This is a genomic window from Chryseobacterium sp. RLHN22, assembly GCF_051011795.1.
GTDB lineage: Bacteria > Bacteroidota > Bacteroidia > Flavobacteriales > Weeksellaceae > Chryseobacterium > Chryseobacterium zhengzhouense.
This window is the reverse complement of record NZ_JBPCHW010000012.1, coordinates 56,878-113,952: the sequence shown is the minus strand read 5'-3', so window position 1 is coordinate 113,952 and position 57,075 is coordinate 56,878. Positions and strand designations below refer to the sequence as shown.

At 34.6% G+C, this 57,075-nt stretch carries 61 protein-coding genes, 3 tRNA genes and 2 pseudogenes (1 of these 66 only partly in view); 39 read left to right on the top strand and 27 right to left on the bottom strand.

The genetic code is table 11. The annotated features are described in order from the left end of the window. On the bottom strand, positions 1–161 hold the beginning of the coding sequence (locus tag ACR1PN_RS13290; protein ID WP_433980423.1) for a DUF1304 domain-containing protein. Its footprint begins 205 nt before the window's first position; the window shows 161 of its 366 coding nt (coding positions 1–161); the start codon lies at positions 159–161; its stop codon lies off the left edge, out of view. 65 nt (positions 162–226) lie between these two features. Between ACR1PN_RS13290 and ACR1PN_RS13285 the strand changes: the two genes are divergently transcribed. The 4 genes from ACR1PN_RS13285 to ACR1PN_RS13270 all read left to right on the top strand — a co-directional run bounded on the left by ACR1PN_RS13285 (position 227) and on the right by ACR1PN_RS13270 (position 2,263). Further along, the gene (locus ACR1PN_RS13285; RefSeq protein ID WP_378181949.1) at positions 227–808 is read left to right on the top strand and encodes a Crp/Fnr family transcriptional regulator; all 582 of its coding nucleotides are present in this window, start codon (positions 227–229) and stop codon (positions 806–808) included. Between the two features lie 63 nt (positions 809–871). Continuing rightward, entirely contained in the window at positions 872–1,177 is a 306-nt protein-coding gene (locus ACR1PN_RS13280; RefSeq protein ID WP_433980422.1) for a DoxX family protein, read from the top strand. 130 nt (positions 1,178–1,307) lie between these two features. Next, positions 1,308–1,751 carry a carboxymuconolactone decarboxylase family protein gene (locus ACR1PN_RS13275; RefSeq protein WP_072952647.1) on the top strand — a complete coding sequence of 148 codons (444 nt, stop codon included), beginning with the start codon at positions 1,308–1,310 and terminating at the stop codon, positions 1,749–1,751. A gap of 68 nt (positions 1,752–1,819) precedes the next feature. After that, complete coding sequence (locus ACR1PN_RS13270) at positions 1,820–2,263, top strand: carboxymuconolactone decarboxylase family protein (protein WP_072952648.1); 444 nt, start codon at positions 1,820–1,822, stop codon at positions 2,261–2,263. A 62-nt stretch (positions 2,264–2,325) separates the two neighbouring features. On the opposite strand, the gene ACR1PN_RS13265 is transcribed toward ACR1PN_RS13270, so the two are convergent. From ACR1PN_RS13265 to ACR1PN_RS13240, 6 genes and pseudogenes are all read right to left on the bottom strand, one after another. Next, positions 2,326–2,790 (bottom strand): PPC domain-containing DNA-binding protein, encoded by a 465-nt coding sequence (locus ACR1PN_RS13265; protein ID WP_433980421.1) that lies wholly within the window; start codon positions 2,788–2,790, stop codon positions 2,326–2,328. Between the two features lie 97 nt (positions 2,791–2,887). Continuing rightward, a pseudogene (locus ACR1PN_RS13260) lies at positions 2,888–3,869 on the bottom strand (aldo/keto reductase). A gap of 189 nt (positions 3,870–4,058) precedes the next feature. Continuing rightward, positions 4,059–4,811, bottom strand: a complete 753-nt coding sequence (locus ACR1PN_RS13255; protein ID WP_433980420.1) for a type 1 glutamine amidotransferase domain-containing protein — start codon at positions 4,809–4,811, stop codon at positions 4,059–4,061. A 143-nt stretch (positions 4,812–4,954) separates the two neighbouring features. After that, a complete protein-coding gene (locus ACR1PN_RS13250) occupies positions 4,955–5,242 on the bottom strand; it encodes a putative quinol monooxygenase (protein WP_433980419.1) in 288 nt (95 codons plus the stop codon). Then, complete coding sequence (locus ACR1PN_RS13245; RefSeq protein ID WP_433980418.1) at positions 5,242–5,856, bottom strand: NAD(P)H-dependent oxidoreductase; 615 nt, start codon at positions 5,854–5,856, stop codon at positions 5,242–5,244. Before ACR1PN_RS13245 ends, ACR1PN_RS13250 begins: the two co-directional genes overlap by 1 nt. A gap of 354 nt (positions 5,857–6,210) precedes the next feature. Then, positions 6,211–6,993: an alpha/beta hydrolase gene (locus tag ACR1PN_RS13240; protein WP_433980417.1), complete on the bottom strand. Its 783-nt coding sequence runs from the start codon at positions 6,991–6,993 to the stop codon at positions 6,211–6,213. Between the two features lie 294 nt (positions 6,994–7,287). Here ACR1PN_RS13240 and ACR1PN_RS13235 point away from each other — a divergent pair, with 294 nt between their 5' ends. Together ACR1PN_RS13235 and abc-f are read left to right on the top strand one after the other, a co-directional pair. Continuing rightward, entirely contained in the window at positions 7,288–8,205 is a 918-nt protein-coding gene (locus tag ACR1PN_RS13235; protein ID WP_433980416.1) for a LysR family transcriptional regulator, read from the top strand. A gap of 273 nt (positions 8,206–8,478) precedes the next feature. Further along, positions 8,479–10,068: a ribosomal protection-like ABC-F family protein gene (gene abc-f / locus ACR1PN_RS13230; protein WP_433980415.1), complete on the top strand. Its 1,590-nt coding sequence runs from the start codon at positions 8,479–8,481 to the stop codon at positions 10,066–10,068. A gap of 147 nt (positions 10,069–10,215) precedes the next feature. Here the strand turns inward: abc-f and ACR1PN_RS13225 are convergent, their stop codons facing one another. From ACR1PN_RS13225 to ACR1PN_RS13210, 4 genes and pseudogenes are all read right to left on the bottom strand, one after another. Beyond that, positions 10,216–10,767: an AAA family ATPase gene (locus ACR1PN_RS13225; RefSeq protein WP_433980414.1), complete on the bottom strand. Its 552-nt coding sequence runs from the start codon at positions 10,765–10,767 to the stop codon at positions 10,216–10,218. Further along, positions 10,764–11,624, bottom strand: a pseudogene (locus ACR1PN_RS13220) (alpha/beta fold hydrolase). The gene ACR1PN_RS13225 and the pseudogene ACR1PN_RS13220 overlap by 4 nt, the downstream one beginning before the upstream one ends. Positions 11,625–11,957: 333 nt before the next feature. After that, positions 11,958–13,082, bottom strand: coding sequence for a DUF262 domain-containing protein (locus ACR1PN_RS13215; RefSeq protein WP_433980413.1), 1,125 nt, complete (start codon positions 13,080–13,082; stop codon positions 11,958–11,960). A 6-nt stretch (positions 13,083–13,088) separates the two neighbouring features. Then, the gene (locus tag ACR1PN_RS13210) at positions 13,089–13,871 is read right to left on the bottom strand and encodes an FRG domain-containing protein (RefSeq protein ID WP_433980412.1); all 783 of its coding nucleotides are present in this window, start codon (positions 13,869–13,871) and stop codon (positions 13,089–13,091) included. 177 nt (positions 13,872–14,048) lie between these two features. Between ACR1PN_RS13210 and ACR1PN_RS13205 the strand changes: the two genes are divergently transcribed. The 27 genes from ACR1PN_RS13205 (at position 14,049) to ACR1PN_RS13075 (ending at position 37,027) form a co-directional block, all read left to right on the top strand. Further along, positions 14,049–15,335 (top strand): adenylosuccinate synthase, encoded by a 1,287-nt coding sequence (locus ACR1PN_RS13205; RefSeq protein ID WP_433980411.1) that lies wholly within the window; start codon positions 14,049–14,051, stop codon positions 15,333–15,335. 580 nt (positions 15,336–15,915) lie between these two features. After that, positions 15,916–16,758, top strand: coding sequence for an energy transducer TonB (locus tag ACR1PN_RS13200; RefSeq protein WP_433980410.1), 843 nt, complete (start codon positions 15,916–15,918; stop codon positions 16,756–16,758). Positions 16,759–16,923: 165 nt separating this feature from the next. Continuing rightward, positions 16,924–17,697, top strand: a complete 774-nt coding sequence (locus ACR1PN_RS13195) for a ParA family protein (protein ID WP_378181906.1) — start codon at positions 16,924–16,926, stop codon at positions 17,695–17,697. A gap of 56 nt (positions 17,698–17,753) precedes the next feature. Further along, positions 17,754–18,644, top strand: coding sequence for a ParB/RepB/Spo0J family partition protein (locus tag ACR1PN_RS13190; RefSeq protein WP_378181903.1), 891 nt, complete (start codon positions 17,754–17,756; stop codon positions 18,642–18,644). Beyond that, the gene (locus ACR1PN_RS13185; protein WP_433980409.1) at positions 18,645–19,286 is read left to right on the top strand and encodes a DUF5683 domain-containing protein; all 642 of its coding nucleotides are present in this window, start codon (positions 18,645–18,647) and stop codon (positions 19,284–19,286) included. It begins immediately after the preceding gene. 33 nt (positions 19,287–19,319) lie between these two features. Continuing rightward, positions 19,320–20,021, top strand: coding sequence for a 4-hydroxy-tetrahydrodipicolinate reductase (dapB, locus tag ACR1PN_RS13180; RefSeq protein ID WP_433980408.1), 702 nt, complete (start codon positions 19,320–19,322; stop codon positions 20,019–20,021). 123 nt (positions 20,022–20,144) lie between these two features. Next, entirely contained in the window at positions 20,145–21,785 is a 1,641-nt protein-coding gene (gene lepB / locus ACR1PN_RS13175; protein ID WP_433980407.1) for a signal peptidase I, read from the top strand. A 64-nt stretch (positions 21,786–21,849) separates the two neighbouring features. Next, complete coding sequence (locus ACR1PN_RS13170) at positions 21,850–22,458, top strand: WbqC family protein (protein ID WP_433980406.1); 609 nt, start codon at positions 21,850–21,852, stop codon at positions 22,456–22,458. Positions 22,459–22,464: 6 nt separating this feature from the next. Beyond that, complete coding sequence (locus ACR1PN_RS13165) at positions 22,465–24,141, top strand: S8 family serine peptidase (protein ID WP_433980405.1); 1,677 nt, start codon at positions 22,465–22,467, stop codon at positions 24,139–24,141. A 126-nt stretch (positions 24,142–24,267) separates the two neighbouring features. Then, entirely contained in the window at positions 24,268–24,765 is a 498-nt protein-coding gene (locus tag ACR1PN_RS13160) for a lipocalin family protein (protein WP_433980404.1), read from the top strand. An 18-nt stretch (positions 24,766–24,783) separates the two neighbouring features. Continuing rightward, positions 24,784–25,473, top strand: coding sequence for an OmpA family protein (locus ACR1PN_RS13155; protein ID WP_378181882.1), 690 nt, complete (start codon positions 24,784–24,786; stop codon positions 25,471–25,473). A 110-nt stretch (positions 25,474–25,583) separates the two neighbouring features. Then, complete coding sequence (locus tag ACR1PN_RS13150) at positions 25,584–26,495, top strand: decaprenyl-phosphate phosphoribosyltransferase (protein ID WP_378181879.1); 912 nt, start codon at positions 25,584–25,586, stop codon at positions 26,493–26,495. Positions 26,496–26,498: 3 nt separating this feature from the next. Continuing rightward, positions 26,499–27,815 carry an FAD-binding oxidoreductase gene (locus ACR1PN_RS13145; RefSeq protein ID WP_378181876.1) on the top strand — a complete coding sequence of 439 codons (1,317 nt, stop codon included), beginning with the start codon at positions 26,499–26,501 and terminating at the stop codon, positions 27,813–27,815. A gap of 1 nt (position 27,816) precedes the next feature. Continuing rightward, positions 27,817–28,542 (top strand): SDR family NAD(P)-dependent oxidoreductase, encoded by a 726-nt coding sequence (locus ACR1PN_RS13140; RefSeq protein ID WP_378181873.1) that lies wholly within the window; start codon positions 27,817–27,819, stop codon positions 28,540–28,542. A gap of 59 nt (positions 28,543–28,601) precedes the next feature. Beyond that, positions 28,602–29,189, top strand: coding sequence for an HAD family hydrolase (locus tag ACR1PN_RS13135; protein ID WP_378181870.1), 588 nt, complete (start codon positions 28,602–28,604; stop codon positions 29,187–29,189). A gap of 24 nt (positions 29,190–29,213) precedes the next feature. Further along, the gene (locus ACR1PN_RS13130) at positions 29,214–29,672 is read left to right on the top strand and encodes a hypothetical protein (RefSeq protein WP_378181867.1); all 459 of its coding nucleotides are present in this window, start codon (positions 29,214–29,216) and stop codon (positions 29,670–29,672) included. Positions 29,673–29,675: 3 nt separating this feature from the next. Beyond that, positions 29,676–30,851, top strand: a complete 1,176-nt coding sequence (locus ACR1PN_RS13125) for a cysteine desulfurase family protein (RefSeq protein WP_433980403.1) — start codon at positions 29,676–29,678, stop codon at positions 30,849–30,851. Positions 30,852–30,926: 75 nt separating this feature from the next. Further along, the gene (gene trxA, locus ACR1PN_RS13120) at positions 30,927–31,244 is read left to right on the top strand and encodes a thioredoxin (RefSeq protein WP_027379107.1); all 318 of its coding nucleotides are present in this window, start codon (positions 30,927–30,929) and stop codon (positions 31,242–31,244) included. Between the two features lie 128 nt (positions 31,245–31,372). Continuing rightward, positions 31,373–31,446: transfer RNA gene (locus tag ACR1PN_RS13115), tRNA-Asp, on the top strand. A gap of 335 nt (positions 31,447–31,781) precedes the next feature. Next, positions 31,782–32,537: an SDR family oxidoreductase gene (locus tag ACR1PN_RS13110; protein ID WP_120212402.1), complete on the top strand. Its 756-nt coding sequence runs from the start codon at positions 31,782–31,784 to the stop codon at positions 32,535–32,537. Between the two features lie 65 nt (positions 32,538–32,602). Further along, positions 32,603–33,118 carry a class I SAM-dependent methyltransferase gene (locus ACR1PN_RS13105; protein WP_433980402.1) on the top strand — a complete coding sequence of 172 codons (516 nt, stop codon included), beginning with the start codon at positions 32,603–32,605 and terminating at the stop codon, positions 33,116–33,118. Positions 33,119–33,132: 14 nt separating this feature from the next. Further along, positions 33,133–33,483: a DoxX family protein gene (locus ACR1PN_RS13100; protein ID WP_120212400.1), complete on the top strand. Its 351-nt coding sequence runs from the start codon at positions 33,133–33,135 to the stop codon at positions 33,481–33,483. A 24-nt stretch (positions 33,484–33,507) separates the two neighbouring features. Next, positions 33,508–33,966, top strand: coding sequence for a hypothetical protein (locus ACR1PN_RS13095; protein ID WP_433980401.1), 459 nt, complete (start codon positions 33,508–33,510; stop codon positions 33,964–33,966). Between the two features lie 58 nt (positions 33,967–34,024). Then, positions 34,025–35,635, top strand: coding sequence for a Na+/H+ antiporter (locus ACR1PN_RS13090; protein ID WP_433980400.1), 1,611 nt, complete (start codon positions 34,025–34,027; stop codon positions 35,633–35,635). A 12-nt stretch (positions 35,636–35,647) separates the two neighbouring features. Next, positions 35,648–36,664: a bestrophin family protein gene (locus ACR1PN_RS13085; RefSeq protein WP_433980399.1), complete on the top strand. Its 1,017-nt coding sequence runs from the start codon at positions 35,648–35,650 to the stop codon at positions 36,662–36,664. Between the two features lie 183 nt (positions 36,665–36,847). Continuing rightward, positions 36,848–36,921, top strand: a tRNA-Asp gene (locus ACR1PN_RS13080). Positions 36,922–36,953: 32 nt separating this feature from the next. Beyond that, positions 36,954–37,027, top strand: a tRNA-Asp gene (locus ACR1PN_RS13075). A 358-nt stretch (positions 37,028–37,385) separates the two neighbouring features. On the opposite strand, the gene arsB is transcribed toward ACR1PN_RS13075, so the two are convergent. From arsB to ACR1PN_RS12995, 16 genes are all read right to left on the bottom strand, one after another. Continuing rightward, positions 37,386–38,414 carry an ACR3 family arsenite efflux transporter gene (gene arsB / locus ACR1PN_RS13070; RefSeq protein WP_433980398.1) on the bottom strand — a complete coding sequence of 343 codons (1,029 nt, stop codon included), beginning with the start codon at positions 38,412–38,414 and terminating at the stop codon, positions 37,386–37,388. A 5-nt stretch (positions 38,415–38,419) separates the two neighbouring features. Continuing rightward, on the bottom strand, positions 38,420–39,031 hold the full coding sequence (locus ACR1PN_RS13065) for a protein-tyrosine-phosphatase (protein WP_433980397.1): 612 nt from the start codon (positions 39,029–39,031) through the stop codon (positions 38,420–38,422). Between the two features lie 25 nt (positions 39,032–39,056). Further along, positions 39,057–39,548, bottom strand: coding sequence for an N-acetyltransferase family protein (locus ACR1PN_RS13060; RefSeq protein WP_433980396.1), 492 nt, complete (start codon positions 39,546–39,548; stop codon positions 39,057–39,059). A gap of 14 nt (positions 39,549–39,562) precedes the next feature. Next, entirely contained in the window at positions 39,563–40,027 is a 465-nt protein-coding gene (locus ACR1PN_RS13055; RefSeq protein WP_433980395.1) for a DUF6428 family protein, read from the bottom strand. A 71-nt stretch (positions 40,028–40,098) separates the two neighbouring features. Beyond that, a complete protein-coding gene (locus tag ACR1PN_RS13050; protein ID WP_433980394.1) occupies positions 40,099–40,428 on the bottom strand; it encodes an ArsR/SmtB family transcription factor in 330 nt (109 codons plus the stop codon). A gap of 923 nt (positions 40,429–41,351) precedes the next feature. Then, entirely contained in the window at positions 41,352–42,482 is a 1,131-nt protein-coding gene (gene chrA, locus ACR1PN_RS13045; protein WP_433980393.1) for a chromate efflux transporter, read from the bottom strand. Then, positions 42,472–42,903, bottom strand: a complete 432-nt coding sequence (locus ACR1PN_RS13040; protein WP_433980392.1) for a DoxX family protein — start codon at positions 42,901–42,903, stop codon at positions 42,472–42,474. The genes chrA and ACR1PN_RS13040 overlap by 11 nt, the downstream gene beginning before the upstream one ends. A 185-nt stretch (positions 42,904–43,088) precedes the next feature. Further along, positions 43,089–43,913 (bottom strand): DUF4274 domain-containing protein, encoded by an 825-nt coding sequence (locus tag ACR1PN_RS13035; RefSeq protein ID WP_433980391.1) that lies wholly within the window; start codon positions 43,911–43,913, stop codon positions 43,089–43,091. Positions 43,914–44,037: 124 nt separating this feature from the next. Beyond that, the gene (locus ACR1PN_RS13030) at positions 44,038–44,793 is read right to left on the bottom strand and encodes a hypothetical protein (protein ID WP_433980390.1); all 756 of its coding nucleotides are present in this window, start codon (positions 44,791–44,793) and stop codon (positions 44,038–44,040) included. Positions 44,794–45,010: 217 nt separating this feature from the next. Continuing rightward, a complete protein-coding gene (locus ACR1PN_RS13025) occupies positions 45,011–45,646 on the bottom strand; it encodes a hypothetical protein (protein WP_433980389.1) in 636 nt (211 codons plus the stop codon). Between the two features lie 168 nt (positions 45,647–45,814). Next, a complete protein-coding gene (locus ACR1PN_RS13020; protein WP_433980388.1) occupies positions 45,815–46,441 on the bottom strand; it encodes a hypothetical protein in 627 nt (208 codons plus the stop codon). Between the two features lie 709 nt (positions 46,442–47,150). Next, positions 47,151–47,531: a DUF2262 domain-containing protein gene (locus ACR1PN_RS13015; protein ID WP_433980440.1), complete on the bottom strand. Its 381-nt coding sequence runs from the start codon at positions 47,529–47,531 to the stop codon at positions 47,151–47,153. Positions 47,532–48,217: 686 nt separating this feature from the next. After that, positions 48,218–48,622, bottom strand: coding sequence for an SMI1/KNR4 family protein (locus ACR1PN_RS13010; RefSeq protein WP_433980387.1), 405 nt, complete (start codon positions 48,620–48,622; stop codon positions 48,218–48,220). Positions 48,623–49,062: 440 nt separating this feature from the next. After that, on the bottom strand, positions 49,063–49,830 hold the full coding sequence (locus ACR1PN_RS13005; protein WP_433980386.1) for a DUF2185 domain-containing protein: 768 nt from the start codon (positions 49,828–49,830) through the stop codon (positions 49,063–49,065). A 263-nt stretch (positions 49,831–50,093) separates the two neighbouring features. Beyond that, positions 50,094–50,780, bottom strand: coding sequence for a siderophore-interacting protein (locus tag ACR1PN_RS13000; protein ID WP_433980385.1), 687 nt, complete (start codon positions 50,778–50,780; stop codon positions 50,094–50,096). A gap of 103 nt (positions 50,781–50,883) precedes the next feature. Then, positions 50,884–51,756 carry a helix-turn-helix domain-containing protein gene (locus ACR1PN_RS12995; RefSeq protein WP_433980384.1) on the bottom strand — a complete coding sequence of 291 codons (873 nt, stop codon included), beginning with the start codon at positions 51,754–51,756 and terminating at the stop codon, positions 50,884–50,886. Between the two features lie 443 nt (positions 51,757–52,199). Between ACR1PN_RS12995 and ACR1PN_RS12990 the strand changes: the two genes are divergently transcribed. The 6 genes from ACR1PN_RS12990 to ACR1PN_RS12965 all read left to right on the top strand — a co-directional run bounded on the left by ACR1PN_RS12990 (position 52,200) and on the right by ACR1PN_RS12965 (position 56,924). Next, positions 52,200–52,997, top strand: coding sequence for an SMI1/KNR4 family protein (locus ACR1PN_RS12990; protein ID WP_433980383.1), 798 nt, complete (start codon positions 52,200–52,202; stop codon positions 52,995–52,997). Between the two features lie 17 nt (positions 52,998–53,014). Next, on the top strand, positions 53,015–53,539 hold the full coding sequence (locus tag ACR1PN_RS12985) for a hypothetical protein (RefSeq protein ID WP_433980382.1): 525 nt from the start codon (positions 53,015–53,017) through the stop codon (positions 53,537–53,539). A gap of 414 nt (positions 53,540–53,953) precedes the next feature. Beyond that, positions 53,954–54,808, top strand: a complete 855-nt coding sequence (locus ACR1PN_RS12980; RefSeq protein ID WP_433980381.1) for a WG repeat-containing protein — start codon at positions 53,954–53,956, stop codon at positions 54,806–54,808. Between the two features lie 78 nt (positions 54,809–54,886). Beyond that, a complete protein-coding gene (locus ACR1PN_RS12975) occupies positions 54,887–55,141 on the top strand; it encodes an immunity 17 family protein (protein WP_433980380.1) in 255 nt (84 codons plus the stop codon). Positions 55,142–55,205: 64 nt separating this feature from the next. Further along, positions 55,206–56,072 (top strand): hypothetical protein, encoded by an 867-nt coding sequence (locus ACR1PN_RS12970; protein ID WP_433980379.1) that lies wholly within the window; start codon positions 55,206–55,208, stop codon positions 56,070–56,072. A 129-nt stretch (positions 56,073–56,201) separates the two neighbouring features. Beyond that, positions 56,202–56,924: a leucine-rich repeat domain-containing protein gene (locus tag ACR1PN_RS12965; protein WP_433980378.1), complete on the top strand. Its 723-nt coding sequence runs from the start codon at positions 56,202–56,204 to the stop codon at positions 56,922–56,924. The last annotated feature ends 151 nt before the right edge of the window (positions 56,925–57,075 follow it).

Genomic DNA, 57,075 nt, shown 5'->3' with positions numbered 1-57,075 from the left:
TGGTTCGCTGCTAAACCTTTTGTGGGTTTAAACATTTCGGCAGGAAGAGCTTTCTTAAAGACTTCTCTTCCTTTGGTTTCCCATGCAAACATTTCCATCCATAAAATATAAAGATGCTCAATGGCTACCACTGCGATTAGAATTTTGGCTACGATTTCCATGAATTAGTATTTTGTGATTGTAAAACTAAAAAAATAAAGTTAAGTTTGGTTATACAATTTCAATAATGGAGACTTTCAAACAACATTTAGATAAATTCATTACGATTACTGATGAAGAATTTGCTTCGGTCCTTTCATTTTTCCAAGAAGTGGAAGTGAAGAAAAAGCAGGATCTGATGTTGAGTGGGGAAATTTGCAAGTCGATGTACTTTGTCGTTAAAGGCTGTCTCCGAAAATTTTTCGTCAACGAAAAAGGAATAGAACAAACTACCGAATTCGCTATTGAAAATTGGTGGATCACCGACACTTTTGCTTATGAAAGGCAGATCAAAACCGATTTTTGTATTCAGGCGGTGGAAAAATCAATCATCTTAGAAATAAATCTTCAGACCCAGGAAGAATTACTGAACAAACATCCGGTGATGGAGCGTTATTTCAGAATGATTTATCAAAGAGCTTACGCAGCTTCTGAAAGGCGTATTCGCTATCTTTATGAAATGACCAGAGAAGAATTGTATGTGAATTTCAGTACATTATATCCCTGGTTTATCCAAAGAATCCCTCAATATTTAATTGCTTCCTTTTTAGGTTTCACGCCGGAATATTTAAGTGAAATCCGTGCAAAATTGGCCAAATCACGTTCTTAAACCAGTTTAAGATTTTTACGATTCTGTATTCTGAACTTTGTCATGTAATTAAAAGCAAGCATCATGACACAGGAAAAAGTTCAGTATTCACAGTTATTTTTAAGACTCGCCATTTCAGCTTCCATGCTTTCTGCCGTTGCAGACCGGTTCGGTTTCTGGGGTGAAAATTCTGCCTGGGGAAATTGGGAGAATTTCGAAAAATATACGGAACAGCTTACCTGTTTTCTTCCTGAAAGCTTAAGTACTTTTTCTGCATATGCCGCAACTTTTTTGGAAGTCCTTTTTCCTTTGATGTTGATTTTAGGCTTTAAGACTAAAATCGCAGCATACGGAACCGGATTTTACTGCTGCTATTTGCTTTCTCGATGACGGTTGCTTTAGGCGTTAAAGCTCCTCTGGATTACTCGGTCTGGATAGGAAGCGCGGCTGCATTTTTATTGGCAACCCAACAAAAATATAATTTTTCAATAGATATATTAACCCAAAAATTTTAAATAGTATGAGCGCAAGATTTAACTGGACAACGCTTCACCCTGCAGCTTACAAAGCGGGAATAGGAATAGAAATGGCCCTTCAGAACAGCTTTTTAGATCCGATTCAGAAAGAATTGATTAAAATCAGATCTTCACAGATCAACGGATGTGCGTTCTGTCTGGATATGCATACCAAAGATGCCCTGAAACATGGTGAAACTCCACAGAGAATTTTTATTCTGAATGCCTGGAGAGACGCGAAAGAATTTTTTACGGAAGAAGAGCAGGTTATTTTGATGATTACAGAGGAAATTACGCTGATCAACCAGAAAGGACTGACAGAAGAAACGTATGAAAAAGCAAAGAAGCTGTTCGATGAAACCCAGATTTCTCAAATCATTATGGCGGCAGTTGCGATCAATATGTGGAACAGAATTGCAAAAGCTTCCCACATGGAAATCGGGAAATAATTCTGGTCAAAATTAATTAACGGTAAAAAGAAATTCTTAACAAAACAAACTCACAAAAATATACGATTATGAGTGCAAGATTCAACATGGCAACGACAAACGCTGCCTCTTATAAAGCGGGAATTGGAATGGAAACTGCTCTTCAGGATAGTTTTTTAAGCCCGATTCAAAAAGAATTAATTAAAATCAGAACTTCACAGATCAATGGCTGTGCCTTCTGTCTCGATATGCATACCAAAGATGCTCTGAAATATGGTGAAACTCCCCAAAGAATTTTTCTTCTGAATGCATGGAGAGATTCGAAAGAACTGTTCAGCCTTGAAGAGCAGATTATTTTAACGATTGCTGAAGAAATTACCTTAATCAGTGATAAAGGGCTTTCGGAAGAAACGTATCAGCAGGCCAAAGGAATTTTCAATGAAAAACAGCTGGTGGATATCATCATGGCAGCCATTTCTATCAATATGTGGAACAGAATTGCAATTTCAACGCACATGCCGATCGGTAAATAAATCTGTTATTTGTTTAAAAAGTTATTTACGCAAAGCGCCTCTCAATATGGAGAAGCGCTTTGTTATTTTTGGCAGTTTAGCTGCAAGACATTAGCATTTAAAGGCTGTTCAACTTTCCGTTCTAATTTTTGGTCATTAACGTTGATGTAAATTTCCATCGAGCCCGTTCCAACGCGAAGAGACAAAATATGTCCGCCATATGCATTGAATTTATCATCCGTTGCAACACCGTGAACATGGATGGATGGGCCTTGATCATTCCAGGCAATCGAACCGGTAAGGCTGCCCATCTCTACTTTATTAAAAGTTTTGGGATCGAATTTTTTAGCATTAAAATCATAAAATCCAAAAGTGACATCCGAAGCAAAACCGATTCCTGTAAAACTTGCAGAAGGAATTTTTTCGGATTTTGCTAAATTTTCAATGTTGGCAATCACATCATCACCTTGCCGAAGAACCATTAAATAGCCTGTCGGAGTTTTGATGTAGCGGCAGTTATCTTTTTGTTGTGCTGTAAAATTGTTCATTATCAGAATTATTAAGACGATAAAAATGTTTTTCAATACATTCATAATCAATGATATTTAAATTAAATAATGAAAATTTTGCACCAAGTTGATGATCCTAAATTTCTTTTAAAGAAGAATTAATAAAATTAAGTTCTTCCTGAGATAAATCGAAAGACATTCTTGGCATTTTCAATGGCTTGCTGAGCATTTCTTGCTCCTGCTAAAACCACTGTGATGGCAGGTTGTAAAGTTGTCCATCTCAAAACCAGCTGAGAAAGTGTAGCTCCTTTTTCCTGGGCAATCGGTTCGATTTTATCCAAGAAAGTTTTCACTTTATGTAAATCAAATTGTGAAAAATATCCGTTTCTGTGATCATTTTCTTTGAGTTTATTATCTTTAAAATATTTTCCGGTCAATAATCCTCTTTCCATCGGACTGTATACGATAATTCCTGAATTATTTTCCAGAGAATAAGGAACCAGATCATTTTCAATCGCACGGTTCAGCATACTGTATGAAACCTGATTGCTCGCTAGTTTTACCGTTTTATTCGCTTCTTCCATTTGTTGAACAGAATAATTGCTCACACCTGCTTTTCTTATTTTTCCCTGTTTAATCAACAATTCCAAAGCTTCCATCGTTTCGTTGATTGGCGTTGTGGAATCCGGCCAGTGCAATTGCAAAAGATCGATATAATCTGTTCCCAATCTTTTTAAGCTTTCCTCGACTTCCTTGATGATATTTTCCTTGGAAGCAAATTTATAAACCGGAATTTTTTTACCATTTTCCTCTGCATCAAAGAAAAATTCTCCTTTTCCGTTATTACTTCCGTCCCAAACCAGCCCAAATTTTGTCAGCAGCTGAATTTTCGAGCGGTCCTTTCCTTTAATAGCTTCTCCGATCATTTCTTCACTCAATCCGAACCCGTAAAATGGTGCGGTATCAATGGATGTTACCCCGTGATCCAAAGATGCGTGAATTGAATTGACAGAATCCTGTTTTTCATTTCCGCCCCACATATTTCCACCGATGGCAAAGGCTCCGTGAGTAATCACTGAAAGTTCCAGATCGGTGTTTCCTAATTTTCTATATTCCATTTTGTTTTAATTTATTTAACTATAAAAGTCACAAAAGTTTATTTGTTTTAATACACTATGAAAACCATAAGATCACATAAGAAGAAAATCAAAGATTTTTAGAAAACTTTATGCTCTTGTCAAAAGAATAATTTTAACTTTTTATGATTGAATTATGAATGTCTATTGTGACTTTTGTGGTTGAAAATTTTATTTGTTCAATTCTTTTAAAATAGCCTCACCAACACTTTTTGCCGATTGAGGATTTTGTCCGGTGATCACTCTTTGGTCACTCACAACATGATTCTGCCAAAGTCCCGATTTTTCAAATTTTGCCCCTCTTTCTTTCAGTTTATCTTCCAGAAGGAAAGAAACAACCTTCGTTAATTTCACTTCAGCTTCCTCTTCATTGGTAAAGGCATTGATTTTTTTACCGTCTACCAAATATTTACCGTTATTCAGTTTAATATTCACCAAACCTGCCGGACCGTGACAAACTCCGGCTACTATTCCTCCGTTTTCATAAATTTTTGAGGCAATGGCAGCAAGTTCCGTGTTGTCAGCAAAATCCCACATCGCACCATGTCCTCCTGCATAAAAGATGGTAGAGTAGTCATTCGGGTTTACCTGAGAAGGCTGTAAAGAATGATCGATTTTATTTTTATATTCTTTATTTTCCCAGAATTCTTTGTTTACGGGATCTTTCAGATCAAATCCGTCAACAGGAGGAGTTGCGCCTTTGGGGCTTACAAAATCGATTTCGTATCCTGCTTTGTGAAGAACTTCCCAGGGATGAGAAACCTCACCAAGATAGTATCCTGTTTCCTGGCCTGTATCGCCTTTTTTGTCATGGCTGGTAACGACAAATAAAATTTTCTTTTTCATATTTTTAGACTTTTTGGTTTGTGCCTGAATGAATCCTATCGTAAAAATAGAAAGGATAAGTAATGCTAATTTTTTCATATTTAATAATTTTTCAACCATTAAGGTTTATTTAAGGAATTTAGAGTATTAAGAATTAGCGAAGCTTTAAGCGGTATGCTTAAAAAAATCTATTGATTTTTCTTAATATATCTTAACTTCTTAATTTTCTTAATGGTTTAATGTTAAATAATTTCAGTTAAATAAATCTGTGGTTTCTCCTGTAGTTTTTCATCAATCAAAGCTCCGAAAGCTTGAATATAAGGTTGTTGATTGTGCTGTGATAAACCTTCTTTATTTTTCCAGATCTCGTAGAAAATAAAGTGATTTTTATCTTCAATTCCCTGATGAAGTGTATAAAGTTCATTAGCTTCTTCTTTCACGGTTTCTTTTACCATATTTTGAAGAACTTCCAAAACTTCTGTTCTGTGCTCTTCTTTTGCTTTGATAATGGCTGTTAAATAAATTTTCATTAGACTAATTGTGGTTTTAATTCTTTTTTAAAAACGTTTGTTAAATGTTCTCTGTATAATTTCATATCCCGTTCAATATTGGCGTTTTTCTCTACATCATGAAAGTGGAAACTTTCCATTTTTTCTAAAGAAACGAATGCATTCATTCTGTGAAAACCAAATAGTGGTCCGTTATCCACACTTGTTTCGTTGAAAAATTCTCCTGGGAGCGTGAAAGCCGTTTCAGGAGCGTTCCAGCTTGTAGTCAACATATATTTTCTGCCTTTCAGCATTCCTCCTGTTCCGTAATTGATTTTAGGATTTTCCGCAGTTCTTCCGTCGCTCATATAAATTCCTTTGGCATGACCGGCGGTGAAAACTTCATCAATATATTTTTTCAATCCATTTGGTAATTGAAACCACCAGATTGGAGTGTGATAAATAATGTAATCTGCCCAAACAAACTTCTGAACTTCTTCGTGTCTGTCATAGGTGTCGCTTACGTTGGTGATTTTTACCTCTACATTTTCGAAGCTTTTCAAGACTTCTAATGTATTTTCTGCAATAGTCTGATTATACTTTCCTCCGGAATGTCCGAAATTTTGTCCGCCGTTGATGATTAATACTTTTTTCATTGTTGTATGATTTTCAATTTTATGATGCAAAGTTATAACGGTAGATTGTATAATAAAAATAATATGAATTATAGTTAGTTATCAGAATAGTGATAATTAAATTTTATTAAATAGAAAAAGCTGTCTCATAATTGAAACAGCTTGTAGATTTTCTTTTATTAAATCCGTTGTCCATTTTGATTTGTTTTTCGTCAATTTGAGTAGATTATTGAAAAAAATCGTATCGAAAGTTTTTAATTTTGAAGATCAATTTGTTCTCAATACATTTTTTCTTCACCTTGTTACGTAAAAACACTAAAACTGACGGATCTAATAACAAAATTTCGCAAAATGTACAACGGGTGTTATTAAATATTATTTTACATCTTTCGAAGCTTTGATGATAACATCAGCAACCTCCTGCGGATGGGAAATGAAGACTGCATGACTTCCTTTGATCTCAGTGATTTTGGCGTTTCCTTTCTTATACATTTTGCGCTGGATAGAAGGTAATATCGCTTCGTCCTGAGTGGCTACAATTCCGTAGGACGGCTTTGTTTTCCAAGGAGCTTTGGTTACTTTTGCATCCAATGCTGCTGTTGCGAAACGGCCTTGCGAAGCATACATGAAATCTGTCTGTTCTTTCGGAAGATCTGCAGCGAATCCATCATGAAATTTATCTTTGTCATAATAAAGAATTCCTTTTTCGTCGGCGGGTAAAATCCCGTTTTTAGGAGATCCGGGTTCTGTTTTTGCCCAATCCAGTGCGGATTCTCCTTTGTCTAACTGGAATGCGGCTACATAAATCAGTGCTGCAACATTGCGGTGATCCCCGGCTTCGGTAATAACACTGCCGCCGTAGGAATGTCCAACTAATAAGGTTGGCCCATCTTGTCTGTCGAGTGCAGCTTTTGTCGCATCCACATCATCTGCTAAAGAACTTAGAGGATTTTGAACAACCGTAACATTGTATCCTTTTTTATTCAGAATATCATAGATTCCTCTATAACCGGATCCGTCTACGAAAGCACCATGTACCAATACTACATTTTTGATTACTTTTTGTGATTGCGCAGAAACATTTGAAACGGTTATTGCTAAAATAAATAATATGGATAAAATTGATCCAAGCGATTTTAAAACTGATGATTTTTTCATTATATTGAATTTAAGATTGTTATTGTTAAAATTCTATGGCAAAGATATAGAGGTCAGTGTTTTGAAAAAATACATAAAAGTTCGTATTTATTGTACTTTTTTCCTTTCTGTATTTTTTTTTGAAACATGTAAGACGTGCTTTAATATTTTTTAATTATTATAATGATGATTATTTTATAATTTTGCATTAGAAATATAATGAATGAGCGATGAACTTCTACAAATTAAAACAGAAGCTTTAATGCAAATTCGCAGCGGAACAATTTGACAATTTATAATTCACAAATTAACATCATGGTAAATCTTGAATGGTACAGAACTTTTAAAGCAATTTATAAGACCGGAACATTGACAGGAGCTGCAGATTCACTGTTTATTTCACAACCCGGAGTAAGTTTGCATTTAAGCTCCTTAGAAGCGTACGTAGGATATAAATTATTCGACAGAACCGGAAGGAAAATGATTCCGACGGAAAGAGGAAAAGTGTTGTTCAATGCGGTTTCTGAACCGTTGACAAAACTGGAAGATGTTGAAAAGAACTTCCAAAAATCTACCGAAAAACACACACCGACAATAAGTGTGGGAATGTGTTTTGAGACGTTTCAGACGACTTTGGAGCAGTATGTTTCCACTTTGCCTTTTAATTTGATTATCAGTTTCGGTGAATATCCTGAAATGCTGGATCAGTTGGATAAAGGGATTTTAGATTTAATCATTACCCCTAAAAAAGGGACTTCGCCTAATATTTTACACGAACCGTTTTCTTCAGAGCAGATTATTTTAGTTGGCGGAAAAAATGTTGATACCGAAAGTTTCAATGAGGTCGTTGCCACAAAAGGTTTAGAACACGTCGAGGAATGGCTGAAACAGGAAAAATGGTACGGAACAACGGGAGACATGGAACATCTTTTCCAGTTCTGGATCCTGAATTTTGGGCATAAGCCGAATTTCCGTCCGAATTATATCGTTCCGAATTTAAATTCAATCATCCGATGTCTGAAAGGGGGTACAGGATTGGCTGTTGTTCCGGATTTTTTATGCAAAAATGAAATTGAATGCGGCGAGGTGAAACTGATTTGGGAAGGTGAGAAAAAATTAGAAAATACTTTGTATTTCGGATGCAGAAAGAAGACCAATTATGCTGAAGAAATTGATTATATCAAAAGTTTATTCAGAAAAGTGATGAGTAAGGATGAGACTTTGATGGTTTAGTTTATTTATTTAACAGCACTTTTGTCATTCAGAGCGAAACGAAATGGAGTGTGGAACCTAATTTTTTCTTATGAATTTATTAATTGCTTAGATTTCTACGGATTACAAAATGGACGTAGAGAGATTTTTCAATTAGTACAAAAAATATTTTCCATATCTTTGCAACTCACAAAACCCAAAATAACAGGATGTAGGATACAGTTTCTTTCAGATTTTTTTAGACAATAACGAGCGAGGTTATTGCAGTTTTAACTTTAATTACAGAAAGAAATCATGTTTTTTTTACAAAATATATCCTTTGGGTTTCCAGCGGGAAATCTGCTATTTAATTCTATCAACTTAACGATACAATCAAACTCAAAATCGGCTTTGGTTGGAAGCAACGGCATGGGAAAATCTAGCTTGCTGAAAATCATAGCGAATGAAATTGAACCTTTGGAAGGCAACGTCAATATTCAGGGTGATTTGTTTTATGTTCCGCAGATGTTTGGAAATTTTAATGATTTAACGGTTGCTGAATGTTTGAAAATCGATAAAAAGCTCGATGCGCTTCAAAAAATCACGAATGGGGAAGTGGATGAAATTTATTTTGAAACGTTGAATGATGATTGGGACATCGAAGAACGTTGTCAAAATGCTTTACAATATTGGAAACTCGAAAATTTAGATTTAAATCAAAAATTGGAAAGCCTGAGTGGCGGACAAAAAACAAAGGTTTTTCTGGCCGGAATTCAAATTAATCAACCTGAAATTATTTTACTGGATGAGCCGACTAATCATCTTGATCTGGAAGGTCGAAATTTGTTGTATGATTTTATTGAAAAAACAAATTCAACCGTTGTGATTGTCAGTCATGACCGTGCTTTACTGAATTTGGTTGACACTATTTTCGAATTAAGCAATCAGGGAATTTCGACGTATGGCGGAAATTATGATTTTTATGCTGAACAGAAAGAAATCGAGAATGAAGCCTTGCAAAACGATATTCATTCCAAAGAACGCGCCCTGAAAAAGGCAAAAGAAAAAGAGCGCGAAACACTGGAACGAAAACAAAAACTCGATGCACGAGGAAAAGGAAAACAGGAGAAATCGGGCGTGGCGAGAATCATGATGAATACGCTGCGGAATAATGCCGAGAAAAATTCTTCGAAATTAAAATCTGTTCATGCCGAGAAAATCAATGATATTTCCGGGGATTTGCGGGATTTGCGTTCGTCGGTGAGAAATGCGGATCAGATGAAAGTGAATTTTAATGATTCGAATCTGCATTCGGGGAAAATTCTGATTTCAGCAGAGGAAATTAATTTTAAATATGACAAAGAAAATCTCTGGAAAGAAAATCTCAATCTTGAAATCCGAAGTGGTGACAGAATTTCTATTAAAGGCTCGAACGGTTCCGGAAAAACGACTTTAATCAAGCTTTTGTTGGGAGATTTGCAGCCTTCTGTTGGGAAGATTTCTAAATCGGATTTTCAGACAATTTATATTGATCAGGAATATTCTTTGATTGATAAACAGGCAACAGTTTACGATTTTGCCCAACAGTTCAACGATAATGCGTTGCAGGAATCTGAAGTGAAAACCTTATTGTCAAGATTTTTATTCGGAAAGGAAACCTGGGGCAAAAAATGTGATGTTCTGAGTGGCGGAGAACGCCTGCGATTGCTACTGTGTGGGCTTTCCATCAGCAATAAAGCACCCGATATGATGATACTTGATGAACCGACGAATAATTTAGACCTCCAAAATGTAGAAATTCTGACGAATTCTATTAAGGATTATCAAGGAACCCTGCTGGTGATTTCCCACGATGAAGTTTTTCTGGAAGAAATTGGCATAGACCGGGAATTATCGCTGAATTAATGATTGTATTTGCAAATTGTACAGAATCAATCAGACATTCAGTGGAGGCGGGCTTTAGCCCGTCTATCAATAAGATTAGAAATCCTTCGGCTTTAGCCAAAACTTATCATAAAAAATCCCGGCTGACTATAACCGGGATTTCGCTTTCTATTTTTCACTTTTCCTGTTGATTGCATCCAGAACCATATCCATCTTTTGTTGTAGTTCATAATCCCCTGAAATTTCAATGAAAGGAATATTCATCTCAGACAGCCATTCGAGATGAGCCTTTAAAGTTCTGTTGGCAATCCCGGTATTGTAATCATAATCTTTAGCCCATTCCATGAATTCCTGATATTTTTGAGTTTTTTCAGGATGAGTGAAAATTTCATCACCATATCTTTCATATTCCCTTTTTTTCAGTCTTTCCATTCGTATTTCAGGAGGAAGATAGAGGAAAATAATCAGGTCAAATGCTGGAAATATATTTTCACCCCAATGAATGATAGAACCTCCGAAAATCCAGTTTTCAGTAGTATGAAGTTTATCCGAAACAATAGTGTTCCTTATTTCAGGATTCTGTTTTTCTGTAAAAGGAACTTCAGTTTTAAGCCAGAAAAAATCATCACTGTCAAAGTATTCAATATCGAGTTTCTCAGACAGTGCTTTTCCTAAAGTGGTAACGCCGGAACCTGAAGCTCCGAAAATATGGAGTCTCATAATTTTGTTACCATCCAGTTATAAATCCTGTTCAGTACCTCTTCCCGTATTTCCTCATTCAGAATCTCATGGCGCATATCCGGATAGATCTTTACGTCTACATTTTGAAAACCATCAGCTTTTAAGTGGCTGACCGTATGCATTACACCTTTTCCAAAATCGCCAATGGGATCATTCTTCCCGCTTACGAATAAAAAAGGAAATGATTTGGGAATGGAAGAAGCCCAGTCTCTTGCAGTTGCTTTTTTATAAATGGTAAATAAAGTGTAAAAAGCATTATGGGTAAACGGGATTCCGCAAAGTTCATCCTGTTCAAAAGTTTTTCGGTTTTCAGGATTTATACTGAGCCAGCTGGTATCGCTAAAATTTTTATCCTTTTTAAAATGCTTGTTATTCACACTCGTAAAAACGGAATTCAAAAAAGTACGATAACGAGGTGCAACGATATTGGCTAATGATAAATAAGCTCTTAATACGTTTATCCCCGGTAAAGGTCCTCCGGTTCCTGTAATGACAGCTCCTGAAAATTTATTGCCTGCCTTTTGAAGAAGACAGCGTGTAATAAAAGACCCCATAGAATGCCCTAAAATAAAGTGTGGAACCTCCGGCTACTGTTCTGCAAGATGATCTGCCATCATTTCTGCATCTGCCACAAGTCTTTCATCCGGTTTTTGAAGCTGAAAGAATCCAATGTCTTTTTTCTCCTTCACCGATTTCCCATGTCCTAAATGGTCATACGTCAATACAGCAATACCATGAGCCCCAAAATATTCTGCAATTTCTATATATCTCCCGCTATGTTCCTGCATACCGTGAACAATAAGCAGGGTGGCTTTTGCTGTTTCCGGAGAAAACATGGTGTAAAAAAGCTGTGATTCACTGCTTACCTTTGATGAAAGGTAGGCTGCGGTTTGGGATACTGACATAAGAACTTATTTAGATGCTAATCAAAGATATGGAATACTAAAGTTCTCAATATAATTTTATTTGATAAACAGACGAATAATTTAGATCTCCAAAATGTGGAAATTCTGACAAATTCTATTAAGGATTATCATGGAACTTTGGTGGTTATTTCGCATGATGGGGTGTTTTTGGAGGAGATTGGGGGGTGTGGTGCGGTTTTGTTGAGTTTTTAAATAGTAAAACGCCAATGTGCTAACATTGGCGTTTTACTAACTATTATCATTTTAAAAGTTGTCGTAATTATCTATTTCATCCGCTTCATCATCGTCAAAAAATATAGTATTTAATGATCCGTCTAAGCTTCCATGTTCTAGAAAATAATTATAGAATTGATTTATAACATCAAATCTAAAAGTTAAAGATTTTTCAATATGTACTCCTTGTTGATTAAAAAAATCAAATTCTTGTAAAATAGGATTTGGACTCTCTAATAATCTGTTTTTAATTCTTATATTTTCAAACTCATTTAGAAAACTATTTAAATTTTCAGGAGAAGCGTTATGTTTTGACTTAATAAATTGATAATATACAGGAATAATTCCCTTACCTTTCAATAAATTGTCAGAATCACTGAAAATATTATTAAATCTATCCAAGATATTTAAAGTATTTTGGATAAGGACTTCAACTTGGTTGGTTGGTTGAGCGTTGGTTCTTAAAAATTCTTCTAATTCTTTATTTCCTAAGTTGACTAAATTTTTATTATACTCTATAAAAAGTAGTTTTGTTAATAAATCATTATATTGAAATCTTGGATTTTTAAATTTTACTTTTCTTGTGAAAAAAATGTTTTCAGAAATTATATCTCGAATTTTTCTGTTTAAGTAACTGTTTATTGCATTACGTTTTTCGGCATTGGTTAAAGCGATACCTCCATTTAATCTTAAAAACATTTCTTCTAATCTATCGTCTTCATCTGTAACTATAAATATAACATCTAAAACACAATTTATAATACGTTTAGCAATTGAGGGAAAATCTAATAATAATTTATCAAATGTATAGTTGTTTAAGCTTATGTCATTTTCAATTATTTTACAAGAACTATCAAGAGAATATTTATTATCTAAAAAATCAAAGATAGCTTGTAGTCTTTGTTTTCCATCAATTACAGCATATAAAGAATTATTTATATTTAGAGGATTATCAGTTTCAATAAAATAATTGAAATAAAACTTAGGAATATCAAACTCATTAATAATTGTATCTATTAATAATTTTTTTTTCTCTGGTTGCCAAATTCCTCCGAATCGCTGATAATACGGAGAGAAATCTATTTTATCTTTTAAATTATATAACTTACCAATAGTTTGTTGGCCAAGTTCATTTATAGCATATATTTTATACATGACTTATTAACTATTTTGTGTTAACTCTCTTCTTAACTCAAGAGAAAGGTGATTTAAATCAGGAAATAATGATGTCTCACTCATACCTATAACACTTAGTTCATTCTTAACTAGGTTTATTTTGTTTTGTCCCTTAAGTGTAATTTTTTTTAAAAATTCATTTGCTTTTTCATTTTCTTCTAATTTTGGGATATTTTCTGAAAAAGGATATAAAGTAAAAACGCCTTTCTGAGCAACTATTCTTTCATTATTTAAAGGTCCAAATATTGCAACCGGATAAGTAGGAACTTTCGATCCAGTTTTGTAAACTCCTTGAATTTGATCATCAGATGTTATACTGGGAATTTTTGTGGTTTCGGAAATGTTCGCCAGTCTGTTTAGTTTTAAAGGTGCTAAACACCAAATATCAATATCTTTTTCATAGTGTTTTCCACTTTCGTTAGAATCATCTCTAAAAAAAACAGAAAATGCTAATGCTGTAATTGCAGAAGATGTCCAATCTAATAATCTAGTTGGCATTCCAAAATGTTGCATTAAAAAGAACCATTCATATTCATTTTTTGCATTGAATGAACTTTTTAGATATGGAATTGATTTTGATTGAAAATGTACTAAAAAGTCGTTTTCCATATCACATGTAAATGGGTTTCTAAATAAAGATGGAGTTAAAGTATATTCAGAATTTTCGTGGCCTCTAAACCAAGTAGTGCCAAAATCTTTATTAATATCATTTACAGCTTGCACGAAATCTGTTAAGCTGTTGATTTCAATTATGTTTTCAGGATTCATGGATGTTTTTATTGTTCAAATTCAAATATATAAATAATAAAGTATATTAAACTTGATAAACAATTATTTTTATGACTCATTAAATGATTTCCACCCACTCAAAAATAAAATCCACCACAAATTTGCTCACCCAATTTTTTAAAAGTAATTTTGCATGAATCTAAATAAAAGTAAAATATGTCAACTTACGTAGTTGTAGGTCTTCAGTATGGAGATGAAGGTAAAGGAAAAATCACGGATGTTTTATCGGCAAAATCAGATTACGTTGTGCGTTTCCAGGGAGGAGACAACGCGGGTCACACGGTTTATGTAGGGGATGAGAAATTCGTTTTACACCTTCTTCCATCGGGAGTTCTTCAGTGCAAAGGGAAGTGTATCATTGCCAACGGAGTAGTGGTAAATCCTAAATCTTTCATTAAAGAGGTGAATCAGATCGAGAGCAAAGGCTTGAAGACAGATCACATTTTCATCAGCAGAAGAGCGCATGTCATCATGCCTTACCACATTCTTTTGGATACTTACCGTGAGGAAGAGCACGGAGGAACGCAGATCGGAACGACAAAAAAAGGGATCGGACCTTGCTATGAAGATAAAATTGCAAGAGTTGGGATCAGAATGATCGACCTTCTGAATCCTGAAATTTTAAGAGATAAAATCGAGAAAAACTTAAAAATTAAGAATTCTCTTTTTGAAAAATATTACGGAAAGCCGACATTAGACGTTGAAGAGATTTACAACGAATATTTAGAGATCGGAAGACAGCTTCAGGACAGAATCGTTGATACGGAGCTGGAATTAAACGAAGCGATCAGAGATGGTAAAAACGTTTTGTTCGAAGGAGCACAGGCTTTGATGCTTGATATTGACTTCGGAACGTATCCATATGTTACTTCTTCTTCTCCATCTACAGGAGGAGTTTGTTCAGGAGCAGGAGTTCCGCCAACTTCCCTTCAAAACTTGATCGGTGTTGCAAAAGCATACTGCACAAGAGTGGGGAATGGACCTTTTCCATCAGAATTAGACAACGAATTGGGAGAAAGCATCAGACAAATCGGAGGAGAATTCGGTGCAACTACAGGTAGACCTAGAAGAACAGGTTGGTTGGACCTTGTTTCTTTGAAGCATGCTTGTATGATTAACGGGATCAATAATCTTGTAATTACGAAATTAGACGTTCTTACAGGAATTGAAAACCTGAAAGTAGTTACTCATTACAAAACTGAAGACGGAAAAATCATCGATTATTTCACTTCTTCAACAGAAAAATTGTACAACTACGAACCTATCTACCAGGATCTTCCGGGTTGGAAAGAAGACATCACAAAAGCAAGAAGCTATGATGAACTTCCTGATACCGCTCAGAAATACATCGAGTTTATCGAGAAGTATTTAGGAATCAATGTTTATTTAGTTTCTGTTGGTCCTGAAAGAAGCCAAAACATCATCAGAAAAGAATTATTCTAAGGAATTTTTTAAATAATTTAAAAGAGACTGTCAATTTTGGCGGTCTCTTTTTTTGTCATTGCGAGGAGCGAAAGCAACGAAGCAATCCAAAAACTATCAACCAACAACTATTATTCTCAATCATGTAAACTTCCAGCATCCATCCTCCAACTTCCTTTCTTTTTAAAAGCTATTTCCCGCTTTCCGCACTCGCTATTTTGTTTTGTTTGGACGGCGCGGCGAAGCCGCGCCGCCCAAACAAAACAAAATGAGCTCAAACAATGCTGCAATCGGGGCTAAGAATGTCACCTTCAATTCAAATAACAGAACAAAATTAAAATTAGTTCAAACTTGGCACCATTATAAATTCAATTCTCAAAGTAAAATCTTTTTAAATACTAAGAACAACATCAAACTTCCAGCATCCACCAAAACCCTTATTCAATAAATAGTTAAAATTTACACTTTAACATGTATTTTAAAGGAAGTATTTGGTTTTTGTAAAATTTTGGCAAATATTTTGATATTGTTTCAAAGATTATTTCAAAACATATTGAAAACTGATAATCTATAATATATTAACAATTTAATTTTTGTAGTGATGAAACACCTAGAACACAATCAGGATTTCAGGCTGAACGAAATCCTTTTCGAGCACCGTAATAAAGCGTATGGAGCTTATGTATTAAGAACAGAATCAGACCGAATTTTAACCAAAGCATTTTTTATTGGAGTTGGTTTATTGGCTGCAGTTTCTATTATTCCTGTAGCGATTTCAGCTTTTAAATCAACTGAAACTGTAATTATTCAGGATCCAACCCCGCCAATTATGATTGATGTGGATAAACCAAATGATCCACCAGCGGAAGTTTTACCACCACAAACAGTGACTCCGCCACCTCCAAGTGTAAGACAGTATGATTCTCAGGTGGCAACCCCTAAGAGAAATGCTAACGAAAATGGTATTGTAGAAGATATTCCGGATGACGCAATTGCGGGAGTAAAAAATGACTTTACAGCTCCTCCGGCTCCACAGATTAATGTTCCTACGACAGTTATTTCCGGTCCGGGAACAGTGGCGCCTCCGAAAATAGCTCCTGTTGCACCTGTTGAAGATCCAAATAAAATTGTTGAAGGTACTGAATTAAGCAAAAGTGCAGATTTTGAAGGAGGGATCAATGCTTTTAGAACCAAAGTAATGAACAAATTTGATGTATCTGCTTTTGAAACGGAAGATGTTGTTAGTACAAAACTAACTTTTATTGTAGAAAAAGACGGTACCATTTCAAATATCAAGGCAAACGGAAAAGATGCTTCATTCAATGCGGAGGCGATCAGAACCATTAAAGCAGTTAAAGGAAAATGGATTCCGGGAAAAAATAAAAGAGGTGAATCGGTAAGAAGTTATTTCAGCTTCCCGATTTCAATGAAGTTCGATAATTAATTACCTTGAAAACGAATCTTGATAGTTATCCACAAAGAATTTTTTTTGTGGATAATTTTTTTTATATCTAAAATCCTTATTAACAATATTTTAACTCAATTTTCGTTTTAGTCATTCCCTTAGAGCAGAGAAAAAAGTGTATTTTTGAAGCTTAAAGTTCAAGTAATGGCAAAAATTATAGGTATCGCTAATCAGAAAGGTGGGGTAGGGAAAACTACTACTGCCGTAAATTTAGCTGCAGCATTAGGCGTTTTAGAAAAAAAAATTCTGATCATTGATGCAGATCCGCAGGCAAATGCAACTTCAGGTCTTGGTGTGGAAGAAGTGCAGTATTCTACCTATAATCTTTTGGAACACAGTGTTGAAACTAGAAACTGTATTCAGAAAACTACAACTCCAAACTTAGATATCGTTCCTTCTCATATCGATTTGGTTGCTGCCGAAATTGAGCTGGTAGACAAAGAAAACCGTGAGTATATGCTGAAAGAGGCATTGAAGGAGGTGAGAGATGATTATGATTTTATCATCATCGATTGCGCTCCGAGTTTAGGTTTAATTACCGTAAACGCGCTTACAGCAGCAGATTCTGTCATTATTCCGATTCAGTGTGAATATTTTGCTTTAGAAGGTCTGGGTAAGCTTTTAAATACCATTAAAAACGTCCAGAAAATTCACAATAAAGACTTGGATATTGAAGGATTGTTGTTAACGATGTATGACAGCCGTCTGAGACTTTCAAATCAGGTAGTGGAAGAAGTAAATGCACATTTCCCGGAAATGGTTTTCGAAACCATTATCAGCAGAAATGTAAGGTTAAGCGAAGCGCCAAGTTTCGGAGAAAGTATCCTGAATTATGATGCTGAAAGTAAAGGTGCTATTCAATACATTCAGCTTGCAGAAGAGGTTTTATTGAAAAACGAAAATTTAGTAAAAAATTAAAATGATTAGTATTGATAATTAATCAATGATCATTAATCAATAATCATTTATATAGAATGAAAGACAAAAAAAGAGCGATGGGACGTGGTTTGGGAGCAATTCTGAGTGCAGAATCCAAAGCTACGGTCAATACGGCAACAGATGCAGGAGCAGAAAACTTTGTAGGAAACATTATGGAGGTTTCCATTGAAGATATTTATCCGAATCCTACGCAGCCAAGAACTTATTTTGACGAAAAAGCATTAAACGAGCTTGCGCAGTCTATCAAAAATTTAGGGGTTATTCAGCCTATTACTTTGAGAAAAGACGGTGAAAAGTTTGAGATTATTTCTGGGGAAAGACGTTACAGAGCAAGTAAAATTGCGGGGCTTACGACTGTTCCCGCATACATACGTTTGGTTAATGATCAGGAGCTTTTAGAAATGGCTCTTGTAGAAAATATTCAGCGTGAAGATCTTGATGCTATCGAGATCGCATTGACGTATCACCGACTTTTGGAAGAAATTGGTCTTACCCAGGAAAATCTGAGCCAGAGAGTTGGAAAAGACAGAAGTACGATTACAAACTCAATTAGATTATTGAGGTTAAGTCCGGATATTCAGAATGCCATCAGAAGCGGAGAGATTTCTGCGGGTCACGGAAGGGCAATCATCAGTTTGGAAAACGAAGAGCATCAGCAGACCTTATTCGAGTTAATTATAAAAGAAAAACTGAATGTTCGTCAGTCTGAACAAGCTGCAGCTGCCATAAAAAATCCGAAAACTCCCGCTGCAAAAAGAGCAAAAGCAGAGCTTTCTAACAATTACAAAAGAGCCCAGAAAACAATTGCAGATATTCTTGACGTAAAAGTTGAAATAAAAACAACCGGTACCGGCAAAAAAGGCAAAATTGTTTTAGACTTTAAAAATGAAGATGAGCTGGAATATATTCTTTCTCATATTAAATAAATGAAAAACGTACTTTTTACTTTTTTCCTTCTTTTTTCAGGGTTGATTTTTTCACAGATCAATCCGAGAGACACCGTCAGGTTAGAGCATTATGCTACAGACAGTATTCCGGCTGCAAAACCGCAGGCTCCTGCAGAAGTAATACAAAAAATAGAAAAGGCAAACGCTCCTGCATCCATATTAAAAGTAAAAAAACTTAATCCTACGAAAGCGGGTCTTTATTCGGCTGTTCTTCCGGGATTGGGTCAGGTTTACAACAAAAAATACTGGAAAGTTCCCATTGTTTGGGGAGCGGTAGGAACGGGTGTGGGAATAGCGATCTGGAACCAGAATCGTTATAAAGAATACCGTGAATATTATATTGCAAAACTGAACGGTACACCCAACGAATTTCTTACGCAATATCCGAACTTGGACGCCACTGCATTGGGAAATGCACAAGACCGCTCAAAGAGACAAAGAGATTATGCCATTGCCATTACAGGTTTAATTTATATTTTAAATATTGTTGATGCTGTCGTAGATGCCCATTTGTATGAGGGGCGTAAAGATCCGGATCTTACACTGGCACCGGCAGTAATCTATGACGATTATAATATGAACCCTCCCAAAACAGGTTTGGCTTTGAGTTTTAGATTTTAAATTAATAATAAAGAGAAATAACTATTTATATATATGAAAATAGCATTAGTTGGATACGGGAGAATGGGGAAGATCATTGATGAGATTGCCTTGAAAAGAGGTCATGATGTAGTTGCCCGGTTAAAAGAAGCTCCGACTGCTGAAAACCTTAATAATCCGGATGTTGTCATCGAATTTTCTCTTCCTGAAGTAGCTTTTAAAAACATTAAAGCTTGTCTTGAAAACAAAATCCCGGTAATCAGCGGAACAACAGGCTGGCTTGAAAGAAAACCCGAAATTGAAAATATTGCAGTTCAGAATGAAACTGCATTTTTATATGGTTCAAACTTCAGTTTAGGAGTGAATTTATTTTTTGCTTTAAACGAAAAGTTGGCAGATTTAATGAAAAATGTAGATGAATATACTTGTCAGTTGGAAGAAATTCATCACATTCATAAACTGGATGCTCCGAGCGGAACAGCCATTTCTATTGCAGAAGGAATTATTAAAAATAATCCAAAATTCGAAGCATGGAAACTGGAAGATACTCAGGATAAGCAATTGGGTATTTTTGCCATTCGTGAGGATGAAGTTCCGGGAACACATTCTGTGTATTACAGAAGTGAAGTCGACGAGATTGAAATCAAACATACTGCACACAACAGAAACGGCTTTGCTTTAGGAGCGGTAGTTGCTGCAGAGTGGATCAAAGACAAAAAAGGAAACTTTACAATGAAAGACGTTTTAGGGCTTTAGAATTGTAACAAAATCCCTACATTGCAAACTAATACGAGTGAATGATGAAATGTCAGTAGTGAATCTGTTATCATTTATCAATCATCATTAATCATTTATATATAGATTTAGGCACAAAAATTTATGAATTATTTTTTAACGTACACAGTTTATGTTCTCATTTTATCTGTATTGATGGGGATTTCCACATGGAAACTGTTCAAGAAATTAGGGTACAGTCCGCTGTTTGCATTTATCCCTTTCTATAATTATTTCATCATACTTAAAGAAACGAAGCACCCGAAGTGGTGGGCAATTTTATCATATTTACCGATTGTTGGTCCTATTATGATGAGTGTTTTTCATCTGTATTTAATGAAAAAATTCGGAAAAAATCTTTTCAAAGATCAGTTGTTGACTGTGATTTTGCCGTTTATCTATATGGCAACGGTAAATTACTCTAAAGATGCCGAGATTGAAGATGAAAATGATTTGTATCTTACAGAAGAAGAGAAAAGCGCAAAAAAGAAAGATACCTTTATGGGGTCGATTACTTTTGCGGTTGTTTTCGCAACAATCATTCACGTTTTTGTAACGCAGCCTTTCGGGATTCCTACTGGATCTATGGAAAGGACTTTATTGGTTGGAGATTTCTTATTTGTAAATAAATGGAGCTATGGTTATAGACTACCAATGCGTCCGGTTGCCATTCCTTTTTTACAGGGAACAATTATGGATACAGGAAAACCAGGAAACCCTAAAGATGATCCTAAATCTTATGTTGAAGGAATAAAATTACCTTATCAAAGAATTTTCCAGTTCAGTAAGCCTCAGAAAAACGAAATAGTTGTTTTCAATTATCCTCAGGATTCTGTACACACGGCGATTGATAGAAAAGACCCTTATGTAAAAAGATTGGTGGCTGTTGCTGGAGACACTTTTGAGATGAGAAACGGTAGACTTTTCGTGAACGGAAAACCGGAAACGGTTTTAGGAGATCAGGAAGTTCAGCACAGATACATTGTCAATACAGGAAGTCAGCTTGATATACCGTCTTTATACAACACATTCGGTTTTTTACCGGTACAGGAAATTCCAAACGGAAACGGATTTATCTATGCTTTTCAGGGTTTAACTGATAAAACAGCTGCTGAAATCAAAAAACTTCCGCAAGTTATTGATATGAAGGAAGACGTTCAGCCTAAAGGAGAATCCGCAGTTTCTTACAGAGATGAGGCAAGAACAAAAATTGATACAACACAATCTATTTTCCCGATTAACAGTGGTTGGAATCAGGATCAATACGGTCCGCTTAAAATTCCTAAGAAAGGAGATGTTGTAGCACTAAATGAGAAAACTTTACCCGAATATCAGTGGATCATTTCTCAATACGAACATAATAAGCTGGAAAATAAAAACGGAAAAATTTTCATCAACGGAAAAGAAACCAGTCAATATACCATTCAGCAGGATTATTACATGATGGTGGGAGACAACAGAGATGCTTCTTTGGATGCGAGATTCTTTGGTTTTGTTCCTGAAGAAAATATCGTTGGAAAGCCGATGTTTACATGGATGAGTTTACAGGGAGCTTTTAAAGACCAAAGTTCTACTTATCAGGCTCCGTTCAAAATCCGTTGGGACAGAATGTTTAAAGCAACCAACACGGGTGAAGCCAACAAAACTTCTTACTGGTGGATTGCAGCCATGATTCTGATTCTGTTCTTCGGCTGGGAATACTTCATGAAATTATTCAAAGGAAAGAAAAAAGAAGACGAAATTTAATTCAACTAAAAAAATAAATAAAATGAAGTATTTGAAAAAGTACTTCATTTTTCTATAAAGGACTATGCAAAATATATTATTACCGGTATTTTATTTACCACCTATTTCATGGTTTTCAGAATTTTTAAATGCTGAAAATAAGGTGACCTTCGAGCAATTTGAAAACTTCCCGAAGCAGACCTATAGAAACCGCGCCAATATCTATGGAGCAAACGGTAAACTTTCATTGATCATTCCGATCAATCATAACGGAAACCGTATTTTTAAAGATATTGAAATTTCATACAGAGAAGATTGGCAGACTCTTCACTGGAAATCTATTAAAACAGCCTATCAAAGCTCCCCATATTTTGAGTTTTATGAAGAAAAACTGAAAAAAATATTTGAAACAAAAGAAAAATCTCTTTTAAATTTTAATATAAAAAGCATCAAAATCATTTTGGATATACTGAAAACAGAAAAGGCATACTCTTTGAATGAAGAATATATCAAAAATCCGGAACAGATCGATTTCAGAGACCGATTTTCAGCAAAAAGCCCTACAGACTACGAAATGGCAGAATATTATCAGACCTTTTCCGACAAAATGGGGTTCTTAGCCGACTTGTCGATCTTAGATCTTATCTGTAACAAAGGTCCGGAATCGATGACTTATATTAAAAATATTAAATAATTCTACATGAAAAAGGTATTATTAGCAGCAGTTTTTTTGGCAGGTTTCACCTATTCTTCGGCTCAGGCTGTAGATAAAAGTGAAGATAAAGATTTAATGACGTGGTATCATAAAGACTTTGCTACTACCAAGGTTTATGGGGTAAATACAGAGAATGCCTACAAATTTTTAGAATCTAAAGGTTTAAAGCCGAAGACTGTCGTTGTGGGCGTTTTAGACAGTGGTGTTCAGGTTGATCATCCGGGGTTGGTTAAAAATATGTGGTCAAACCCAAACGAAGTTCCGAACAACGGAAAAGATGATGATGGAAACGGTTATATTGATGATGTTCACGGCTGGAACTTCATAGGCGGTAAAAATGGTGATATTGATATCGATAACATGGAAGTGACTAGAGTTGTTGCCAAATATAAACCGATTTTTGAAGGTGATAATTCTACACAGAATAAAGTCAATCAGGCTAAGATGCCGGAAGAGTTTGCCATGTACATGAAGTCTAAAGAGCTTTTTACGAAAAAAAGTATTGATGCAAGACAGGGCTTTCAGCGTTATACAATGATTAATGATGCGATTCCTGTAATGGTAAGTATCATGGGAGGAAAACCTCTGACTGCTGAAACGGTTAAAAATAAAAAGCCATCTACTCAACAAGAAGCTATTGCGCTGGAAATCTTATCTAATATAGCCGGAAGCCCTGAGTTTGCAGGAAAACCAGCTGCTGAAGTTGAAACAAAACTAAAAGAAGAAATGAAAGGCGCATTGGAACATTTCGGACCAATGGCAAAACAGTATGATCTTAGCTATGATCCGAGAGCTGAAATCGTTGGTGATCATTATGATGATTATTCTGAAAAAATCTATGGAAACAATCATTATGAAGGCCCCGATGCGACTCACGGAACTCACGTTGCAGGTATTATTGCCGGATTGCCACAAGGAAAAGAGATTCAGTATGGTGTTGCCTCAAAAGTTGCAAAAATCATGACGGTAAGAACGGTTCCGAATGGTGATGAGAGAGATAAAGATGTTGCTAATGCCATCAGATATGCTGTAGACAATGGAGCAAAAATTTTAAATATGAGTTTCGGGAAGCCTGTTTCTCCTGGAAAAAATGTAGTTTGGGATGCATTCAAATATGCTGAAGATAAAGGTGTTCTTTTGGTAAAGGCTGCCGGAAATGAGAATGAAGATGTTGCTGAACATTTGGCCTATCCTACCAATTTTAAAAATATCTCAGATGCTGCGCCATTTGTAAATAACGTAATGGTTGTAGGTGCAAGTACTAACAAAAACGATGCACTGAGGGCTGATTTCTCCAATTACAATAAAAAAATGGTGAACGTTTTTGCTCCTGGTGAAGAAATTTATTCTACGGTTACAAAAAGCGGCTATGAATATCTTCAGGGAACCTCAATGGCATCACCGGTTGCAGCGGGAGCAGCAGCTGTTTTATTAGCATATATGCCGAATCTGAAACCAGCCCAGATCATTGAATCTTTAGTAAAAACAAGTAATTTGAGTACCGCAAATGAATTCGGTGAAAAATCTCAGGCAGGTGGTGTTATTGATGTGAAAAAAGCAGCAGAATATGCTTACAATAATTTCTATGACGGAAAATCGAGCACTTCAAAACCAAAATCAATAAAAAAAGCAAGACCAGCTAAGAAATCTGTAAAGAGATAATAATCAGACAGATTGAGTATTTAATAAACGAATCCTGATTTTGTCAGGATTTTTTATTTTAAAAATAATTAATATTTGGCATGATTTTTTGTGGTATCTTTAATGTTAAAATAATAAAACTACAATATGAAAAAGCTACTACTTGCAGGTATAGTGGGAACCTCACTTTTTGCGGTGTCTTGTTCCACAGTTCAAAAGGCTAAGGATGCACAGAACGTCAGATCCGAATTTCTGAAAATGAAAGGAGACTGGCAGATTGTAAGTATTGATTATGATAAACAATACAAAATCAAACCTTTTGATGAAGGTGCCGATGCACAATGTTTCGTAGGAAGTCACTGGAGATTCATTCCGAATAATTACTCAGGATCTTATACACTAAATGGCGGAGGTTCTTGCCCAAGCGTTATCCAAGCCATCAAAGCAGATATTAAAGGAGATACTTTTACATTTAAAAAAATTGCTGAAGGCACAAAAGCAAAACAAAATACAGCTGGTTATACTTTAAGAGTTATTAATAATTCTACTGATCAGTTTTCTTTAGAACAAAATGTTCCTTTCGAAGGAAACTCAATCCGAGTGGTTTACAATTTCGAAAGAACGGGGATGGATTACACAAGATAATTAAAAAAATATTTGAAAATGAAATTTAACAAAACATATATCAGCGCATTATTCTTATCATCAGCTTTATTATTAACAAGCTGTGAAGCAGTACAGAATTCTAATCATCAGCAAAGAGGTACCGCAGTAGGGGTTGCTTCAGGAGCGGTTATTGGTGGTGTACTTGGAAATAATGTGGGAAAAGGTAAGAATGCTGCTTTAGGAGCTGTTTTAGGGGGTATTATCGGTGGTGTTGCAGGTAATGTTATCGGCAGTAAAATGGATAAGCAGGCTAAAGATATTAAAGAAACTTTACCTGGAGCAGAGGTTGAAAGAGTAGGTGACGGTATCAAAATTACAATGAATGAAAGCATTGTAACATTTGCCTTCGATTCTTCAGATCTTACGTCAGTAGCAAAAGCTAATCTGGATAAATTAGCTCAGGTTCTGGTTGATAATCCTGACACAAATATCAATGTTTATGGTCACACCGATAGCAAAGGTGCGGATGATTATAACCAAAAGCTATCAGAAAGAAGAGCAAATTCTGTGAAATCTTATTTGGTTTCTAAAGGAATTGCTTCCAGTAGATTGTTTGCTTTAGGCGAAGGAGAATCGATGCCGGTTGCAACAAATGATACTGAAGCAGGTAGAGCTAAAAACAGAAGAGTAGAATTTGCTATTACAGCAAATGAGAAAATGATTAACGACGCACAGCAGGGTCAGTAATCATTTAACATATAAATATTGTTTAAAAAACCGCTCCAGCGGTTTTTTTTGTATTTTTATAGCTGATTTATTTTTTGAAAATCGTTATTTTTGCAATCGAAACCAGATAAATGAAAAAATATTTAAAACTACTTCGTGTAGAACAGTGGGTGAAAAATCTATTTGTTTTTGTTCCTCTATTTTTCTCAGGTAATGTAAAAAATTTAGATTTACTTACTAAAAGTATTTTTGCATTCATTATATTCTCTTTAGCTGCGGGTGTTGTCTATATTCTGAATGATTACAACGACATCGAGGCAGACCGCAAGCATCCCGAAAAAAGAAGGCGCCCGCTTGCCAGTGGAGCTGTTTCAAAATCTACGGCCATCAGCATTTTGGTTGGATTAGTGATTATAAATATTTTGCTGACATTGTTTGCTCATTTTTACCTTCAGACTTCTATCTGGAAATTTGCGTGCATCATTGTATTTTATTTTCTGATGAATCTTGCTTATACTTTTAAATTAAAGCATGTTCCGATCATCGATATTTTTATCATTGCAATAGGTTTTGTTCTTCGTGTTCAGGCAGGAGGCTATATTACAGGAATTTTTATTTCTCAGTGGGCAATATTGTTAACCTTTGTCTTGGCATTGGTTTTAGCAATCGGTAAAAGAAGAGGTGAACTGATCAATGCACAGGTTTCCGGGAAAACAAGAAGAGCTTTAGACGGTTACAATGTACAGTTTGCCGATATTACATTGTCGATTTCGGTTACCTTGGCGATTGTTTGTTACTTAATGTTTACGCTTTCTCCGGAAGTTCAGTTGAAGTCACATTCAAGCATTTTCTATACGGTTATTTTTGTAGTTTTTGCATTTCTAAGGTATTTGCAGCAGACCCTGGTTTACAACCGTACCGAATCTCCCACCAAAATTTTGTACAGAGATCGTTATATTCAGATTACTTTGGTATTGTGGGTTGTATCATTTTTAATTCTGATTTACTTTAAGGAAAGTATTCACCAGTTTAATTTGCTGTAAATTATGAAACCGAATTTTATACAAAAAGTAACAAATTGGGGTAATTTTCCTATTGTGGAAAAAGAAATGAAGTCAGAAGACAGCTATAAGAAGATCAAAGAATTTGTACTGAATCATAATGAAGTTATTGCAAGAGGAAACGGAAGGTGCTACGGCGACTCGTCTTTAGGCGAAAGTATTTTTTCAACTAAAAAATTAAATAAATTCATCAGTTTCGACCGATTAAATGGAATTATTGAATGCGAATCGGGGGTTCTTTTGTCAGATGTTTTGGAAGTTTCTGTTCCGCAGGGATATTTCCTTTATGTCACTCCGGGAACTAAATTCATCTCCGTAGGTGGTGCTATTGCTTCCGACGTTCATGGGAAAAACCATCATGCAGAAGGATGCTTTTCCGAATATGTTATTGATTTTAAATTAATGATAGAGCACGGGGAGATTATTAATTGCTCTCGACAGGAGAATTCAGAGAAATTTTGGGCAACAATTGGCGGAATGGGTCTGACTGGAATTATTCTTTCAGCAAGATTTAAACTGAAAAATATAGAAACTGCATATATTCGCCAGGAAAGCACAAAAGCGGAAAATCTTGATGAAATATTCAGGCTTTTCGAAGAAAGTGAAAGCTGGACGTACACTGTTGCATGGATCGATTGCCTTCAAAAAGGTAAAAATATAGGAAGAAGCATTCTGATGAAGGGTGAGCACGCCTTTGCTCATGAACTTCCCAAGAAATTTTCAGAAAATCCTTTAAGGCTGAAAAAGAAATTCTCGCCAACAGTTCCGTTTTACTTTCCCAACTTTGTGTTGAATAGACTGACGGTAAAGATTTTCAACTGGCTGTATTATAAAAAGCAGACTCAAAAAGAGGTTAAAAATTTTGTAGATTATGATACATTCTTTTATCCACTGGATTTTGTAAATGACTGGAATAAAATTTACGGAAAAGCAGGATTTATTCAGTATCAGATGATGATTCCTAAAGCATCTGGCAAGGAAGGAATGAAAAGAATCCTTGAGACCATTGCCGATAATGGAAATGCTTCATTTTTAGCCGTTTTAAAATTATATGGCAAAGAAAATCCTCAGGCTTACAATTCTTTCCCTTTTGAAGGATATTCACTGGCTCTGGATTTTAAAGTAAATTCAAAACTAAAAAAACTCGTAGAAAAGCTGGATGCGATTGTAGAAGAATACAACGGGAAGATCTATTTAACGAAAGACAGCATGAGCAAATCTTCGTTGACAGATTACCTGAAGAATGTAGAAAGTTCAAAATTTGTCTCTTTGCAGCACAAAAGAATCTTAAATAACAAGTAAAATGATAGTTCTCGGAAGTACATCTGAAGTGGCACAGGCTTTTGTGGAAAAGGCATTGCAGGAAGGCGAAAAATATGAAAAAATCTATCTTTTCACATCACATAAAGAAGCAACAGAACGTTTTGCGAAACATATCGATGTGAAATTTCTGCAGCTTTCGGAGGTAATAGAGCTCGATTTAACTAAAACAATCAACTATTCTGAATTCGAAAATATTAATTCAAATCTGTTGTTTTGTGCGACCGGTTATTTGGGAGAAGGCACGGAAGAAGGTTTGTATGATAATAAAAATACAGAAAGAATTATCGATATTAATTATTCAAAATTAGTTCCTGTAATTAATTATTTTGCGCAGAAATTTGAAAGTAAAAGATCGGGAGCCATTATTGGACTTTCGTCTGTTGCTGGTGATCGCGGAAGGCAGAGCAATTTCATTTACGGAAGTGCAAAAGCTGCATTTACGGCATATTTGAGTGGACTCAGAAATTATCTTTTTGAAAAGAAAGTTCATGTTTTGACAGTCAAGCCCGGCTTTATGGCAACAAAAATGACAGAAGGTTTACCATTAAATCCAAAATTAACAGCAACTCCGAAACAGGCGGCAGAATGTATTTATAAAGCTTTCAAAAAACAAAAGAATGTCGCATACGTTTTGCCGATTTGGGGCATTATCATGTTGATCATCAGAAATATTCCTGAGTTTATATTTAAAAAACTGAAGCTTTAGAAAAAATAATCAAAATATCTTTACGACCTTTGCGTTAATATTAAAAAACGGAAAATAGAATGAAAAAATTGTATTGTTTTGATTTTGACGGAACTATTACTTATAAAGATACGATGTTTATGTATCTTAAATTTTACAATCCCTCAAAATTCCGTGTGCAGTTTTTGAAGCATATTCCGTTGTTCATCCTTTTAAAATTAAAGCTCGCCGAAACGGAAAAAGTAAAGAAAAGCTTCATAGGATCAATCCTGAAAGGGCAACCACAGATTAAAATAGAAGAAAAAGCACGGCAATTTTTTGAAGAAAATTATCCGAAGATTGTACGGGAGAATGCTTTAGATTTTATTTCTAATATGGATCGCGAAAATACAAAAAGTCTTATGGTAACTGCCTCTCTGGATATCTGGACCAAACCTTTTGCTGAAAAACTTCAAATGCAGCTCGTTTCTACAAGAGCGGAGTTTAGTAATGGTATTTTTACAGGAAATTTTATAGGTAAAAATTGCAACGGAAAAGAAAAACTGGTAAGAATTAAGCAGGAAATTTCTGATGACAAGTACGATAAAATCATAGCTTTCGGCGATACTTCAAGTGATAGACCAATGCTTAAATGGGCAAATGAAGGTCATTACCAATTTTTTCATTAATTTTGGAAGATTAATAAATGTAAAATGAACAGACTGCTAATTTTGTGCTTTGCAATCATCATGAGTTGTACAGTCACTACTGCACAAAAAACAGGAAATATGCAGAACACAAGTGAAATTCTTGCTTCGCAATCAAACGGTGGAGCGGAGCAAGCAGGTTTTAAAATTATAAACAATCAGAAAGAACTTGAAAAGGAAATCACTGATAAATTTGCTTCTGCCGGCATGCAACCTGTCATGGATATTCCTGTTTTTCCGAATGATAAAAAAGTTGTTTTATATAATTTGGGAAGATTCAGATCAGGTGAACATACGATCAGAGAAATAAAAAGCCTTTCCGTAAAAAATAATGTATTGTATGTGGAAGTTCCTGTGTATGAATCAGGAGGAATGGAAATTCAGGCGCTTTCGAATCCTTGGTTCATTTTCTCGGTTCCATCCAGTTATAAATTCACATCGGTACAATTAAATCCTACAAAATAAGAAATGAATAAAATATATTTAGATAATGCTGCAACCACGCCGCTTTCAGAAGAAGTAATCGACGCAATGGTTGAAACCATGAAAGTGAATTTCGGGAATCCTTCTTCTACGCACAGTTTCGGACAGGAAGCTAAAATTGCGATAGAGAATGTGAGAAGGCAAATTGCAGATTATCTACATGTAACTCCGGCAGAGATTATCTTTACTTCTTGTGGTACAGAGTCCAACAATATGATTATCAAATCATGTGTTGAACATCTTGGCGTAGAAAGGATCATCAGTTCGCCGATGGAACATAAATGCGTTTCTGAGAGCATTCTGGATATGAAAAACAGAAAAGGAGTTGAAGTTGTTTACATTCGGCCCAATGAGAAAGGGGATATTGATTTAGCAAAATTAGAAGAGCTGCTTAAGAATTCAGATAAAAAGACATTGGTAAGCTTAATGCATGCCAATAATGAAATCGGTAATATCGTTGATATCAAAAAAATAGCGCAAATCTGCAAAGAAAATAATGCGCTTTTCCATTCAGATACAGTTCAGACCATGGCGCACATGAATCTTGATTTGTCAGATATTCCTGTAGATTTTGCATCTTGCAGTGCCCATAAATTTCATGGTCCTAAAGGAATTGGTTTTGCATTTATCAGAAAAGCTACCGGATTAAAAGGGATTATTACAGGCGGACCTCAGGAAAGAAGTTTGAGAGCAGGAACTGAAAATGTTGCTGGTATTGCCGGTTTGGGCAAAGCTTTAGAACTTTCGTTAAACAATATGGAAGCTTATACTCAACACATACAAAATATCAAACAGTATGCAATTGAAAGAATAGCAGAAGAAATTCCAGGAGTGAAATTTAATGGAAGAAGTTCAGAAGCTGAAAACAGTTTGTATACAGTGGTAAGCCTTTTGCTTCCTTATAAAAATCCTTTGATCGGATTACAGCTTGATATGAAAGGAATAGCTGTTTCGCAGGGAAGTGCATGTTCATCAGGTGCTTCAAAACCTTCAATGGTCATGATGATGATTTTATCTGAAGATGAGATGGATCATTGCACTCCTTTGAGAGTATCTTTCAGCCATATGACTACCAAAAATGATATTGATTCATTAGTAAATGCCTTAAAAGAAATTTCTAAAGACTTCGTTATAGAAAATACAAATGTTGAGCATAGATAGGCTTTTCATTTTAAAGTGGTAATTTTGAATAAGAAAATAAAGAAGAGTATTAATAATAATTAAAAGATATAAAAAATGGCTTTAGAAATTACAGACAGCTCGTTTCAGGAAACGGTTTTAAAATCAGACAAACCGGTGTTGGTTGACTTTTGGGCAGTATGGTGCGGACCGTGCAGAACTTTAGGACCGATCATCGAAGAAGTTGCAACAGATTTTGAAGGTAAAGCTGTGGTAGGAAAAGTAGATGTAGACAACAACCAGGAGATTTCTATGCAATACGGAATCAGAAATATCCCTACAGTTCTTATTTTCAAGAATGGTGAGGTAGTTGATAAATTGGTTGGTGTAGCTCCGAAAGAGGTAATCGCTGAGAAATTAAGCGCACACTTATAAAAAATTATTTTGATAATGAATGCTTTCCAATTTGGGAAGCATTTTTTATTTCTAAAGGTTTGCGAAATTGCTAAAAAGTTGTATTTTTGCAATCACAATAACGGAAGATAATTCTGAAGTTGTAAAAAGATCCGGTAGTTCAGCCGGTTAGAATGCCGCCCTGTCACGGCGGAGGTCGCGGGTTCGAGTCCCGTCCGGATCGCAAAAAAGCAGTAAATCTTATTTTACTGCTTTTTTTATTCTCAATTTTCTTTAAATTTTTCTGAAAGTGCATTTATTTTTAATTGTTTAACAAGAAAAATGACTTCTCATTTAACATAATATTCTCTAATTGTTGATTTTTTACTTTACTATATTTTAAAAAAAAATCAATTAATTTGAATCTTATTTAATTGATTTGTAGTTTTTTATTTTTATGCTTCTGATTATATTCAGGAACATGATTTCCGAAATTATTCTAACATCCGAAAAGTTCACCATACTTTAAGATTCTTAATTTTTCATATTTGTACTGTTAACTAATTAATACAAATCATTATGTCAAAACACGATGTGAAAGGGAAAGTGATCCTTATTGCCGGAGGAGGTAAAAACCTTGGCGGATTATTAAGCAGAGATTTTGCTGCTAAAGGTGCAAAATTAGCGATTCATTACAACAGTGAGAGCTCAAGAGCAGAAAGCGAAAAAACTTTGGCTGATGTTCAGGCTCTTGGTGCAGAAGCATTTTTGTTTCAGGCTGACCTTACGAAAGTTGAAAACATTACTAAATTCTTCGATGAAACCATCAGCAAGTTCGGAACTATTGATATCGCCATCAATACGGTTGGGATGGTATTGAAAAAGCCTTTTACCGAAACTACAGAGAAAGAATACGATACAATGTCTGATATCAACTCGAAGGTAGCCTATTTCTTCCTGCAGGAAGCCGGGAAAAAAGTAGCTGACCACGGGAAAATTTGCACGATTGTAACGTCTCTTCTTGCGGCTTACACAGGGCTTTACTCGACTTATGCGGGAATGAAAGCGCCTGTTGAGCATTTCACAAGAGCGGCTTCTAAAGAATTCGGGGCGAGAGGTATCTCTGTAACAGCAGTTGCACCCGGACCAATGGATACCCCATTTTTCTATGGCCAGGAAGCTGACGATGCTGTAGCTTATCACAAGTCTGCTTCTGCATTAGGTGGTCTTACCGACATCAAAGATATTGCTCCATTGGTAGAGTTTTTAGTAACTGACGGATGGTGGATCACTGGTCAGACTATTTTCGCTAACGGCGGATACACGACGAGGTAATAGAGTATTCATAAGCTCTTTCAAAGTTGGGAATTGGAAAAGCTTCAATTCCCAATTTTTATTTTATGGAGATCAGCGAAGCTAAATTATTGCTACCAGAATTAACCTCAACCCAGCCTGAAATATGGGCAGACTTAGGTTGTGGAAGCGGAACTTTTACTTATGCTTTAGCCGAAAAATTATCAAGGGAAAGTAAAATATTTGCCGTTGACAGAATCCGACAAAAATTTTCAGGACGATATGACCAGGCAAAGATTGATTTCATACAAGCTGATTTTGAAAATGATGATTTGAATATTTCTTCTCTGGATGGGGTTCTTTTAGCCAATGCCCTGCATTTTGTAAAAGATAAAGCAAGATTAATTCAAAAGCTGGAAGGATATTTTGAGCAAGGAAATGGAAAATGGATTATTGTAGAATATGATCATTCGCTTCCGAACCAGTGGGAGCCCTATCCAATTCCTTTTGTTCAGTTGAAGTTGTTATTCAGTCAATTTGGTTATTCAAAAATTGAAAAAATAGGCGAAAGAAAGTCTGTTTTTGGCGGAACAATGTATTCGGCTTTCATTACTAAAACTTAAAAAAATTAATTACGATGATACTTAAAATTATAAATGGAATTCTGATTCTGGTTGCCGTTTTTATGGGCTTCAAACAAGGATATGCTATGTTTTCCGGAAAGCCTGAAATGATGGAGATGTTCGGAAAATGGGGTTTTGGAAAAACCGGACTGATGATTAACGGAGCTGTTACTATTCTTGCAGCAGTATTAATACTTTTTCCAAAAACTTTTGTCTGGGGAAATTTTCTGATGGCAGCGGGAATTTTGCTGATTATCTGTTTTCATTTATTAGATAAAGACTTCAAAGGTGTAATGGTTGAGCTTCCATTTCTGCTGCTTAATCTGTTGATTATATATCTTCAGCATCCTTTAAAGAGTGCTTAATTAATGATTCTAAAAACACAAATGATGAGAAAAATATTATTTGCAAACTTTTCAGCATTGGTGCTGTGTTCTGTAACGGCCTGCGCACAGACTAAAACAGAAAAAATACAAAAGATATCTGAAACTAAACATTTAACCCTTAAAAAAACACAACAAACTATGGAATTATCAAAAATCACCAACCCAACAGTTAATGCTGCAATGACAGCTTGGCAAAACGGCGACAGCAAAACTTTCTTATCTTATTTTACAGCCAATCCTACGATGACGGATGATGGCAGCCCGAGAAGTTTTCAGGGATTTGTAAAGGAAGCCTGTGGCGAAGAGAAGTTTCTGACGATAGACTCTGTAGAAAATGACGGAAAAGATATTACCGGAAATTTCAAGGCTGGAAAATGGGGAACTTTCAAGGTTTTCTTCAAATTTCATCAGAATTCTGATGGCAAATTCGACCGTTTGGACATTGGTCAGGCAAAACCTTAAAAATATAAAGCTAGCAAAGCAAAAAATTATTATCATTGTGTAAGAATAAACACATTAAATGCATCACTCTTTACTTCTTATTTTAGGACTGTTGTTTTCAGTTTTCTTGCTGGTTATGCTGGCTCAGCGTATCAGAATTGCTTATCCTATTTTTCTTGTTATTGCAGGTTTGGGAATCAGTTTTCTACCGGGTGTTCCACATATCAGCTTAAATCCTGATTTAATTTTTTTGATTTTCTTACCACCTTTGTTATATGAAGCAGCATGGTACACTTCATGGACTGATTTCTGGAAATGGAAAAGACCCATTGCTTTATTAGCATTTGGTCTGGTGTTTTTCACATCAACGATTGTGGCGTATTTTACTTCATCATTTATCCCCGGATTTACGCTTGCTTTAGGGTTTTTGTTAGGTGGAATCGTTTCTCCACCCGATGCAGTTGCAGCAGCTACCGTTTTGAAAGGAATGGGAGTTCCAAAAAGATTAATGACCATTTTGGAAGGGGAGAGTCTGGTAAATGATGCATCTTCACTGATTGTATTTAAATTTGCTTTACTTGCGGTAATTACCGGAACTTTTTCTATGCAGGAAGCAACAGGACAGTTTTTCTGGGTTGCAGGTATGGGAATTGTTGTGGGACTTATTGGAGCACATATTATGTATGTTATTCATAGGTTTTTACCAACTACTCCGGCAATTGACGCAGCGCTAACGGTAATGACTCCTTATATTTTATTTCTTGCGGCAGAGCAGTTTCATTTTTCAGGTGTAATGGCAGTCGTTACAGGGGGATTGTTTATTTCATGGCGTTCTCATGAAATTTTTCAGACCGGAAGTACAAGATTGAATATGCTTGGAGTCTGGACAACCTTAATTTTTGTAATGAATGCTCTTGTTTTTGTATTAATCGGATTGGAGCTTCCTGAAATTGTAGCGGCTTTAGGTAATTACTCCGTTTGGCAAGGTGTGAAATATGGAGCAATTGTTAGTTTAATTGTTATTTTGTTAAGATTTCTGTGGGTTTTTCCATCGGCACATATTCCGAGATGGTTTAGTGCGAAAGCCAGACAAGATCCATCTCCGGGTTGGAAAGGTCCGGTCGTTATAAGTTGGGCAGGAATGAGAGGAGTGGTTTCCTTAGCAACAGCACTTTCTATTCCGTTGTATCTTGATGATAAAGGAACACTTTTTCCTGAACGAAATCTGATCATCTTCATCACTTTTGTCGTGATATTTATCACTTTGGTTTTTCAAGGATTGACGTTGCCTTTTATTATTAAATTAATCAGGTTAAAAGAGATCGATAATGTTGTTCCTGAAGAAGAGCAACAGACAGGAATTCAGTTGATTTTAGACAATACAGCACTGAAGTTAGTGAATGAAAAATATTCTTCAGAAATTGAAGAGAATGAACTGATTACTTTTTATAAATCCAATTTAGAATCTGATATTATTTTGGCTAATAAACGTCTCGAATCTTTGGAATGTGATGAAACCGAACATCAGGAAATTGAAAGATACCATCATGTTTTACTGGATATTTATTCAATTCAGAGAAAAGAATTGTTCAGAATGAGAAAAGAAAAGCTGTTTTCAGACGAAGAAATTCGCAAGGCTGAACTTCAGTTGGATTTAAATGAATTAAAAATTACCGGAGCCGGACATTAATTTAGCGACAATATGAATACAAACTCCCATTATAAACTAAAACACTTTATCCCGTGGACGCGTACCAAGATCTATAAAATGTTGATTTTAAGTATTGTTCCTACCCTTATTTTTTATTTTCTGGAATGGAGCTGGCTTGCCATTCCGTGGGTTCCCGTTGCATTGCTCGGTACAGCAACCGCTTTCATTTCCGGTTTTAAAAATACGCAGACCTACAACCGGACCTGGGAAGCGAGACAGATCTATGGCGCCATTATCAACAGCAGCCGTGCTTTGGGAATTATGGTTAAAGATTTTGTTCGAAGCGATGATAAAGCAAGAGAATCTGCACTTCATAAGGAAATAATTTACCGTCACTTTGCATGGTTAACTGCGATGAGATTTCAGCTGAGAGAAACCAAAAGCTGGGAAAATGTGAAAACCAGAAGTTATTACAAAGAATATCTGCAGTATTATAAAGTTCCGGAGTGGGAGACACAACTTCCCGATGAACTGAAGCCTTTTCTTTCTGAATCGGAATTACAATATATTCTATCAACTAAAAACAGAGCCACACAGATTTTGGCAACACAGTCTGAACATCTTAGAAAGCTAAACGAAGAAGGTGTGATTTCAGATTACAATTATGTGGCTTTGGAAAACCAGTTGAAAGATTTGTACGATCAGCAGGGGAAATGTGAGAGGATCAAGAATTTTCCATATCCAAGGCAGTTTACAAGCATTAATTTATATTTTACCAATATGCTGTGCTTTCTGCTTCCTTTTGGCTTTTTAGGGGAGTTCTCAAAAATAACAGAAAAGTTTGGAGAACATATTATCTGGCTAACCATTCCTTTTAGTGTTCTGGTCGGCTGGGTCTTCCTTGTTCTGGAACAGATTGGTGAAAGCACAGAGAATCCTTTTGAAGGAAACCCAAATGATATTCCGATTACGCAGATCAGCAGAAATATTGAAATTGATCTTCGGGAAATGATAGGCGAAACAGATCTTCCACCTGCACTGCAGCCTGTGAACAATATTTTGATGTAACAAAGCTCCAGATTAGAGACTTGTAAATCAATATTAAATAAATTATAAAAAATAATAGAATTGATAATCTGTAATTTATATTTAATTTGAATAAAATTCACTCTTAAAATTTGCAGATAATGAAAAAAGCTATATATTTGCAACCACAATAAACAAGGGTAATACTTTAGAATATTGTAAAAAGATCCGGTAGTTCAGCTGGTTAGAATGCCGCCCTGTCACGGCGGAGGTCGCGGGTTCGAGTCCCGTCCGGATCGCAAAAAGTTTATCAATTACTTTTCAAAAAATTGATCCGGTAGTTCAGCTGGTTAGAATGCCGCCCTGTCACGGCGGAGGTCGCGGGTTCGAGTCCCGTCCGGATCGCAACTATTAATCAAAGTAGTATAAAAACCTTAAAACATATGTTTTAAGGTTTTTTCGTTTTATAGATAATGATAATGGTTTAGTGAACTTGATCCAAAACTTTGAGGCTAAGCAAAAAAGTTTAATCAACCTGAATAGAAAGAAAGTTCTGTCTTTTACTGTTTAGCTTAAATTAAGTCAAGCTATTGATTGGATTAAGGTAACAGTACATTTGAATGTTCTCATTATTTTACTATTTATACACAAATTAGGTTGTATAATAAGTGAAATTAGTTTTCTGATAGACATTCAAACATACCGTCTCCCATGAAAAAAATAAAATGAAAAAACTTAGTTACTCCAAATTGGAAACGTAATACTAATAATACTTTTTCTTCAACCACAAACTAGCCTTTACCAATAAGATAAGCACAGGAACTTCCGCTAATGGTCCTATAACCCCTACGAAAGCCTGCGGAGAATCGATTCCGAAAACTGCGATAGAAACAGCAATTGCCAGTTCAAAATTGTTGCCTGTAGCCGTAAATGCGATGGAAGCATTTTTATCATAAGGGATATTTAGAGATTTATTGATAAAGAAGCTAACAAAAAACATCAGTACAAAATAGATGATCAACGGAACGGCAACTTTTATCACATCCATTGGCAGCTCCAATATTTTGTCTCCTTTCAGACTAAACATTATTACGATAGTAAGTAGTAAAGCATACAATGTGATTGGTGAAATTCTTGGAACAAATTTTCTGTTATACCATTCTATACCTTTTGATTTGATAAGATAGTAACGACTTAGAAAGCCTGCCAAAAATGGAATCCCTAAATAAATCAGTACGCTTTTGGTAACATCTTTCATTGATACGGTTACATTGAAGTTAGCTAATCCTAATTTACCTGGCAATATATTGATGAACAGCCAAACTAAAAAGCTGTAAGAAACCACCTGAAAGATACTATTCAATGCAACCAGCATAGCGGTATATTCTCTGTTGGCTTTTGCCAGATCACTCCAGACAATCACCATTGCAATACATCTCGCCAAACCTATGAGTATCAATCCTGTCATATAATCGGGTTCATTTCGTAAAAACAAAACGGCTAATCCGAACATTAGCACAGTCCCAACAAACCAATTGAGAAATAATGAAAGACCTATTACTTTTTTATCTTTGAATGCTTGAGGTAATAGTGAATAATCAACTTTTGCCAAAGGAGGGTACATCATCAAAATAAGACCAATTGCCAATGGAATATTTGTCGTTCCTACGGACATTGCATTTGTGATTTGTGAAATTGAAGGAAAGAAATATCCTAAGCCTATACCTGCTGCCATTGCAAGGAATATCCATAAGGTAAGGTAGCGGTCAAGAAATTTTAGTTTTGGTTGCATAAAAACTATTTTTTAATCTTAGAGAAAACGTAGAACATTTCAGAAGCGATCTGCAAACTTCTTTCTGCATATACCAGTGACTGCTGTGGTGTGTTATCGGAGATTTTAGGATCTTCGAATGTGATAGGGATTCTTTTCTCTGCTCCTGCTATGAAAGGACAACCACCATCTGCTTGTGAACAGGTCATAATTGCGGCAAAACCGGATGTAGGATTGAACGCACTATCATATCTTTTTGAAAATCCAATTACAGGTAACGAATCATCATTGTACTTGATAGCATATACAGGATTATTTTCATCCGCAATTTTGAAAATATTAAAACCTTGATTTACGAGTGTCTCAGCCACTTTTGGAAATAATGCCGTTTCTTCCGTACCTCCCGAATAACAATGTACATTTGGAATATTGAAGTAAGCAGCTCCTGCTTGCGCCCAGATTTGTGAGAGGTGGCTTCTGCGTGAATTATGAGTACAAATTAAAACGAGATTAATATCTTTTCCTTCATCCGTTTTTTGCTGTACAAAATCAATTAATGACTGCAATGTGATTTTTCTCTCCTCACTAATGCTTTGATGTTGCAATTGCTGTATAGTATTGGTTAATTCTGGATACATAGTCTTTATTTAAGCTTTATTCTTATTAATCTATTCCGATATTTTTGCTTCTACGTTCCATAAGGACATTATCTTTCCAAATCCCATTTTTCTTACCGATCTTTTCTCGGTAACCTACTAATCGGAATCCGCATTTCTCGTGCAGCTTGATACTGCTTTCATTTTCGGCGAATATACCGGACTGTAATGTCCATATCCCGTTTTCTTCGCTTTGTTGGATTAATTCTGCTAAAAGAGTTTTCCCGATTCCTTTACCTCGTGAATCCGTTGCAACATAAACGCTTACTTCAGCTACACCCGAATAGACACATCGGCTTGAAACCGGTGTTAAAGCGATCCATCCCAACATTTTATTGTTATCAAAAATGCTGATTCTACAAAAATCAAGATGTGCTTTATCCCATTCTTCCCATTGTGGAGAATCGTTCTGAAAAGTAGCTATATTGGTTGCCAATCCCTGTTTGTAGATTTCTATAACTTCCGAAAAATTGTCTTTAGTAATAGGTTTGATTTCCATTATGCATTCTTTTTTTAGCAACAACCCGAATTAGGAGTACAGCACGAAGTATTCAAATCAGAAAGTTTGACATTTTGTTTTCCTTCAGGAATTCCGCAAGCCTCATTAGCCAGACAAGCAGTTTGTTTATTTTTTAGAACAAAATTATTTCCGTTAAAATCCAAGTCATATTTACCAATGGTCGAGTTTTGATATTCAACTTCTATCTCTGAATCTTCGATTTCCAGTTTGTCTTCGCATAGTGATATGATATCAAGAAGTTTGGTAGGCCTCAATCTATGTTCAAAGTCGTTCGCATTCCACAATTGAAAATTGACAACCTTTTCTCTTCTTGTATTACCACCACAGTCTATGAAATTTTTTGTAATAACTCCTATTTCTGTAACGTGAAAATGCTCAGGAACAAATTTTCCATTCTCTAACTGAAATTCTACATTGTTCAATGTTGGTAAGATTTCTTTGATTTTTGATAGCTTCATAATAATTAATATTTAGATTGTTTTAATTTTATATTGCAATATGACGATGATAAGGTTCACGCAAAAAGTTGTTAGCAACATTGCCCAACTTTTACATCCTGCTCAAAAAACTGATTAAGCAATCCCTGGACCTCTTTCCATTTTTTATCTTCAATACAATAGCAAACAGATTTTCCTTCAATAGTCCCTTGAATAATCCCGATACTTTTCAATTCTTTCAAATGTTGCGAGATGGTTGCTTGCGCTAATCCTAACTCGTCTACCAAATCATTACAGATACAAGCTTTCTGATTAATGATGTGTTGCAGGATTGCAATTCTGCCAGGATGTGCCAAAACTTTGAAAAGAGAAGCCAGGTTATTTTGCTCGTCCGTGAATATTTCTGTTTTAGTAAGTCCCATAATTAATATTTTAATATTGCAATATTACGATATTGTTTTGAATTTGAAAATTTTAATATTGCAAAAAAAGAATTCCTGGTTTCTCATAGAGAAAAATGGCTTAATATAGCACTACCTGTCACTGTTTCACTTTTATAATCCTTATCTGTCGAATTTAATTTTGTAGGAGCTACCAATCTTGTTTTTTACGCCCTTTTCACATTTCTTATATTTATATCATTACCCACCATATCACATGTGATGATAGAATCTTAAGTTATGGTAATGCTTCAAATGTGCAGTTCTATAACATTAATTTTATGTAACCCCAGATCTAACAACTTAATTCCCCATTTCGATTCGACAGAATTTTTTTCTGTTTTACTTTGTCCTGAACTTTCGATATTAACAAAAATCTCAAAATTATCTTTGTTATTTATAATCAATGGTTAAGTCGTTTAAAATTAGTTTATTTATTGCCTTGTGTTCAATAATTATTAAAATTCATTTTTCGAAAAGGTTTAAAGTAAAGTTGGTTTGTAAGACAAGTATATGTCAACAACTTCTTCTATTGTTAGGTTATAAGTAGACATGTCAAACGTTCCTGCATTGTATTGTTCTGGATAATAAAACAAATTCGCCCCACTCGGATGAGGAACATTTTTATTAAATAATTCAATCAGTTTGTCAATTTCCTGCTCACTTCCTTCACAGTTCACAATCTACTCACCAAGTTTTTTCAATTCTTCTCTTGTCATATGATTATTGTTTTAAAATTGCCATAACGTTTCGATGCTTTGTGTTCGGAAGGGATTTAAAAGCCGGAACATTGTACTAAAATACAAATTTCAAAAGAAGTATAAAACTTGAATTTAGCGCTAAATTCGCCATTTTGCTAAACTGCTGTTGTGCGTTAGCCCTTATTTTCTGTGTGTCTATTGTTGTCATATTAGTGTCAATAAATAACCGATTAATGAACCACCCAAAACTACAAAAGCACTATTTAATTTCTTGTATCCAAATGCGATTGCAATACTTAAAACTGTAATCAAAATTGTTCGCCAATCGGTAAGAGTATCTTTACTCATATCAAAACAAACTGCTACAATTATAGCGACTGACGCAACGTTTACAGCGTCCAAAAATGCTGAAAACGATTTTGATTTCCGCATTTTCTTTACAATCGGGTTGAGCAAAGCGACAAACACAAATGAGGGTAAAAATATGGCAATTGTAGAAACGATAGCACCGGTCAAACCGTTAATTTGATAACCAATAAATGTAACCGAAGAAAAAACGGGTCCGGGTGTGAATTGCCCAACCGCAATGGCATCAATTAATTGTTGTTTTGTTAAAAGTCCTGTCGAAACTAATTCCGTGTCGAGAAAAGCAAACAAAACATAACCGCTTCCGTAAAGTATTGAACCGATTTTTAGGAAAATCCAAAACAAGTTGGTATTAGTCGCAGAAAGTATAGTCGTGTTCGTAATTTGCAGTAATGTTAAAGGCAGAAAACTGTTGAGATTACTATTTTTTCTGTTTCTTAAATGTGCTAAAAATAGTGCAATGAAACCTGCTCCAAACATCAAATAAATTTCGTTGATGTTGAATAATGAACCAAGCAAAACCAATAATCCAATAACAGTGAGTTCAGTCGATTTTAATGATTTTTTTGCTAATGGAAAAATTGCTCCCAAAATAATGGCGATTATGGCTGGCTTTATGCCGTAGATAAATGGTTGTACTTCTGGAAGCTGTCCGTATTGTTTGTAGAGATAAGCAAATATTCCTGTAATAAAAACGGCTGGTAAAATGAAACAAAGACCTGCTATAATCAAACCCTTCCAACCGCCTTTTTCGTGTCCGATATGAATGGCTATTTCGGTGCTGTTGGGTCCAGGAATTAAATTGGTTGCACCAATCAAGTCCAAAAAATGCTGTTCCGTGAGCCAGTTCCTTTTGGTAACCACTTCGTCTCGCATCATAGCAATATGTGCAGCAGGCCCACCAAAACCAATAATCCCAAGTTTCAGGAAAAGTTTGGCTATTTCTTTTAAGCTCGCTTTATTCTCCATCTTTCGTCAAAATTTTGTCAGCCGACCAAAAGCCACCACCTTTAATTAACAAAAACAAACTTCCCAAAAGCATTGCCAAATCGGTTCTGCTTCCGTGCATCATTTCCCAAACCCCTTTTTCGGCTAAAAGTTCTGCTTTGGTTGTTGCAATGGCGACCAGCATTATGATAATCAATGGAATGCTTGCCAATCTTGTAAAAAGTCCGAAAAGAATAAGTAGTCCACAAACAATTTCAAAACAGCCAACGAAACTTCCTAAAAACTCAGGCGAAGGCAAGTCAATTTTTTCAAATCGTCCTGCTCCAAGTGTGTCGGCAAATAAAAATTTCTGAAATCCTTCTGAAAGAAAAACTGCACCAACCATCAATCTTATTAAGATTGTCGTTTTTGAATTGTCAGTATTTATTATTCGGTTTTTCATTTTTTGTTTGTAAGTTCATTGTCTGCACAAGGATGGTTATAGGGTGACACACAACGTTTCAGGGCTTTGCGATGATGGGGGCAATCGAAGAAAAAAAATTCAATTTTGTGCAACAGTTCAATCGAAGAACTGCCGTTGAACTTTGCACTTCAGCCCGCCTGATGCAACCCCCTTGTTTGCAGCTATTATATTGGTCGTATCATAAATTCTGGTATTGTCCATTTTGGTTTTGGTTCTTTCATTTTTATTTCGGAGTCCAATTTTGGATTATAAGCTACAATCTCAGGATATTCACAATTTTGTATTTTCTTTATGATTTGATTTAGAATTGTGTCTGCCGAATACCATAATGGCGTGTGTGTTTTCAGTCTCCAAAATAACATTAGTGCAATTCCTTTGTCGCACAACGGATGTTTTAAAATTAATTCAGCTTTGTCGTTAAAATTATTTTTTACAAATGAAGCAATGTTGTACAGTTCCATTGTTGTATCGCAACGTTTGATTTTATTTTCTAAAATTTCGCCAAACCAACTATCAACATCACTTTTTTCTAAATAAATGTATGTTTCTTCTCCGTTTGTTGCTTCTTTCATTATGTCAGGAACTTGCGGTTCTGCTTCCATATGAATTGTCGGATCAAAATGAATATCAGTTTTTTTATAAAAACCGTTTTCAAAATTGTTTAGAATTGTTTTTATTAATTGAAATATGTCATTTTTGTCTCCAACATATTCTCCTTTAATGGTTTCTGTTAGTTTATAAGATTGATAATCTTTTGGTTGTGATAGCCAAAAAAGTTGCAATGCGGTCGCCTCACTACAAATATTGCTTTCGGAAATCCATTGCAGAATTTTTATTCCATTGTCCCAATTGTGTTTTTCTGCTAAGTATTGAAGTTCATATGGCGAAGTTAAAAGTTCAAATTTGGATTTGTTCAGTTTGTTTTCGTCAATTCCTTCATAGAAATTGTCGTCAATAAATTGTTTTCTTTCTTGCGTTATTTCTTTCATTGTTTGGTTTCGGGATAATGGCCGCTACTTTTCGGGGCTTTGCGATGGTGGGGCAATCGAAGAACTGCCGTTGAATTTAGCACTTCAGTCTCCCTTAAAGTCAAGCCTTTGTTATCTTTAGTTTTTATTTGAATACCAATTTACCATAAAATATTGGCGGTATTAATGTCATCCATATTGCGATTGATGGGTTTATGTTTTGTAATTCACTTAATCGTTTATTGATTTTGAAAAACCAAAAAAGTCGTACAAAAGGAATGAATAAAAAGAAAATCCAAGAAACAGGCAGTTTGCAGATTTTCAGTATCATCATATTATTCACAATAGGGATGAAGCTTAAATACGGATTTCTGCTATTTTCTTTGAATACCATAAATAAACAGAATTTGAAAAACAGAAAGAAATAAAAAATATATGGTGAAAAGAAGAGTCCCATAAAATATGAAAATTCTTTGTCAGAAAATATTTGTTTAATGCAAAAAATAGGAAACTCAATGTAAGGGAAAAAGTCAAATCGGGTTGGATAGGGGCAATTGTTGGTTTGTGTTTCGTTTAGTAACCCTGCCAAACCTTGGAAGTCACTATCACTAATTTGTTGTGGGCAAAAATGAATAAAAATGTTTCCTAAAATTATTTGTATTATTTGTATGAATATTGGAAATAGCAAAACTGTCAAAAGAATAAATCCAAATTTTATTTTCTGTTTATACAATTCTTTAAGTAATAAGATAAAAAATATGGCCCGAACTATTGTAAAAACATATGAAAATTCAAGGTATTGAATTTGAGCGGGAATGACAAGTTTTAATATGTCTATAAGTAATTCAAATATTAAAAGGATAGTTAAGAATTTAATTATTGTGTTTTTTAATTTCATCATAGGTTTAATTTTGAACTTTATGTATTTGTCAGTTAATATTTGATATTCGGTTTTTGTAAAATTGCAGCTAATGTTTCGGGGCTTGCCGAAGGCGGGGATTTTTAGCACAAAAGTTCAATAGAAATCGAAGATTCGGCGTAGCCAATTACTACCGTTGAACCTTGCACAAAAGTGCAATCGAAAAACTTCAGCCCCGCTTTTGGCAAGCCCTTGTTAGCTATTTAAAAATTCTTCTGTTTTTATAAATGTCCTTATTAATTTCGATTTTATATTCTCGGTTAAGTTTTGCTGTTAGTTTTGGTTTTTCAACTTGTTTATGTAGGCAAAATTCAAAAGTTGGTTCCATATCATCCATAATTTCTCCCCAGTGATAGGAAGATTTTTCAAAATTTTGTTGAGTAAGTCCAGCAAGAATTTCTACAGAATACCAACCATTATCCAAATCAATTATTGCGTAATTTTTGTCTCGATAAAGTATTATAATGTTTTCTACCGCTTCTTCTGTAAAGTTTTCTAAATAGTCAATTGCGAAAACACAAAAAATTCCACTTACAATCTTTAAAGGATAACTCCCTTCTTTAAATTGAAAATCATTTTCCTCATTTGTCAATACGCGATTTTTCTCGCTAAAATTCACGTAAATAGTATGCGGTACAATTGCACATTTTTCAAGAGGTATCATTATTCCTTCAGTCACAACATTATCCCCGCTATCGTTTGTTGTAAATTCCGTTAGCAAATCGTCATCAAGGTTATTTCTTTTTTTAAAATCCAACAAAGCGTATGGGTCTGCACCTATGAAATAATCCATTCCGTTTGTAAGGCATCGATTAAATTGAAATATTTTATTCATTTATTTTCTAGTATTTCTCATTTAGAATATCAGCTAACGTTTCGGGGCTTTGCGATATTGAGCAATCGAAGCACAAAAGTTTGTATTATTACTAATGTTTAATTGAAAAACTGCTGTTGAATTTTGCAATTCAGTCCACTTTAAGCAAAACCTTTGTTGACGGTAGTGCTATTTTTCTATTCGTTTTTTTACAATTTCTAAAAGTTCTTCTTTTGTCATAAATGTGTTTAAGAAATCTTCAAGACTTCCTTCGTTCGTTACCTCTCTAAAATAGACTTCGTGGTCAGTTCCAAATAAAGTTGGATTCTCTAAATTTGGGTCAGACAAGCAGATATAATAATTGTCAGGAAATCCATAACTATAGAATATTTCAATAAAGTCGGGCGTTTCGTCGTTTGTAAACTTTATTATTTTGGTCAAATCTGTGTCTTCGCCAGTAAAGTCAGAATTCCACTCTTCATAATCACCTGTTCCTTCTTTGAAAGGTGTAAAAAGTTTTGGCTGCCAAAATACTTGTCCATAACCTTCTTTTGTTAAGCGAAAATATTTATCAATTATCTTGTCATAAAGAGCCTGCTTGTCGGTTTTGAAAAATTCTTCGTTTTCATTGATAAATTCTCCAATTACATATATTGGTTCGGCATCTTCGGCTGTTTGCCAAGGTGTGTCTTCTTGTTTTTGATAAAGTACAGTGTCAAAAGTTATAGAAAGTATATCTTCTGCTAATGAGGTTCCTTTAACGGTTTCAATATTTCCTCCAAGCTGTTTTATTTTTTCTAAAATTTCTATTTTCATTTCGTGTTTTTGTTTTTCAGATTGCAGTCGGTCAAGCATTGCCGCTAACGTCCCACGGTTTGGCGATAGCGGAGCTACCGAAGCGGAAATGTTTCAACTAAAATACAAAATAAAATAGAAAAACAAAGCTTCAATTTGTTGGATTCAGCCTCGCTATTGCCAAGCCGATGTTGTCTGCAGTATTTTTTATCCAGCCGAATCGGAAATTTCGTGCGTTCATTTCGATTTGTTGAAGCAGAAATTCAGCGATTTATTATTCAATTAAATTTCGTTTTTCGTCAGTTTATTTTTTCAAATTTATTTTTCAGCTACGTTTTTAACCGTAAATTCCGTGCTAATTTTCATTTTTTGCCATCTTCTTTTTTTTCATTAAATTCAAATTGTCAGTTCTTAAGAATTTTCAATTTAGACCTCTCGATTTTCGATTTTCAAATTTTAGAATATTCTTTTTTGGAAATTCAATTAAATACAATTTCGAAAGATTTGATAGAGTAGAGTTGTATAAAAATATTGCAGACAACGGTTCGGAGCTTTGCGTACGGGTGGGCTTTAAAAGCCGGAACATTGCACTAAAATACAAATCTCAAAAGAAGTACAAAACTTGAATTTTGAACTTCAGCCGCCTTGGTACAAAACCTTTGTTAGTGGTTCGTTGTTTTATCCAACCAAATTTGCATCTTTATATTTTCCGTTTTTATCTACACTTATATTAATTGAATGCCCCCCCAAAAAAAATGTCGTCATCATTGCAGTAAATTGAGGACGAACAATCGTCATAAAACACTATGCTACTAATAGAAATTCGTTTTCTGAAATTTTCTATAGTTATTGTTGGTTCGTCTTCGCCTGTTTCTTTGTCTTCGCCAAGCCAAACATCATTTTTCAGGTTTATCATTTTGCTTTCCATTTTTGGAAGCATTTCTTCGTAAAACTTTGCATTTATTTGCTTGTCAACAAAAGAAATTAATTTCTCTAATTCATTTGGCTCGGCATTGTAAACAATTACTTCAATGACTTTATTTTCTACTTTAAATTTTCCTTCATACCATTCCAGTTTGTCACTGTATATTAATTTTCCAAGTGAAGGAATTTCTATTGTTTTACTTTTTACTTCTAATTTCTTCGATTTTTCGTATTGCTCATTGTTTAAATTATTGAAAGCTTTTTCGATTTCTTCTTCTGCAATAGATAGTTTAAAAAATTTTAGCTTTCTAAACAGTTCGGTAATATTGGTTTTAACGTTTTTTCTATCCGTTATTATTTGAATCTCTTTTCCGTTAATTTTGAAATCTTTGTATTCTAAATTGTTTGGTAGATAAACATTGCTTTCGGAAGATATTTCTTCACTACATCTCGCAATTGTAATTCCGTATTGATAGTTTTCGTCTTCGGGATGACAATTTAAAACTCGTCTTTCCTCATTCCAATGTTAAACTTTAAATTGTCTGAATATTAGTAAAACAGAAAAATCATCATTTACAAATGTCAGATTTGAAAAGAGTTTAAGAAAATTATTAAGTTCGATTTTGTTTCCAAGTCTTGCATTTTTGAGCAAGTTCATAGGTTTATAATTCCAAGTTTCTTTCATTTTGTGTTATTATCTGATTTTTGAATTCTCTGGTCGTTCGATACAATGACCGCTAACGTTTCTGGGCTTTGCGTTCGGGCGAGGATTTTCAGCACAAAAATTCAATAGAAATACTACTGTTGAACCTTGCACAAAAATTCAATCGAAGAACTTCAGCCTCGCTTTTGGCAAACCTTGTTGGCGGGTTATTATAAGTTATCAATTAGTTCATCGATTTTGTCTGCAACTTTTTCAGTCTTTCCAGTTTCGTGATACCAAGTAAAAATTTCATCACTTAGTTTTTCGTTATTTTCTATTGTCGGCAATAATATTAAATGGTCACCACTTCCATTTGAAGCAATTGCAATTCCGTTTGAAGGAAAATTACCCCATTTTTTTGCTTGTTTAGTTTCTAAACCGATATGGTTACAAGTCCTGCTAATTCTTTTCTTATCTGATTTGTCAAAAAATGGATATAGATTCCAATCGTCGTCCTCTGTCACCAATTCTCCGCCGTTTTCTTTCATCATTTTAGACTTGAAATTATCTGGAAAATGAACCCCAAGTTCGTTTTCAGTTTCAGTAATATATTTTTCATCTATTGGGAATGGCATTTTTCTATTTTTAAGGGTTATTCAATAAAGTTACGGGAATTTTTCTTTTAAAAGTCTGAATACTTTCTTCAAGCAGGTCTAAGGAAATATCTTGTTGAAAAAAGTTACAGTTTTAGTTCGTTTTGTTTCGTTGCGAATATTTCCGTAGTTAGTTTGTCGTTACGGTAAATTTCAACACTAATACTATCTCGGTTACCACTAAGATCGCTTGCAATAATTACTTTGTCTTTTCGGTAATTCCATTTATTAATTCCTTTGGTTCTGGTTCATCGTATATAATTACCGCTAATGTTGATGGATTGCCGGAGACGGAATTTTCAGCACAAAGTTCAATAGAAATCGAAGATTATAATTAGCCAATTACTACTGTTGAACTTTGTACAAATGCTCAATCAAAGAACTTCAGTTCTCATTTTTGGTAAGCCGTAGTTGTGCGCTTATTATTTTTTTAGTTTTATGTTTTTCCAAGTGTTTTTTGCCCAATCAAAGTCAGTTTTTTCGTCAAAATATATGGCAATCTGTAAAACTTGTCTGTCAATTATTGAAAATCCGTAGATTACGGAATATATTTTCTTATTGTCATTCTCTTCAATTAAATATCCAATCCTTGAAATATCATTGTCAGAAAATTCAAATCTGTCTAATGTTTTTGATTTTGTTTGGTCTCTCTCTTCAATATCTCGATTATAATCAGCATATAATTCTTGCTTATTCTTCTCCGAATTCCAAACAATAAGTCTTAGAGATTTGTCGCCGGTTGTATAATATAAAGTTCCATCTTGTTCAACGGAACGCTCAAAAAGATTATTGATTTCAATTGTCCAATCTTCAGTTATTCTATGAGTTGTCATAAAGTCATCTTCCAAGTCAAAATCTGTTACTTTATACCAATCGTCATTTTCCGTTTTTTCGTAAACGGAGCCAATTCCTTTTAATAGTAAATCTTCAATTGAAGGGTCAATTTTCAAAATTGTTGAAGAATTATAAATTCCAATATTATCGGGATTATCGTTATATTCTTCTGATTCAAACCCTGTGAAAATTCTCCAGCCACTATCTTCTGGTCGAGTTCTTTTTTCACGGTACATAAATCTGGGTTTAATATTTTTGTCAACTACCATCTTTGACACCATAAGTCCTCCAATTGGTGGAAAATTGTCAAAATTATTTTCATCTTTTTGGGGTTTCTTTTTGAAAAAATTTATCATTTGGTTCGGGTTTTTATAATAACATACAACGGTTCACGGATTGGAGTTTGTGGCTGTAATTTAACACAAAAATTTAATAGTAGCGCTAATCCAATATATCTTGCAAAAGATGAAGCATTATTACTTTGTTGTTGTGATTGTGTGAATGGGATGTCCGCGAATTTCAATGATTGAAAATAAAAGATTAAACTTGAAAGCTAGTGAAATCCTGCTTTTATGAGAATGCTGATGAGAGGATATGTCATTGTTTCCTAATTTGAGTTTTACAGCCCTTTTTTGCCTTCAAGCCAATAACCTTGTGAGTAAATGTTTCCTTGCTTTTTGTCTTTTAAAACTTTTCTGAATATCTGAACCGATTTGGCATTCCCGACTAATGCGAAATTAGATTTGTTCCATTCCTGTGTTTGAAATAAAGGTAAAGTGTTTAACCATTTTTCATTTCTAAACGAATTGTTTTTTGCGAAAACAGTGTAATTTTCTAATTCTAAAAGTTCGGGAACACTTTTGTTTTCTTCGTCTAATTCAAAATAGAATTGAAATTGATGATTATTTTTCTTCAATAACGGCAATATTGCAAAGGCGACGCCCAATGAGGTTTCATCGCCAAAAAAGAATTGTCGTTGTTCATTCTGTTCATACAGTTTTTTTCCTCTTGGCGGACTGATAAACAATTCATCGCTTACTTTTAGGCTTTCTATAAATTTGCTTCCAACTCCGTTGCCGTGAATGTGAAAAATAATATCGAAAACTCCGTTTTCTTTATTGTGGTAGGAAACTGTATAATTTCTAAATTCTGTTTCACTCACACGAATTACAGAAGCGTAGCCGATTGAGAAATCCCATTCTGATATATCGCCTTGAAAACGAATTTTCTTTATCTGCAGGCTTAAAAATGTTATTTCTATAACTGTTACATTTGGGCTTAATTTGTTTCCAAATAAGGCTATCATCCATTTTGGTATGCTTGAAATCATTGTTTACTACATTAAAGTTTAATGCAAAGGAACAATGAATTGCGATGTTAAACAATGCAAGAAAAGGGTAAGTATTGGACTAATCGCGGTTTTTGTTTCTAAATACCAAAGCAGACATTCCTACAACTTTGGTAAACAGTCGGGAAAAGTAAGGATAGTCGTCATATCCTAATGCCGTTGCAATTTCTTTTACCGATTTATCAGAATGATAAAGCAAACGTTTTGCTTCTAAAATTACCCGCTGTTGTATGTGGTGCGAAACTGAATATCCTGTTGTTTTTTTTACACATTCGTTCAAGTAAGGCGAAGAAATGTTTAATTGTTGTGCGTATTCTGTCGGGCTTTTGGCAGTAACAAAGTTTCGTTCCAACAATTCTTTAAATGCTTTGGTTACGATTTCAAACCGTGAAAGTTTGTCTAATGGTTTTGATTGGACTAAATACTGTGAAATTACAAGACCGACTAAAGTATTGCAACTTCCATTGAGTAAAGAATGATACAGCTTTTCATCTTTTCGTTCCGATAATTTTGTACAAAGTGACAGGGCCTCGGAAATGACAGAAAACTTTTCTTTTTTTAATATAGAAGGTTTGGCAGGCGAAATATCTTCCAATAATTTCAAGTATTCGGGATTTAGATTTTCGTCGCTGATTGCCCAAATGCTCACTGTTGCGTCTTTGAATGATAGTATTCGGTGTACTTGGTTTTGATGAATAAAGATAACCGAAAGCGGTTTTATAGTGTGTTTTTTAAAATCGATTTCAATGCTTGTCGTTCCTTTTTCTTGTAAGAAAAACAAATGATATTCGTCCCTGTGCGATTGTTTAATATTGTCAAATCCTTCAAACTGTTCGTACAAATGAAAGTCTTCGGTTGTTATTCTTCCAACAAAAATACCTTCGCCTAATTCGGCTGTCATAGGATTTACAGGTATCGAAGATTTTGTAGGCATTGTTTTTATTCTGTTTCAAAGTTATAAATAAATGTTCACGGTTTACATTTAGCAGGGTCAAATTTTGTCGGGTGGCGGTAGACTTGGTTTCCCGTTTTTGTTGGTTAACATCTGTTGATTAGGGATATCGCAACCGTTTCGGGGTTTGCCGAAGATAGGGGATTTCATAGTTATTAGTAGTGTTTAGTGAGTAGTTCGTTCTTACAAATATATTATTTCTGTTAATATTCCAAACTTGTTTTTTTATGTTTGATACGGTGATGCTTAAATTGTTTTTCTTCAAACGTACGATTATTTACAAAAATTAAAAAACATATATTTATAGCAGTAAAAACAAGAGAATAGCATAAAACTTATGGATAGGGAGTTTTCAAATAAGGACAGATCCGTCCTATATTATCCAAAGGGTTCAGATCTATGGTTGTTAATTTTTTTAAATCATTATGAGTAAAATAATAGACGATTTAATAGCTAATACGCCAAACACGCTGAAGAATAAAAGAGCAGATGACAATGATTTGGAGAAAATGTCAAATTGGATCACTTCGCTCTCTGGTTTTCATCAATCAAAAGGTATTGAAATTAAAGAATTTGATAAGCTGGAGGAAAGATTGAATTGCGTTTTACCCGCTGAATTAAAAATGTTATACAATAGTATTGGTGGAAATATCGACGAATTATCCAAAGAAACAGTAAGGTTCCAAAAATTTCAGTTATTGAATTTCGAAAAATTCTGGATAGAAAAGGATGTAATAGTTAAAGATTATTACAAAGAAGAGAAATGGTTCAAAACGGATATTCTGATTTATGCTACAGCAAGCAATATAAAAAAGCCACTCTATGGTGTTGACCTCAAAAACGGGTGGAATTTATTATTTGAAAAAGAATGGTTTTGGCAAAAAGATGATATGCCTTTGTTTCAGAAATTGATAACACTTTATGCAAACATCATTATTGCTAACAAAAAAAATATTATTAAAACCAAAGTAAAAGGTGTAGCAGGTATAAAACGAGACAACAAAGCAGAAAAGAAATTTGAAAGTACTTTGAAAAGATTATCAGATTTTGAATTTTATGAGCATACAGTTTTTTACAATGAGGAACTCGATTTGTTGGGGTGGTTCAGAGCAGGAAATAGTCCCGATTTTTTGGTTGGAAGCAACAGTAAAAGCAATTTGGATAATATTATTGTTAAATTTGATTTTACGAGTGCCAAATATGTGAAAGAAAATAAGGAATAACTAAAACGGATAAAACAATGCCAGTATATACAAGAATAATCATTTCTGCAGAAGATTTTTTAAGCTATTCTAAAGATTTGCTGAATCAATACAATATCCACTGTTATGTAGAATATCGGGATAAAAAAAAGAAAGCATCATACAAAAAAGTAGATTTATCCCAAAGTTTTTCCAAAGTTTTTTCTGAGAAATACGATTGTTTTTTTCTTTGTGCAAAAGAACCGGAAGATACTTCTGTAACCAGTTTTTACGACGATGAATGGTGTGATGATACTATTGTAGCAGAAGGCGGACGTGAAACCGAAACCGAAATAGAACAGCTTGACTTACGTATTATAAGTAAGCTGCATAATGACAACATCCGATTATTTGTAAATGCCCTGAATGCAAAAATGAAAAAAGACCCACAATTTGGTAAGGGAATTGAAACCGAAAATTATTTGAATAAAAATATCTTTTACAAGAAAGGTTTGCAAAAAATCATTTGGGCCAGTTTTGAAAGAAAACTGTTTTTGGATCCAATTGAATTGCCCGCAGAATAATTTTTAGTAGAAAAAATGGGGGGGTCCATTCCTGGAAAAAATTTCAGAAATGATGAAAAGGCTACAGAAAATGCAGATGTTTCAAACTTCTGACTTTTGAAATAATAAAAAACATTGATACTCACAAAAACGAGGACAAATTTGTTCTGTACTTTAATTTTGATTAATTACAGTTTCTATTACTATAAAATTCTTATATTTAAATAGAAAATAATTAAAAACATAACAGATGAAATTTATTTACTACAATTTTACTTTTTATACCTCTGTCACTTAAGAGTTGTTCCAATCCGTTGCACAAAAAATATTTCTTTCAAGGTAAATTCTGAAGAAAAAACTTAGTATACGCTATTTTTCAGCTACTTAAAAAAGGTGAAGCAACTCACATCGATCAATTAAATATTTGAAACATCTATGAAAATTTATTTGTTTTTCGTTCATCTATTAATTCATTTATCTATCAGTGCGCAAGCCGTTCCCGAATTATATCCCGCAAATGACAGACAAACAGGTCATCTCGGATATTATCTGGAAGATGGTACGAATGTCGTAAAACCTCAATTTTGCTCGGCTTCTTACAACACAGACGGTTATTATTTGGTTTCAAAAGCTGAACATAAATTTGACGAATATGGAAGAAGAGATCAAAATCACATTCCCGGTACAGAAAAGTTCGGATTGCTGGATGGTAAAGGCAATTTCATCATTGATCTCAACAATGATTATGAAGGAATTGGTGTAGGAGACAGTGTGATTTACGTAATAAAAAACAATTTGTACGGAACTGTAAATGATAAAAATGAAATTGTAATTCCCATTGAATACAGCACATTAGAAATCGATGACAAAAACAGAATTCGAGCTCAAAAAAAGAGCAAATATGGAGTCATCAACCATTTAAACAAAATTATCATTCCGTTCCAATACGATTTTATCGGTTCAACTATGCCTGATGGAAAAGGATTTTTAGCAATTGTTCGAACTGAAAACAAGACAAGCGTTATCAATCAGGACAATCAGTTAATTGTTCCTCTGACAAAATATTCTTTGATGGATTTGTATAAAACGGTTATAGTTGCTTCAAATGATAAAAAATTTGGTGTTTTTGATTATAAACTCAACCCAATTCTTCCTTTTGAGTTCGAAAGTATTTATGTGGAAGAAAATGAAATCAAGGCGTACAAAGATGAATATCGATATGTTTATAGCTTAAAAGGCGAATTGATAAAAAAAGAAAATATTTCAGAAGGTGTGAAAATGGTTAATTAAAAATATTGAACATTTCGTATCATAAACCAATCTCTGCGAATTGTATTTTTTTTGATTTAAATAATTGATAGTATCACAATGGATTATTTAGAACAGGCACAACAGTACATCTCTGATCAAAAACACGGTTTCGAATATTTTGCACTGGTGTTGGGAATTTTCTTTGCTTGGTCGGCAATTGGTAACTGGAACTGGTTTTACGACCCACCCTACAGCTCGGTAAAAAATCCTATTGGCTTTTGGTTTGGTCGAAAAGCATTTAGGGTAACCATTTTTATTTTCGGTGTTGTTTTAATAGCCGGTTCGGTTTGGCTTTTAATGGATAGTAAATAATAAGGATAGATATGCAATTATTAACAAAATAGATTTGAATGTTAAAAAAATCGCTTAACGAACTATGAACTTTTACACATTTGAAAACAAAAAAATGCCTTGGGGCGATTATGGAAATACCTTGTTTGCAGGCTTTGCATACCCTGATGAAAATGACGAAATCATATATATAGAGCGTGCCGGTCCTTTTGTTCCTGCAATTTATAAAAAATGGAATATGATTTTAGTTTCTGAAAGTACCAGGCAAAAATCAGAAAAATCTGATTTGAAAGGAATTCAATTCATCAATACAATTTTCAAAAAAATAGTAGATATCGATTGGCAAAATTGGAATTTGGAGGCAGATAAGCCCAAGATTTATCCAGCTGGAGGCGAGCCTGAAAATTATATATCCACAAGAAAGCATAATGCTGAAATTGCCGAAAAAATGGAAGCAATCTGGTGTTTGAAATTAGATAAAGAAACTTTGATTGGAAGAAAGCAAAAGAATGTGTCTGGAAGAGATGAGCTCTTCATTATTGAAAACTCCTGGACAGGTAACGATATTTTTATCAGCAAAAGTGCCGGACATATTTATCTTACTGAAAAGGCAAAAAAATGGTTAGAAGAAAATTTGCCGGAGCTCGCAAATTTCAGAGAATTTAATTCCAAAATAGCAACACAGCAGGAAATTGATTTTGCATTGGACTACATCAAGCCAAAACAAGCAAAAGTTGACCCTTTTGCACATTTGACCGAAAAAGACTGGAAAAACTATCAGAAGCTGATTGAACAAGCTAATAAACTTGTTGTAAAGTCAAAATCCGACAAAACCGAAAAATCTAAATCTACGAGTATAAGCAAAGCGATTGATTGTTTAAAAAATGCTGAACAAACACGAACATTAGGAAAAAAAGAACAAGATTTATTAAACAGACTTACAGAAAAATAATACTGCTGGTAACAAGGGTTTGCCAAAAGCGGGGCTGAAGTTCTTCGATTGAGCTTTTGTGCTAAAAAAGATCCGCCTTCGGCAAGTCCCGAAACGTTACCAGGAAAGGACTACAAAAACAATTAACAAATGAATTGGGACAATTATTTATTAGAACAAAAAAGTCCAGTTGCCAATTATGCACATTTAGGTGTTTTTAAAGGAGCTGTAAGAGGAATTTTTGATCTATCAACCATTCCAACTGACACGAAGATTTTAGAAATGTCAACTCCGCTGAAGAAATTCAAGTTGACTTATACAAACCTTTCGTCGCTAAATGGAAATAAAAATATTGAAGCAATAATATTAGGAGAAATCGACGATGAGCGGGTTAATGTATTTTCAACATTGCCTAATTTAAAATATCTTCATTTAAGTGTAAACAAACAGAATGAAATACCAGATTTATCACCTTTGAAAAATATTCAGGTTTTGGTTCTTTCAAGTATCAAAAAAGTAGAAAACATCGATTTTCTTAAGGGTTTAACCAACCTGAAAACTTTGTATATTCACGAGATAAATAATTTGTACGATTTAGAGCCTTTGTCTTCTTTGACAAATTTGGAAGAACTTTTTTTAGATCACGGAAAAATGAGCGGAACAGGGCAATCTGTTAAAAGTATGGAGCCAATATCAAGATTAAACAATCTGAAATATCTTGCTTTTATACTGAATGTAGAAAAAAAGAATTACGACATCACACCATTACTTTCACTTAATAAATTGCAAAAACTGCATATTCTGCCAAGATATTTGAATAATGGTAATAGAGAAAAACTTTTAAATGGATTACCATTAATAACCGAATTATAAAAGGACAAAATGTACTGCTGGTAACAAGGGTTTTGCGTCAAGCGGGCTGAAGTGCAAAATTAAACGGCTGTTTTTCAATGGAAATTAGTAATAATATCGGCTTTTGTGCTTCGATTTCAGGCCGAACGCAAAGCCCCGAAACGTTGGCAGT

Excerpts from the sequence above, each read along its gene's own strand:
- ACR1PN_RS13285 (WP_378181949.1), top strand. The coding sequence starts at position 227 with ATGGAGACTTTCAAACAACATTTAGATAAATTCATTACGATTACTGAT.
- ACR1PN_RS13280 (WP_433980422.1), top strand. The coding sequence starts at position 872 with ATGACACAGGAAAAAGTTCAGTATTCACAGTTATTTTTAAGACTCGCC.
- ACR1PN_RS13275 (WP_072952647.1), top strand. The coding sequence starts at position 1,308 with ATGAGCGCAAGATTTAACTGGACAACGCTTCACCCTGCAGCTTACAAA.
- ACR1PN_RS13270 (WP_072952648.1), top strand. The coding sequence starts at position 1,820 with ATGAGTGCAAGATTCAACATGGCAACGACAAACGCTGCCTCTTATAAA.
- ACR1PN_RS13265 (WP_433980421.1), bottom strand. The coding sequence starts at position 2,790 with ATGAACAATTTTACAGCACAACAAAAAGATAACTGCCGCTACATCAAA.
- ACR1PN_RS13255 (WP_433980420.1), bottom strand. The coding sequence starts at position 4,811 with ATGAAAAAATTAGCATTACTTATCCTTTCTATTTTTACGATAGGATTC.
- ACR1PN_RS13250 (WP_433980419.1), bottom strand. The coding sequence starts at position 5,242 with ATGAAAATTTATTTAACAGCCATTATCAAAGCAAAAGAAGAGCACAGA.
- ACR1PN_RS13245 (WP_433980418.1), bottom strand. The coding sequence starts at position 5,856 with ATGAAAAAAGTATTAATCATCAACGGCGGACAAAATTTCGGACATTCC.
- ACR1PN_RS13240 (WP_433980417.1), bottom strand. The coding sequence starts at position 6,993 with ATGAAAAAATCATCAGTTTTAAAATCGCTTGGATCAATTTTATCCATA.
- ACR1PN_RS13235 (WP_433980416.1), top strand. The coding sequence starts at position 7,288 with ATGGTAAATCTTGAATGGTACAGAACTTTTAAAGCAATTTATAAGACC.
- abc-f (WP_433980415.1), top strand. The coding sequence starts at position 8,479 with ATGTTTTTTTTACAAAATATATCCTTTGGGTTTCCAGCGGGAAATCTG.
- ACR1PN_RS13225 (WP_433980414.1), bottom strand. The coding sequence starts at position 10,767 with ATGAGACTCCATATTTTCGGAGCTTCAGGTTCCGGCGTTACCACTTTA.
- ACR1PN_RS13215 (WP_433980413.1), bottom strand. The coding sequence starts at position 13,082 with ATGTATAAAATATATGCTATAAATGAACTTGGCCAACAAACTATTGGT.
- ACR1PN_RS13210 (WP_433980412.1), bottom strand. The coding sequence starts at position 13,871 with ATGAATCCTGAAAACATAATTGAAATCAACAGCTTAACAGATTTCGTG.
- ACR1PN_RS13205 (WP_433980411.1), top strand. The coding sequence starts at position 14,049 with ATGTCAACTTACGTAGTTGTAGGTCTTCAGTATGGAGATGAAGGTAAA.
- ACR1PN_RS13200 (WP_433980410.1), top strand. The coding sequence starts at position 15,916 with ATGAAACACCTAGAACACAATCAGGATTTCAGGCTGAACGAAATCCTT.
- ACR1PN_RS13195 (WP_378181906.1), top strand. The coding sequence starts at position 16,924 with ATGGCAAAAATTATAGGTATCGCTAATCAGAAAGGTGGGGTAGGGAAA.
- ACR1PN_RS13190 (WP_378181903.1), top strand. The coding sequence starts at position 17,754 with ATGAAAGACAAAAAAAGAGCGATGGGACGTGGTTTGGGAGCAATTCTG.
- ACR1PN_RS13185 (WP_433980409.1), top strand. The coding sequence starts at position 18,645 with ATGAAAAACGTACTTTTTACTTTTTTCCTTCTTTTTTCAGGGTTGATT.
- dapB (WP_433980408.1), top strand. The coding sequence starts at position 19,320 with ATGAAAATAGCATTAGTTGGATACGGGAGAATGGGGAAGATCATTGAT.
- lepB (WP_433980407.1), top strand. The coding sequence starts at position 20,145 with ATGAATTATTTTTTAACGTACACAGTTTATGTTCTCATTTTATCTGTA.
- ACR1PN_RS13170 (WP_433980406.1), top strand. The coding sequence starts at position 21,850 with ATGCAAAATATATTATTACCGGTATTTTATTTACCACCTATTTCATGG.
- ACR1PN_RS13165 (WP_433980405.1), top strand. The coding sequence starts at position 22,465 with ATGAAAAAGGTATTATTAGCAGCAGTTTTTTTGGCAGGTTTCACCTAT.
- ACR1PN_RS13160 (WP_433980404.1), top strand. The coding sequence starts at position 24,268 with ATGAAAAAGCTACTACTTGCAGGTATAGTGGGAACCTCACTTTTTGCG.
- ACR1PN_RS13155 (WP_378181882.1), top strand. The coding sequence starts at position 24,784 with ATGAAATTTAACAAAACATATATCAGCGCATTATTCTTATCATCAGCT.
- ACR1PN_RS13150 (WP_378181879.1), top strand. The coding sequence starts at position 25,584 with ATGAAAAAATATTTAAAACTACTTCGTGTAGAACAGTGGGTGAAAAAT.
- ACR1PN_RS13145 (WP_378181876.1), top strand. The coding sequence starts at position 26,499 with ATGAAACCGAATTTTATACAAAAAGTAACAAATTGGGGTAATTTTCCT.
- ACR1PN_RS13140 (WP_378181873.1), top strand. The coding sequence starts at position 27,817 with ATGATAGTTCTCGGAAGTACATCTGAAGTGGCACAGGCTTTTGTGGAA.
- ACR1PN_RS13135 (WP_378181870.1), top strand. The coding sequence starts at position 28,602 with ATGAAAAAATTGTATTGTTTTGATTTTGACGGAACTATTACTTATAAA.
- ACR1PN_RS13130 (WP_378181867.1), top strand. The coding sequence starts at position 29,214 with ATGAACAGACTGCTAATTTTGTGCTTTGCAATCATCATGAGTTGTACA.
- ACR1PN_RS13125 (WP_433980403.1), top strand. The coding sequence starts at position 29,676 with ATGAATAAAATATATTTAGATAATGCTGCAACCACGCCGCTTTCAGAA.
- trxA (WP_027379107.1), top strand. The coding sequence starts at position 30,927 with ATGGCTTTAGAAATTACAGACAGCTCGTTTCAGGAAACGGTTTTAAAA.
- ACR1PN_RS13110 (WP_120212402.1), top strand. The coding sequence starts at position 31,782 with ATGTCAAAACACGATGTGAAAGGGAAAGTGATCCTTATTGCCGGAGGA.
- ACR1PN_RS13105 (WP_433980402.1), top strand. The coding sequence starts at position 32,603 with ATGGAGATCAGCGAAGCTAAATTATTGCTACCAGAATTAACCTCAACC.
- ACR1PN_RS13100 (WP_120212400.1), top strand. The coding sequence starts at position 33,133 with ATGATACTTAAAATTATAAATGGAATTCTGATTCTGGTTGCCGTTTTT.
- ACR1PN_RS13095 (WP_433980401.1), top strand. The coding sequence starts at position 33,508 with ATGAGAAAAATATTATTTGCAAACTTTTCAGCATTGGTGCTGTGTTCT.
- ACR1PN_RS13090 (WP_433980400.1), top strand. The coding sequence starts at position 34,025 with ATGCATCACTCTTTACTTCTTATTTTAGGACTGTTGTTTTCAGTTTTC.
- ACR1PN_RS13085 (WP_433980399.1), top strand. The coding sequence starts at position 35,648 with ATGAATACAAACTCCCATTATAAACTAAAACACTTTATCCCGTGGACG.
- arsB (WP_433980398.1), bottom strand. The coding sequence starts at position 38,414 with ATGCAACCAAAACTAAAATTTCTTGACCGCTACCTTACCTTATGGATA.
- ACR1PN_RS13065 (WP_433980397.1), bottom strand. The coding sequence starts at position 39,031 with ATGTATCCAGAATTAACCAATACTATACAGCAATTGCAACATCAAAGC.
- ACR1PN_RS13060 (WP_433980396.1), bottom strand. The coding sequence starts at position 39,548 with ATGGAAATCAAACCTATTACTAAAGACAATTTTTCGGAAGTTATAGAA.
- ACR1PN_RS13055 (WP_433980395.1), bottom strand. The coding sequence starts at position 40,027 with ATGAAGCTATCAAAAATCAAAGAAATCTTACCAACATTGAACAATGTA.
- ACR1PN_RS13050 (WP_433980394.1), bottom strand. The coding sequence starts at position 40,428 with ATGGGACTTACTAAAACAGAAATATTCACGGACGAGCAAAATAACCTG.
- chrA (WP_433980393.1), bottom strand. The coding sequence starts at position 42,482 with ATGGAGAATAAAGCGAGCTTAAAAGAAATAGCCAAACTTTTCCTGAAA.
- ACR1PN_RS13040 (WP_433980392.1), bottom strand. The coding sequence starts at position 42,903 with ATGAAAAACCGAATAATAAATACTGACAATTCAAAAACGACAATCTTA.
- ACR1PN_RS13035 (WP_433980391.1), bottom strand. The coding sequence starts at position 43,913 with ATGAAAGAAATAACGCAAGAAAGAAAACAATTTATTGACGACAATTTC.
- ACR1PN_RS13030 (WP_433980390.1), bottom strand. The coding sequence starts at position 44,793 with ATGATGAAATTAAAAAACACAATAATTAAATTCTTAACTATCCTTTTA.
- ACR1PN_RS13025 (WP_433980389.1), bottom strand. The coding sequence starts at position 45,646 with ATGAATAAAATATTTCAATTTAATCGATGCCTTACAAACGGAATGGAT.
- ACR1PN_RS13020 (WP_433980388.1), bottom strand. The coding sequence starts at position 46,441 with ATGAAAATAGAAATTTTAGAAAAAATAAAACAGCTTGGAGGAAATATT.
- ACR1PN_RS13010 (WP_433980387.1), bottom strand. The coding sequence starts at position 48,622 with ATGCCATTCCCAATAGATGAAAAATATATTACTGAAACTGAAAACGAA.
- ACR1PN_RS13005 (WP_433980386.1), bottom strand. The coding sequence starts at position 49,830 with ATGATAAATTTTTTCAAAAAGAAACCCCAAAAAGATGAAAATAATTTT.
- ACR1PN_RS13000 (WP_433980385.1), bottom strand. The coding sequence starts at position 50,780 with ATGATAGCCTTATTTGGAAACAAATTAAGCCCAAATGTAACAGTTATA.
- ACR1PN_RS12995 (WP_433980384.1), bottom strand. The coding sequence starts at position 51,756 with ATGCCTACAAAATCTTCGATACCTGTAAATCCTATGACAGCCGAATTA.
- ACR1PN_RS12990 (WP_433980383.1), top strand. The coding sequence starts at position 52,200 with ATGAGTAAAATAATAGACGATTTAATAGCTAATACGCCAAACACGCTG.
- ACR1PN_RS12985 (WP_433980382.1), top strand. The coding sequence starts at position 53,015 with ATGCCAGTATATACAAGAATAATCATTTCTGCAGAAGATTTTTTAAGC.
- ACR1PN_RS12980 (WP_433980381.1), top strand. The coding sequence starts at position 53,954 with ATGAAAATTTATTTGTTTTTCGTTCATCTATTAATTCATTTATCTATC.
- ACR1PN_RS12975 (WP_433980380.1), top strand. The coding sequence starts at position 54,887 with ATGGATTATTTAGAACAGGCACAACAGTACATCTCTGATCAAAAACAC.
- ACR1PN_RS12970 (WP_433980379.1), top strand. The coding sequence starts at position 55,206 with ATGAACTTTTACACATTTGAAAACAAAAAAATGCCTTGGGGCGATTAT.
- ACR1PN_RS12965 (WP_433980378.1), top strand. The coding sequence starts at position 56,202 with ATGAATTGGGACAATTATTTATTAGAACAAAAAAGTCCAGTTGCCAAT.